The 56,519-nt window shown below is 72.0% G+C and carries 50 protein-coding genes and 1 rRNA gene (1 of these 51 running past the window's edge); 36 read left to right on the forward strand and 15 right to left on the reverse strand.

The features are described from left to right. The first annotated feature begins 6 nt into the window (after nucleotides 1-6). The 11 genes from rrf to ACLJPY_RS40755 all read left to right on the forward strand — a co-directional run bounded on the left by rrf (nucleotide 7) and on the right by ACLJPY_RS40755 (nucleotide 11,731). Nucleotides 7-123, forward strand: a 5S ribosomal RNA gene (gene rrf / locus ACLJPY_RS40705). Between the two features lie 95 nt (nucleotides 124-218). Beyond that, the gene (locus tag ACLJPY_RS40710) at nucleotides 219-2,399 is read left to right on the forward strand and encodes a hypothetical protein (protein ID WP_410596307.1); all 2,181 of its coding nucleotides are present in this window, start codon (nucleotides 219-221) and stop codon (nucleotides 2,397-2,399) included. Beyond that, nucleotides 2,392-3,357: an HAD-IIA family hydrolase gene (locus ACLJPY_RS40715; protein WP_410596308.1), complete on the forward strand. Its 966-nt coding sequence runs from the start codon at nucleotides 2,392-2,394 to the stop codon at nucleotides 3,355-3,357. The genes ACLJPY_RS40710 and ACLJPY_RS40715 overlap by 8 nt, the downstream gene beginning before the upstream one ends. Nucleotides 3,358-3,443: 86 nt before the next feature. Beyond that, on the forward strand, nucleotides 3,444-3,641 hold the full coding sequence (locus ACLJPY_RS40720) for a hypothetical protein (RefSeq protein ID WP_400886876.1): 198 nt from the start codon (nucleotides 3,444-3,446) through the stop codon (nucleotides 3,639-3,641). A 5-nt stretch (nucleotides 3,642-3,646) separates the two neighbouring features. Beyond that, nucleotides 3,647-4,474, forward strand: coding sequence for a TlyA family RNA methyltransferase (locus tag ACLJPY_RS40725; protein ID WP_410596309.1), 828 nt, complete (start codon nucleotides 3,647-3,649; stop codon nucleotides 4,472-4,474). Next, the gene (locus tag ACLJPY_RS40730; RefSeq protein ID WP_410596310.1) at nucleotides 4,471-5,397 is read left to right on the forward strand and encodes an NAD kinase; all 927 of its coding nucleotides are present in this window, start codon (nucleotides 4,471-4,473) and stop codon (nucleotides 5,395-5,397) included. Before ACLJPY_RS40725 ends, ACLJPY_RS40730 begins: the two co-directional genes overlap by 4 nt. An 87-nt stretch (nucleotides 5,398-5,484) precedes the next feature. Beyond that, on the forward strand, nucleotides 5,485-7,266 hold the full coding sequence (gene recN, locus ACLJPY_RS40735; RefSeq protein WP_410596311.1) for a DNA repair protein RecN: 1,782 nt from the start codon (nucleotides 5,485-5,487) through the stop codon (nucleotides 7,264-7,266). Nucleotides 7,267-7,336: 70 nt separating this feature from the next. Next, nucleotides 7,337-8,329, forward strand: coding sequence for a zinc-binding alcohol dehydrogenase family protein (locus tag ACLJPY_RS40740; protein ID WP_410596312.1), 993 nt, complete (start codon nucleotides 7,337-7,339; stop codon nucleotides 8,327-8,329). Continuing rightward, nucleotides 8,326-9,501 carry a DUF1266 domain-containing protein gene (locus ACLJPY_RS40745; protein WP_410596313.1) on the forward strand — a complete coding sequence of 392 codons (1,176 nt, stop codon included), beginning with the start codon at nucleotides 8,326-8,328 and terminating at the stop codon, nucleotides 9,499-9,501. The genes ACLJPY_RS40740 and ACLJPY_RS40745 overlap by 4 nt, the downstream gene beginning before the upstream one ends. A 98-nt stretch (nucleotides 9,502-9,599) precedes the next feature. Continuing rightward, nucleotides 9,600-10,784 carry a putative cytokinetic ring protein SteA gene (gene steA / locus ACLJPY_RS40750; RefSeq protein WP_410596314.1) on the forward strand — a complete coding sequence of 395 codons (1,185 nt, stop codon included), beginning with the start codon at nucleotides 9,600-9,602 and terminating at the stop codon, nucleotides 10,782-10,784. After that, nucleotides 10,781-11,731, forward strand: coding sequence for a copper transporter (locus ACLJPY_RS40755; RefSeq protein WP_410596315.1), 951 nt, complete (start codon nucleotides 10,781-10,783; stop codon nucleotides 11,729-11,731). Before steA ends, ACLJPY_RS40755 begins: the two co-directional genes overlap by 4 nt. 4 nt (nucleotides 11,732-11,735) lie before the next feature. Here ACLJPY_RS40755 and ACLJPY_RS40760 read toward each other — a convergent pair whose 3' ends face one another. The 4 genes from ACLJPY_RS40760 to ACLJPY_RS40775 all read right to left on the reverse strand — a co-directional run bounded on the left by ACLJPY_RS40760 (nucleotide 11,736) and on the right by ACLJPY_RS40775 (nucleotide 17,131). Then, a complete protein-coding gene (locus ACLJPY_RS40760) occupies nucleotides 11,736-13,445 on the reverse strand; it encodes a glycosyl hydrolase family 18 protein (RefSeq protein WP_410596316.1) in 1,710 nt (569 codons plus the stop codon). A 200-nt stretch (nucleotides 13,446-13,645) separates the two neighbouring features. After that, complete coding sequence (locus ACLJPY_RS40765; RefSeq protein ID WP_410596317.1) at nucleotides 13,646-14,911, reverse strand: alginate lyase family protein; 1,266 nt, start codon at nucleotides 14,909-14,911, stop codon at nucleotides 13,646-13,648. Between the two features lie 91 nt (nucleotides 14,912-15,002). Continuing rightward, nucleotides 15,003-15,713, reverse strand: coding sequence for an aspartate/glutamate racemase family protein (locus tag ACLJPY_RS40770; protein WP_410596318.1), 711 nt, complete (start codon nucleotides 15,711-15,713; stop codon nucleotides 15,003-15,005). Next, a complete protein-coding gene (locus ACLJPY_RS40775) occupies nucleotides 15,710-17,131 on the reverse strand; it encodes an NCS1 family nucleobase:cation symporter-1 (protein WP_410596319.1) in 1,422 nt (473 codons plus the stop codon). The genes ACLJPY_RS40770 and ACLJPY_RS40775 overlap by 4 nt, the downstream gene beginning before the upstream one ends. Before the next feature lie 151 nt (nucleotides 17,132-17,282). On the opposite strand from ACLJPY_RS40775, the gene ACLJPY_RS40780 reads away from it, so the two are divergent. From ACLJPY_RS40780 to ACLJPY_RS40800, 5 genes are all read left to right on the forward strand, one after another. Next, entirely contained in the window at nucleotides 17,283-17,951 is a 669-nt protein-coding gene (locus tag ACLJPY_RS40780) for a GntR family transcriptional regulator (RefSeq protein ID WP_410596320.1), read from the forward strand. 161 nt (nucleotides 17,952-18,112) lie between these two features. Continuing rightward, complete coding sequence (locus ACLJPY_RS40785) at nucleotides 18,113-19,303, forward strand: S8 family serine peptidase (protein ID WP_410596321.1); 1,191 nt, start codon at nucleotides 18,113-18,115, stop codon at nucleotides 19,301-19,303. Nucleotides 19,304-19,537: 234 nt separating this feature from the next. After that, entirely contained in the window at nucleotides 19,538-20,698 is a 1,161-nt protein-coding gene (locus ACLJPY_RS40790; RefSeq protein ID WP_410596322.1) for an acyltransferase, read from the forward strand. A gap of 90 nt (nucleotides 20,699-20,788) precedes the next feature. Beyond that, entirely contained in the window at nucleotides 20,789-22,489 is a 1,701-nt protein-coding gene (locus ACLJPY_RS40795; protein WP_410596323.1) for a CTP synthase, read from the forward strand. Then, the gene (locus tag ACLJPY_RS40800) at nucleotides 22,486-23,115 is read left to right on the forward strand and encodes an NUDIX domain-containing protein (protein WP_410596324.1); all 630 of its coding nucleotides are present in this window, start codon (nucleotides 22,486-22,488) and stop codon (nucleotides 23,113-23,115) included. The genes ACLJPY_RS40795 and ACLJPY_RS40800 overlap by 4 nt, the downstream gene beginning before the upstream one ends. A 109-nt stretch (nucleotides 23,116-23,224) precedes the next feature. On the opposite strand, the gene ACLJPY_RS40805 is transcribed toward ACLJPY_RS40800, so the two are convergent. After that, entirely contained in the window at nucleotides 23,225-23,737 is a 513-nt protein-coding gene (locus tag ACLJPY_RS40805) for a DUF1707 domain-containing protein (protein WP_410596325.1), read from the reverse strand. A gap of 104 nt (nucleotides 23,738-23,841) precedes the next feature. On the opposite strand from ACLJPY_RS40805, the gene xerD reads away from it, so the two are divergent. From xerD to ACLJPY_RS40835, 6 genes are all read left to right on the forward strand, one after another. Then, complete coding sequence (xerD, locus tag ACLJPY_RS40810) at nucleotides 23,842-24,744, forward strand: site-specific tyrosine recombinase XerD (protein WP_410596534.1); 903 nt, start codon at nucleotides 23,842-23,844, stop codon at nucleotides 24,742-24,744. A 146-nt stretch (nucleotides 24,745-24,890) separates the two neighbouring features. Beyond that, the gene (locus ACLJPY_RS40815; RefSeq protein ID WP_410596326.1) at nucleotides 24,891-25,862 is read left to right on the forward strand and encodes a ParA family protein; all 972 of its coding nucleotides are present in this window, start codon (nucleotides 24,891-24,893) and stop codon (nucleotides 25,860-25,862) included. Then, entirely contained in the window at nucleotides 25,859-26,290 is a 432-nt protein-coding gene (locus tag ACLJPY_RS40820) for a cobyrinic acid a,c-diamide synthase (RefSeq protein WP_410596327.1), read from the forward strand. The genes ACLJPY_RS40815 and ACLJPY_RS40820 overlap by 4 nt, the downstream gene beginning before the upstream one ends. Beyond that, complete coding sequence (locus ACLJPY_RS40825; RefSeq protein ID WP_410596328.1) at nucleotides 26,290-27,192, forward strand: segregation and condensation protein A; 903 nt, start codon at nucleotides 26,290-26,292, stop codon at nucleotides 27,190-27,192. The genes ACLJPY_RS40820 and ACLJPY_RS40825 overlap by 1 nt, the downstream gene beginning before the upstream one ends. Next, nucleotides 27,189-28,052: an SMC-Scp complex subunit ScpB gene (gene scpB / locus ACLJPY_RS40830; protein ID WP_410596329.1), complete on the forward strand. Its 864-nt coding sequence runs from the start codon at nucleotides 27,189-27,191 to the stop codon at nucleotides 28,050-28,052. The genes ACLJPY_RS40825 and scpB overlap by 4 nt, the downstream gene beginning before the upstream one ends. Continuing rightward, a complete protein-coding gene (locus ACLJPY_RS40835) occupies nucleotides 28,039-28,791 on the forward strand; it encodes a pseudouridine synthase (RefSeq protein ID WP_410596330.1) in 753 nt (250 codons plus the stop codon). Before scpB ends, ACLJPY_RS40835 begins: the two co-directional genes overlap by 14 nt. 58 nt (nucleotides 28,792-28,849) lie before the next feature. Here ACLJPY_RS40835 and ACLJPY_RS40840 read toward each other — a convergent pair whose 3' ends face one another. Beyond that, entirely contained in the window at nucleotides 28,850-29,656 is an 807-nt protein-coding gene (locus ACLJPY_RS40840; RefSeq protein WP_410596331.1) for an SAM-dependent methyltransferase, read from the reverse strand. A gap of 66 nt (nucleotides 29,657-29,722) precedes the next feature. Between ACLJPY_RS40840 and ACLJPY_RS40845 the strand changes: the two genes are divergently transcribed. Continuing rightward, a complete protein-coding gene (locus ACLJPY_RS40845) occupies nucleotides 29,723-31,564 on the forward strand; it encodes a Xaa-Pro dipeptidyl-peptidase (RefSeq protein WP_410596332.1) in 1,842 nt (613 codons plus the stop codon). A 7-nt stretch (nucleotides 31,565-31,571) separates the two neighbouring features. Here ACLJPY_RS40845 and ACLJPY_RS40850 read toward each other — a convergent pair whose 3' ends face one another. From ACLJPY_RS40850 to ACLJPY_RS40860, 3 genes are read right to left on the reverse strand one after another with little or no spacing between them, the layout of a single operon-like run. Then, a complete protein-coding gene (locus tag ACLJPY_RS40850; RefSeq protein WP_410596333.1) occupies nucleotides 31,572-32,765 on the reverse strand; it encodes a cation:proton antiporter in 1,194 nt (397 codons plus the stop codon). 7 nt (nucleotides 32,766-32,772) lie between these two features. Next, nucleotides 32,773-33,255: a cation:proton antiporter regulatory subunit gene (locus ACLJPY_RS40855; protein ID WP_410596334.1), complete on the reverse strand. Its 483-nt coding sequence runs from the start codon at nucleotides 33,253-33,255 to the stop codon at nucleotides 32,773-32,775. A gap of 38 nt (nucleotides 33,256-33,293) precedes the next feature. Beyond that, complete coding sequence (locus tag ACLJPY_RS40860) at nucleotides 33,294-33,662, reverse strand: DUF4267 domain-containing protein (protein WP_410596335.1); 369 nt, start codon at nucleotides 33,660-33,662, stop codon at nucleotides 33,294-33,296. A 115-nt stretch (nucleotides 33,663-33,777) separates the two neighbouring features. On the opposite strand from ACLJPY_RS40860, the gene ACLJPY_RS40865 reads away from it, so the two are divergent. The 10 genes from ACLJPY_RS40865 (at nucleotide 33,778) to ACLJPY_RS40910 (ending at nucleotide 49,483) form a co-directional block, all read left to right on the forward strand. Then, nucleotides 33,778-34,323: a TetR/AcrR family transcriptional regulator gene (locus ACLJPY_RS40865; protein WP_410596535.1), complete on the forward strand. Its 546-nt coding sequence runs from the start codon at nucleotides 33,778-33,780 to the stop codon at nucleotides 34,321-34,323. Nucleotides 34,324-34,414: 91 nt separating this feature from the next. Next, nucleotides 34,415-35,119 carry a (d)CMP kinase gene (cmk, locus tag ACLJPY_RS40870; RefSeq protein ID WP_410596536.1) on the forward strand — a complete coding sequence of 235 codons (705 nt, stop codon included), beginning with the start codon at nucleotides 34,415-34,417 and terminating at the stop codon, nucleotides 35,117-35,119. Next, complete coding sequence (locus ACLJPY_RS40875; RefSeq protein ID WP_410596336.1) at nucleotides 35,116-35,775, forward strand: lysophospholipid acyltransferase family protein; 660 nt, start codon at nucleotides 35,116-35,118, stop codon at nucleotides 35,773-35,775. Before cmk ends, ACLJPY_RS40875 begins: the two co-directional genes overlap by 4 nt. Before the next feature lie 15 nt (nucleotides 35,776-35,790). Next, nucleotides 35,791-37,251, forward strand: coding sequence for a ribosome biogenesis GTPase Der (gene der, locus ACLJPY_RS40880; protein WP_410596337.1), 1,461 nt, complete (start codon nucleotides 35,791-35,793; stop codon nucleotides 37,249-37,251). Between the two features lie 348 nt (nucleotides 37,252-37,599). After that, nucleotides 37,600-41,475 (forward strand): Pls/PosA family non-ribosomal peptide synthetase, encoded by a 3,876-nt coding sequence (locus ACLJPY_RS40885; protein ID WP_410596338.1) that lies wholly within the window; start codon nucleotides 37,600-37,602, stop codon nucleotides 41,473-41,475. Nucleotides 41,476-41,556: 81 nt separating this feature from the next. Beyond that, the gene (locus tag ACLJPY_RS40890) at nucleotides 41,557-42,960 is read left to right on the forward strand and encodes a M1 family metallopeptidase (protein WP_410596339.1); all 1,404 of its coding nucleotides are present in this window, start codon (nucleotides 41,557-41,559) and stop codon (nucleotides 42,958-42,960) included. A 125-nt stretch (nucleotides 42,961-43,085) separates the two neighbouring features. Then, nucleotides 43,086-45,380: a glycosyl hydrolase family 95 catalytic domain-containing protein gene (locus ACLJPY_RS40895; protein WP_410596340.1), complete on the forward strand. Its 2,295-nt coding sequence runs from the start codon at nucleotides 43,086-43,088 to the stop codon at nucleotides 45,378-45,380. 26 nt (nucleotides 45,381-45,406) lie between these two features. Beyond that, the gene (locus ACLJPY_RS40900; protein ID WP_410596341.1) at nucleotides 45,407-47,680 is read left to right on the forward strand and encodes a glycosyl hydrolase family 95 catalytic domain-containing protein; all 2,274 of its coding nucleotides are present in this window, start codon (nucleotides 45,407-45,409) and stop codon (nucleotides 47,678-47,680) included. 42 nt (nucleotides 47,681-47,722) lie between these two features. After that, on the forward strand, nucleotides 47,723-48,607 hold the full coding sequence (locus ACLJPY_RS40905) for a peptidylprolyl isomerase (RefSeq protein WP_410596342.1): 885 nt from the start codon (nucleotides 47,723-47,725) through the stop codon (nucleotides 48,605-48,607). Between the two features lie 135 nt (nucleotides 48,608-48,742). Next, complete coding sequence (locus ACLJPY_RS40910) at nucleotides 48,743-49,483, forward strand: DUF4184 family protein (RefSeq protein WP_410596343.1); 741 nt, start codon at nucleotides 48,743-48,745, stop codon at nucleotides 49,481-49,483. Here ACLJPY_RS40910 and ACLJPY_RS40915 read toward each other — a convergent pair. After that, nucleotides 49,457-50,323 (reverse strand): PDR/VanB family oxidoreductase, encoded by an 867-nt coding sequence (locus tag ACLJPY_RS40915; RefSeq protein ID WP_410596344.1) that lies wholly within the window; start codon nucleotides 50,321-50,323, stop codon nucleotides 49,457-49,459. The two genes, ACLJPY_RS40910 and ACLJPY_RS40915, sit on opposite strands and share 27 nt — an antisense overlap. A gap of 1 nt (nucleotide 50,324) precedes the next feature. Next, nucleotides 50,325-50,945 carry an MSMEG_1061 family FMN-dependent PPOX-type flavoprotein gene (locus ACLJPY_RS40920; RefSeq protein WP_410596345.1) on the reverse strand — a complete coding sequence of 207 codons (621 nt, stop codon included), beginning with the start codon at nucleotides 50,943-50,945 and terminating at the stop codon, nucleotides 50,325-50,327. Nucleotides 50,946-51,001: 56 nt separating this feature from the next. Here ACLJPY_RS40920 and ACLJPY_RS40925 point away from each other — a divergent pair, with 56 nt between their 5' ends. Next, the gene (locus ACLJPY_RS40925) at nucleotides 51,002-51,619 is read left to right on the forward strand and encodes a TetR/AcrR family transcriptional regulator (RefSeq protein ID WP_410596346.1); all 618 of its coding nucleotides are present in this window, start codon (nucleotides 51,002-51,004) and stop codon (nucleotides 51,617-51,619) included. Nucleotides 51,620-51,792: 173 nt separating this feature from the next. Here ACLJPY_RS40925 and ACLJPY_RS40930 read toward each other — a convergent pair whose 3' ends face one another. Further along, nucleotides 51,793-52,365 (reverse strand): LuxR C-terminal-related transcriptional regulator, encoded by a 573-nt coding sequence (locus tag ACLJPY_RS40930; protein ID WP_410596347.1) that lies wholly within the window; start codon nucleotides 52,363-52,365, stop codon nucleotides 51,793-51,795. Nucleotides 52,366-52,387: 22 nt separating this feature from the next. On the opposite strand from ACLJPY_RS40930, the gene ACLJPY_RS40935 reads away from it, so the two are divergent. Further along, nucleotides 52,388-53,356, forward strand: coding sequence for a histidine kinase (locus ACLJPY_RS40935; protein WP_410596348.1), 969 nt, complete (start codon nucleotides 52,388-52,390; stop codon nucleotides 53,354-53,356). On the opposite strand, the gene ACLJPY_RS40940 is transcribed toward ACLJPY_RS40935, so the two are convergent. Then, complete coding sequence (locus tag ACLJPY_RS40940) at nucleotides 53,319-54,002, reverse strand: TetR/AcrR family transcriptional regulator (RefSeq protein ID WP_410596349.1); 684 nt, start codon at nucleotides 54,000-54,002, stop codon at nucleotides 53,319-53,321. The two genes, ACLJPY_RS40935 and ACLJPY_RS40940, sit on opposite strands and share 38 nt — an antisense overlap. 95 nt (nucleotides 54,003-54,097) lie before the next feature. Between ACLJPY_RS40940 and ACLJPY_RS40945 the strand changes: the two genes are divergently transcribed. After that, a complete protein-coding gene (locus tag ACLJPY_RS40945) occupies nucleotides 54,098-55,201 on the forward strand; it encodes a serine hydrolase domain-containing protein (RefSeq protein ID WP_410596350.1) in 1,104 nt (367 codons plus the stop codon). Here the strand turns inward: ACLJPY_RS40945 and ACLJPY_RS40950 are convergent. Together ACLJPY_RS40950 and ACLJPY_RS40955 are read right to left on the reverse strand one after the other, a co-directional pair. Continuing rightward, nucleotides 55,159-55,887, reverse strand: a complete 729-nt coding sequence (locus ACLJPY_RS40950) for a polysaccharide deacetylase family protein (protein WP_410596351.1) — start codon at nucleotides 55,885-55,887, stop codon at nucleotides 55,159-55,161. The two genes, ACLJPY_RS40945 and ACLJPY_RS40950, sit on opposite strands and share 43 nt — an antisense overlap. A gap of 293 nt (nucleotides 55,888-56,180) precedes the next feature. Continuing rightward, nucleotides 56,181-56,519: the end of an NAD-dependent epimerase/dehydratase family protein gene (locus ACLJPY_RS40955; RefSeq protein WP_410596352.1), read on the reverse strand. The gene runs 468 nt beyond the window's last position; the window shows 339 of its 807 coding nt (coding positions 469-807); the start codon falls outside the window, past its right edge; it ends in the stop codon at nucleotides 56,181-56,183.

Genomic DNA, 56,519 nt, shown 5'->3' on the forward strand with positions numbered 1-56,519 from the left:
GAGTGTTTCGGTGGTTATAGCGTCAGGGAAACGCCCGGTCCCATTCCGAACCCGGAAGCTAAGCCTGACAGCGCCGATGGTACTGCAACCGAAGGGTTGTGGGAGAGTAGGACACCGCCGAACTTACCTTCCGTACGGCCCGTTAGGATAGCCAGTTGGCTGCCCTAGCGGGCCGTACGCGTATGTCCAGAACAAGATTTTTCATGGCAGGAGGCCAGGTGTCCGAGTTCGGTCGACGAGACTCAAGCGATGATGGGTCCGGCCGGTCGGCACGCCGGGACGAAGGCTCCCGGGGCCGGTCGGACGGACCCCGGAAGAGCCAGGGCGGCGCGCGGCAGGACCGCGGCGGCCGCGACAGTCACCAGGGACGCCCGCGCCGTGACGACCGCGGTGTCCGCGGCGGCGGCAAGCCCTTCCGCGGCGGCGACGGTCCCCGCGACCGCGATCAGCGCGGAGGATACGCAGGTCAGAGCCGCACCGGCGGCCGCAGCTCCGGCGAGCGCGACGACCGGCGCGGCGGCGGGTACGGCAGCCGCGACTCCGGCAACCGGCCGGGCGGTGGCCGCTTCTCCGACGGCCCCAGCCGCTCCGGCGGCGGCCGTTACGAAGACCGGGGTGCCGGCCGGTACGAGGACCGCGGCAACAGCCGGTCCGGAACCCGCGGCGACAGCCCGGGCTGCAGCTTCGACGACCGCGGCGGCCGGCCTCAGGGCAAGTCGTCGTACGGCGACCGCAAGCCGCGCTGGGACAACGACCGTCGCGACAACCCGCGCGGTGGCTACCAGCGCCGCGATGACGACCGCGGTTCGCGGCCCGGTGGGTTCCGGTCGGACGACCGGGGCCGCGACGATTCGCGCGGTACCCGGACGGGTGGTTTCCGTTCGAGTGACCGGGACCGTCGCGACGATTCCCGCGGTGGTTACCAGCGGCGTGACGACGACCGCGGCTCGCGCCCGGGCGGCTCCCGCTCCGACGACCGCGGTCGCCGGGACGACTCGCGCGGTGGTTACCAGCGTCGCGACGATGACCGCGGCCCTCGTACGGGCGGCTTCCGCTCGGACGACCGGGGCCGTGGTGGCAGCGACTCCCGCGGCAGCTACCAGCGCCGCGACGACGACCGCGGTTCGCGGCCGGGCGGGTTCCGCTCCGATGACCGCGGCCGCCGGGACGACTCGCGGGGCAGTTACCAGCGTCGCGACGACGACCGCGGCTCCCGTACGGGCGGGTTCCGGTCGGACGACCGTGGCAGCGACCGCCGCGACGACGACCGCGGCAACCGCACCGGCGGATTCCGGTCGGACGACCGTGGGAGCGATCGCCGCGACGATTCGCGTGGTGAGCGCGGCAGCTACCAGCGCCGTGATGACGACCGCGGCCCTCGGACCAGTGGCGAGCGCGGCAGCTACCAGCGTCGCGACGACGACCGCGGTACCCGGACGGGTGGTGACCGCGGTACCTACCAGCGCCGCGACGACGACCGTGGCTCGCGGCCCGGCGGCTTCCGGTCCGACGACCGCCGCGATGACTCGCGCGGTGACCGTGGCGACCGCGTCGGCGGTGGCAAGCGCTTCGACAACGCCCGCGGCCAGGGCGAGCGCCCGGACCGTCGTGACGACCGGCCCCGCCGGGAGCCGCGGCCCAAGGTCGGTGCGCCGCTCGACGACGAGGCGCTCGCCAGGGAACTCCTCGAAGCTCCCGAGCTGCCCGAGGACGTCGAGTTCTCCGACCTCGACGAGGACGCCCGCCGCGAGCTGAGGACGCTGCCCAAGGGGCTCGCCGAGACCGTCGGGAAGCACCTCGTCGCCGCCGGGGGGCTGATCGACAGCGATCCCGAGGCCGCCCTCGAGCACGCCAAGTACGCCAAGGCCAAGGCCTCGCGCGTGCCGATCGTGCGCGAAGCCCTCGGGCTGGTCGCCTACCACGCCGGCAACTGGTCGGAGGCCCTCTCCGAACTGCGGGCCGTCCGGCGGATGACGCGCGGCGACGAGCACATCGCCATCATTGCCGACGCCGAACGCGCGCTCGGGCGGCCCGAGCGGGCCCTCGACCTGGCGAAGGAGGTCGACACGACGAAGCTCGCGAAGGCCACCCAGGTCGAGCTCGCCATCGTCGCGGCCGGCGCGCGGCGGGACCTCGGGCAGCTCGACGCCGCCGTCGTCTCGCTGCAAGGCGACGACCTCAAGGCCGAGAAGCGCGACCCGTGGAGCGCTCGTCTCTTCTACGCCTACGCCGACAACCTCGCGGCCGCCGGGCGCAAGGACGAGGCCGTCCGCTGGTTCCTCAACGCCGCCGAGGCCGACGCGGAGGACGAGACGGACGCCGCCGAGCGTGCGGCCGACCTGGCGAACGAAAACACCGAGAACACCGAAGCGAAGGACACCGAAGACTCGGATGAGTGACGCTCTCCTCGCGGCCTACGACGCGGTCCTCTTCGACCTCGACGGCACCGTCTACCACGGCACCCGGGTCATCCCGGGTGCCCCGGAGACGGTGCGGGCCGCGCGGGAGCACGGCACCCCGGTCCGGTTCGTCACGAACAACGCCTCCAAGGCCCCCGACGAGGTCGTCGCGCACCTCACCGGCCTCGGCATGCCCGCCGGGACCGATGAGGTGCACACCAGCGCCCAGGCCGGGGTCCAGCTGCTGGGGGAGCGGCTCGAGCCCGGCGCCGAGGTCCTCGTCGTCGGCACCGATTCGCTCGCCGCGGAGGTGGCCGGGGCCGGGCTGAAGCCGGTGCGGGAGAACGGCGACGGCGTCCGGGCCGTCGTGCAGGGGCACTCGCCGGACAACACCTGGGCCGCGCTGGCCGAGGCCTGCCTGGCCATCCGCGCCGGCGCGCTCTGGGTGGCCTGCAACGTCGACGCGACGCTGCCCAGCGAGCGCGGCCTGCTGCCCGGCAACGGCTCGATGGTCGCCGCGCTGCGCACCGCCACCGACGTCGAGCCCCTGGTCGCCGGCAAGCCGCAGCCGCTGCTGTTCGAGACCGCCGCCTGGTCGGCGGGCGCGCAAAAGCCTTTGGTCGTCGGCGACCGGCTCGACACGGACATCGCCGGTGCGGTCGCCGCGGGAATCGACTCGCTGGTCGTCCTGTCGGGGGTCGCGACGCCGAAGCAGCTGATCGAGGCGGTCCCGGCCGAGCGGGCGACGTACCTCGCCAAGGACCTGACCGCGCTCACCGAAGCGGCCGAAGACCTCAAGATCGGGCCGCGGCCCGGTTGGACCGTGACCGTCGAGAACCAGACCCTGACGGCGACGGGTGACGGCGACGACCTGGATCTGCTCCGGGCGCTGTGCCACACGGCCTGGGATACCGGCGTCACCGAACTCGGCGAGCGCGCCCGGGCCGCACTGTCCTGACTGAGCCTTCTGGGACCGAGCCCCAGACCCCGGCCGGGGGACAAGCCCCCCTGGACCCCCCGAAAGCCCCTGATACCGTTCGGACTGTGCAGGACCACCCCTATCCCGTCCCGGGCCCGCCGCCCGGTTCGTTCTCGCAAGCGACCGACCCGCGCGCCGGCATCGACGAAGCCGTCGCCGGGCTGGACGACCTGGACGCGCTGCCGCTGGCGGAGCACGTCGAGCGCTTCGACGCCGTGCACACCGAGCTGACGGTCGCCCTGTCCAGCATCGACAAGGTCTGATCGGCGTGCCCAAGCGGGCCCGCCTCGACGCGGAACTGGTTCGGCGCGGCCTCGCCCGGTCGCGTGAACAGGCGTCGGCCCTCATCACCGGCGGCAAGGTCACCGTGCGGGGCATGGTCGCGACCAAACCCGCCACCGGCGTCGAATCCGACGCGCCCATCGTCGTCAGGGACGAAGACGATCCCGGCTGGGCCTCGCGCGGCGCGCACAAGCTGCTGGGCGCCCTGGCCGCGTTCACGGACCTGTCCGTCGAAGGCAAGCGCTGCCTGGACGCCGGCGCGTCCACCGGCGGCTTCACCGACGTCCTGCTCCGCAACGGCGCCGCGACCGTGATCGCCGCCGACGTGGGCCGTGGCCTGCTCGACTGGCGGATCCGCACGGACGAACGCGTGGTGGTCATGGATCGCACGAACGTCCGCAACCTGACCCCCGAGGACCTCGGCGGCCAGGTCGACCTGGTCGTCGGGGACCTGAGCTTCATCTCGCTCAAGCTCGTGCTGCCCGCGCTCGCCGCCTGCGCGCGCGAAGGCGCCGACCTGGTGCCGATGGTGAAACCGCAGTTCGAGGTAGGCAAGGACCGCCTCGGTAGCGGCGGGGTCGTCCGCGACCCGCAGCTGCGCGCCGAGTCCGTGCTCACCGTCATCGACGAGGCCGCGAAACTCGGCCTCGCGCTGCGCGGGGTGACCGCCAGCCCGCTGCCCGGGCCGTCCGGGAACGTCGAGTACTTCGTGTGGCTCGGGAAAGAACACGTGGCGGAGTCCACTATGGACGCGGTAGACAGGTCTGAGGCCGAGCGGCTCGTCCGGACCGCCGTCGAGGAAGGGCCCGCATGACCACCGAACGTGAAGTGCTCCTCATGGTGCACCCCGACCGCGACGCGACGGCCGAAGCCGCGCGGGAGGTTTCGGCGCGCTTCGCCAAGGCCGGCATCCGGCTCCGGGTGACCGAGCACGACGTCTGCGCGCTGATCAACCCCGAGCAGCACGGCGTCGGCGCGACCTGCACGGTCGTCGGCCCGGACGACGACCCCACCGACGGCGTCGAGCTGGTCTTCGTCCTCGGCGGCGACGGCACGCTGCTGCGCGCGGCCGAGCTGGCCCGCCCGGCCGGGGTGCCGGTGCTCGGCGTGAACCTCGGGCGCGTCGGCTTCCTCGCCGAGGCGGACTCCGACGCGCTGGCCGACACCGTCCAGCGCGTGGTCGACGGCGACTACCAGGTCGAAGAGCGGATGACCATCGACGTCACGGTCACCCACGACGGCGAAGAGCTCGCCCGCACCTGGGCGCTCAACGAAGCCAGCGTCGAGAAGAGCACCCGGGAGCGGGTGCTCGACGCGCTGATCGAGGTCGACGGCCGTCCGGTGTCCGCCTTCGGCTGCGACGGTGTGCTCTGCGCCACACCGACCGGTTCGACCGCGTACGCGTTCTCGGCGGGCGGGCCGATCATCTGGCCGGACGTCCAGGCCCTGCTCGTGGTCCCGAGCAACGCGCACGCGATGTTCGCCCGCCCGCTCGTGGTGTCCCGCGACTCGGAGATCACCGTCGGGATCGACCCGGACGGGTCCTCGGCCGTCCTGACCTGCGACGGCACCCGGCCGATCGACCTGCCCCCGGGTGCCCGGGTGCGGGTGACCTGCGGCAAGACGCCGGTGCGGCTGGTCCGCCTCTGGGACGGCCCGTTCACCGACCGTCTGGTGCAGAAGTTCTCGTTGCCGGTGAAGAGCTGGCGGGAGCGCCACGCGCGCCCTTGCGAGTAACCACTCAACGCTCGATTCGAACATATCGGCGACGCGCCGGGTGCCCGCGCGCGCAGAGTGTCGGTGGGGGCCGCTACCGTAGGCGGCGTGCTGGCCGAGATGCGCATCCAGGGCCTCGGAGTCATCGAGGACGCCCTGCTGGAACTGCACGCGGGCTTCACCGTCGTGACCGGTGAGACGGGTGCGGGCAAGACCATGGTCGTCACCGGGCTGCACCTGCTGTCCGGGGGCCGCGCCGAGGTGTCCAAGGTCCGGACGGGAATGCTGAAGGCGTTCGTCGAAGGGCGGTTCACCTACTCCGGGGTCGAAGGCGCCGAGCGGATCGTCGCCGATTCCGGTGCGGACGTGGACGAGGACGGCAGCGTGATCGCGTTGCGCGCGGTCGCCGTCGACGGGCGCTCGCGCGCCCACCTCGGCGGCCGGTCCGTGCCGGTCGGGGTGCTCGCGGAGCTGTCCGAACAGCTGATCGCGGTGCACGGGCAGAACGACCAGCTGCGGCTGCTGCGCCCGGCCGAGCAGCGTGCGGTGATCGACCGGTTCGCCGGCGACGCGGTGGCCAAGCCGCTGCAGGCCTACCGGGAGGTCCGGGCCGAGTGGCTGGCGGTGATCGCCGAGCTGACCGAGCGGTCGACGCGCTCGCGGGAGATGGCCCAGCAGGCCGACCTGCTCAAGCACGGCCTGACCGAGATCGACGCCGTCGCGCCCGAGCCGGGCGAGGACGTCGAGCTCACCGACCAGATCAAGCGGCTCGCGGCGGTCGACGAGCTGCGCGCGGCCGCGACCGAGGCGCACATCGCGGTGTCCGGCTCGCCGGACGGTGACCCGGACGCCCCGGGCGCGGCCGGCCTGGTCTCCGAAGCGCTGCGGCGGCTCGTCACGGCGGAGGACGCCGTGCTGCGCGAGCTGGCGCCGCGGCTGGAGGAGGCGTCGGTGCTGCTCGCCGACGTCGGGGCCGAGCTGGGCACCTACGTCGAGACGCTGGACGCCGACCCGGCGCTGCTGGAGAAGGTGCTGGCCCGCCAGTCCGACCTCAAGCGGCTGACCCGCAAGTACGCGGCGGACGTCGACGGCGTGCTGGCCTGGGCCGAGGACGCCCGGCGCCGGCTGGAGTCGATGGACACGTCGGAGGAGGCGCTCGCCGAGCTGGCCCTGCGGCGCGACCAGCTCGCGATCCAGCTGGCCGCGCACGCGGCCGAGGTGTCGGCGGCGCGCGAGACGGCGGCGGCCGAGCTCGCCGCAGAGATTACCCGCGAGCTGTCCGGGCTGGCGATGGGCCAGGCCGCCATCGAGGTGACCGTCGAGCAGCGCCCGGCCGAACACGGCGACACGCACGCGCTGCCGATCGACGGCCGCGCGGTGCACGCGGGCCCGGACGGCGTCGACGACGTCGAGCTGCTCCTGCGGGCCCACGACGGCGCGCCGCCGCTGCCGGTGCACAAGGCCGCGTCGGGTGGCGAGCTTTCGCGCGTGATGCTGGCGATCGAGGTGGTCCTGGCGCACGCGGACACCGTGCAGACGCTGGTGTTCGACGAGGTCGACGCGGGTGTCGGCGGCCGGGCGGCGGTCGAGATCGGCCGGCGGCTGGCCCGGCTGGCCCGGACCCACCAGGTCCTGGTGGTCACCCACCTGCCGCAGGTGGCGGCGTTCGCCGATCAACACCTGGTGGTGGACAAGGGCCACAGCGGCGGCGTCACGCGAAGCGGCGTGAAGAACCTAAGCCAGACCGAGCGGGTCAGCGAGCTGGCCCGGATGCTCGCCGGCATGGACAACGAGACGGGCCGTGCGCACGCGGAGGAGCTGCTGGCGACCGCGGAGAAGGACAAGACGGAGTTCGAGCCGAAGAAGAAGCGCGCGGCGAAGAAGAAGTAGCCGCGGCGGGGAAATACTTCGCGCCGCCCGGCAGTTGTCGTGACGACTGCAGGTGGCGAAAGGATCCCCGATGCGCGCGGTGGTACTGCGAGAACCCGGTCCGGTCGAGAACCTCGAGCTCACCGAGCTCCCGCTGCCGGAGGTGAAACCCGGCTGGGTCCGGATCGCGGTCAAGGCGTTCGGGCTCAACCGGTCCGAGCTGCACACCCGGCTCGGCCTGGCCGAAGGCGTCACCTTCCCGCGCGTGCCCGGGATCGAGGCCGTCGGGGTCGTCGACGCCGATCCGAGCGGACGTCTCGCCGCCGGGCAGCAGGTCGCCACCATGATGGGCGGCATGGGCCGCACGTTCGACGGCGGCTACGCCGAATACACGCTCGTGCCGCAGAACCAGGTCATCCCGTTCCGCTCCGACCTGCCGTGGGAGGTCATCGGCCAGGTCCCGGAGACGCTCCAGACGGCGTACGGGTCGCTCACCACCGGCCTCGACCTCCAGGCGGGCCAGACGCTGCTCATCCGCGGCGGCACGTCCGCGCTCGGGTTCGCCACCGCGACCCTGGCCAACGACCTCGGTGCCACCGTTTTCGCGACGACCCGGCAGCCCGGACGGATCGAAACCCTGCGGGAACACGGCGTCGACCACCCGCTGCTGGACGACGGGAACGTCGCCGAGCAGGTCCGGAAGATCGCCCCCGAAGGGGTCGATGCCGCCCTCGAACTGGTCGGCACGCCGACCCTGCCGGACACCCTGAACGCCACCCGGGTGCACGGGACCGTCTGCTTCGCCGGCATGCTTTCGAACCAGTGGACGGTCAAGAATTTTTATCCGATCGGCTACCTTCCCGCCGGGGTGCGGTTGACCGCTTATGGTGGTGAGGCGGACGACCTGCCCGCCTCCGTCCTCCAGCGCCACCTCGACCGGATCGCCGGCGGCGAAGCGAGCCTCGGCCCGGTCAAGGTCTACTCGATGGCGGAGATCCGGCAGGCGCACGACGACCTGGAGCACAACCGGACGGCGGGCAAGCTCGTCGTGCTGACCGGCCGAGCGGAGGGAGCCGCCCCGTGATCCTGCCGCCGTCCGCCGACGTCGAAGCCGAGCTCGCCGCCGCGCGGCGGGACGGCGACCTCGACCGCTACCTCGGCCTGCTCGCGGGCGAGGAGCTGTTCGTGCCGATCCGGCGGGTGAACGCCCGGAGCATCCTCGACGAACGGGCGGAGACCTTCCCGAACGTCTACTTCGAGACCGGCGGCGACGAGTTCCTGCAGGTCTTCAGCCGCGGCGCGCTGCCGGACCTCGGCCCGGACGTCGTGGCCATGAGCGGCTCGCTCGACTGGGCGGTCGACGGCGTCGGGCGGCACGAGCGCGTCGTGTTCAACCGCGGCACCCGCAGCGAGTGGCGGCTGCCGGGCGCGACCCTGCAGCCGTGGCTCGACGCGCACGCCGGCGAGGTCACGCCGCTGGAGGAGCAGGTCGAGCGGCTGATCACCGCGCCGTACGGGCACCTCGAAGGGCCGATCGCGCACGCGCTGGCCTGCGGTGCGCACCTGGCCGTGCTCAACGCGGCGCCGTGGAACCTGCTCGACGGCCGCTACCACGACTACGTCGCCGAGGTGCGCGGTCTGCGGGACTGGTGGGGCGTGCCCGACCCGCCCGCCTGGCGCGCGACGATGACCGGCCTGATCGGCGACGGCTACGCGTTGACGCCCGGCAACCTCGTCCTCATGCTGCGCCTGCGGTTCGCCGCCGAGTACGGGCTGCCGGGCGCCGAGTTCGAACCGCTGACCTGGGCCCGGCTGGTGGACCGGTGGTGCGTGGAGAACGACGCCGAAGACCAGGCCGACGAGCTGCGCGAAACCGTCCGCCGGGTGTCCCGGTACGAGCGGCGGCTGCGCGCCGACGGCGTGGTCGACGCGGACGGGTGCGTCACGACGGCGTTGTCCTGGGACGTCGGCCGCGCGATCACCATCGCCCGCGGGGGACTGGCGGCCGGCTACTGCGACGCGCTGAGCGCCGAGCTGATGGTGCTCGAAGCCGGTTCCCTGGCCCGCCGCTACCACCAGTCATGGGCCGACCTGTCGGCGGGCTACCTCATGGGGCGGGTGCTGCACGGCGGCGAAGACGAGTTCGGCGAGTGGTACCCGGCGGCCGTGCGCGTCCACCACCAGCTCCTTCAGGACCCCGCCAGCCCCTGGCTGAACCTGGACTTCGGCTCGCTTTCGGAGGAGTCCGACGCCTGACCCGCGCGGGGGAGGGCGACGCGGCTCACCACAACGAGTCACGGCGGCTACGGCGTGGCGTACCTCGTCCCACGAGCAAATTTGTCACCATCGGCCACATGAAGCTCACCGGCCTGCTCACGCGGAATCAGGAACCCCTGCCGGGGATCACCGGGGTCGCCCGCGTGGACCGCCGCACCCGGGAGCTGCTGCGCCGGATCAGTCCCGGCGACATCGTCGTGCTCGACCAGCTGGACCTCGACCGCGCGACGGCCGACGCCCTGGTCGAGGCCGAGGTCGCGGGCGTGGTGAACGCGTCGCCGTCGATCTCCGGCCGGTTCCCCAACATGGGACCCGAGATCCTCGTCGCGGCCGGCATCCCGCTGGTCGACTCGGTCGGCGGCGAGCTCCTGCGCTCGATCAAGGACGGCACGAAGCTGCGGCTGCACGACGGCGTCGTCTACATCGGCGAGCGGCAGGTCGCCTCCGGCATCCTGCAGACCGCCGAGAGCGTCGCCGACCAGATGATCGAGGCCAAGGCCGGGATGTCGACGCAGCTGGAGGCGTTCTCGGCGAACACCATCGAGTTCCTGCGCCGGGAGCGCACGCTGATCCTCGACGGCGTCGGCGTGCCCGAGCTGAAGGTGCCGCTGCGCGACCGGCACGTGCTCGTCGTCGCGGGCGGCAACGGGCACGCCGAAGACCTCAAGAAGCTGAAGAAGTACATCGCCGAGCACCGCCCGGTGCTCATCGGCGTCGACGCCGGCGCCGACACGCTGCGCGTGCAGGGCTACCAGCCCGACGTCATCGTCGGCGACCCCACCGGCATCGGCACCGCGACCCTGCGCGGCGGTGGCGAGGTCGTGGTGCCCGCGCAGCCGGACGGCCACGCCCCCGGTGTCGAGCGCATCCAGGACCTCGGCATCGGCGCGGTGACCTTCCCGGCGTCGGGCAACGCCGAAGACCTCGCGCTGCTGCTGGCCGACGCGCACGGCGCGACCCTGGTCGTCACCGTCGGTTTCCAGGCCACGCTGCGCGAATTCCTCGACCACGGCCGGTCCGGTTCGAACCCCTCGACGTTCCTGACCCGGCTCAAGCTCGGCACGAAGCTCGTCGACGGCAAGGCGGTGGCGACGCTGCACCGCAACCGGGTGTCGATCGGCGCGGTCGTCCTGCTCGTGCTCGCCGCGGTGGTGGTGGTCGCCGCGGCGCTGCTGGTGTCCGACGTGGGCACGGTCTACCTGGACTGGCTCAAGCACACCTGGAACTCGTTCGCCGCCTGGGTCAAGGGATTGTTCACGTGATTTCGCTGCGGTACCACGTCGTTTCCATCGCTGCCTGCTTCCTGGCGCTCGCCGTCGGCGTCGTGCTCGGCTCGACCGCGCTGAACGGCACGCTGCTGTCCGGGCTGGTCGGGGACAAGAAGGACCTCGGCAGCCAGGTCGCCGACCTCGAGGCGCAGCGCAACGCGCTCAACGCCCGGCTGGCCGACGCGGACGCCTTCGCCGGCTCGATGGGCCCGAAGGTCGTCGCCGGTGCGCTCGACAAGCGGTCGGTGGTCCTGGTGACCACCGAAGACGCGCGCCCGGCCGACCGGGACGCGCTCAAGCAGCTGATCGGCCAGGCCGGCGCCGCGGTGACCGGCGAAGTGCAGCTGACGTCGGCGTTCGCCGACCCGGCGAAGGCCGACCAGCTCCGCGACGTCGTCACGCGGCTGCAGCCGGCCGGCTCGAAGTTCCCCACCGCGGGCGACACGGGCACGCTCGCCGGCGCGCTGCTCGGTTCGGTGCTGCTGCTGGACAAGACCACGGCGAAACCGCAGTCCGCGCCCGAGGAGCTGGCGGCGGCGCTGAGCGGCCTCACCGACGGCGGCTTCCTCAAGGCGGGCCCGGACGTCAAGCCGGCCCAGCTGGCGATGGTGCTCACGGGCGCCCAGGCGACCGGCGACGGCGCCGGTGACCGCGCGGCGACGATCGCCCGCTTCGCGACGCAGCTCGACCGCAGCGGCGCGGGCGCGGTCCTGGCGGGCGATCCGGGTTCCGCCGACGGCACGGGCGCGCTGGGCGTGGTCCGCGCGGACACGTCGGCGACGTCGATCTTGTCCACTGTGGACAACACGGACACGTCGGCCGGCCGGGTGAGCGTGATCCTGGCCCTGAAGGAACAGCTGGACGGGGGCGCCGGGCGTTACGGCATCGCCGGCAACGCCCAGGCCCCCGCCCCCGGGGTCGGCAACCCCACGGGAAACTGACGGCTCAGCCCGCGAGCCAGAGGGCCGGGACGTTCGGCGGTTCCCAGCCCACCAGTGAAGTGTGGGCCTGGCGGCACGTGTACGTGACGCCGTTGTAGGTCACCTTCGCGCCCGTCGCGTACGCCGTGTTCGGCGCCCACGCGGGGATCGACGGCGGTGTCGTGGTCGTGGGCGGTGTGGTGGTCGTCGGTGGTGTGGTGGTCGTCGGCGGAGTGGTCCGGGTCGTGGGCGTGGTCGGGGTCGTGGGTGTCGTCGGGGTGGTGGTCGGCGGCGCCGAGCAGTTCGGCGTCGAGGCCGCGAGGCCGTTGACCACCGCGTGGAACAGCGTCGAGCCCGGGTCGAGGTCGTAGAGCGAGAACATCATCGCGCCGCCGAGACCCGTGCAGTGGATGTAGTCCGTGCGGGCCTTGACCGACTGCGCCGACGAGCCGCCGTAGAAGTTCGTCCCGTCGTAGAACCAGGCCGACTGCGTGACCGGGTCCCAGAACGTGTCCGCCGGGTTGTCGACCACCCCGGACAGTTCCTTGTACATCGCGACGCCGGGGACGTTGCCGCTCAAGGCGTGACCCGGCGACGGGCCCGAAGCCGACTGGTACAGGCCGTGGTTCGAGCCGGACGGCACCCCGGTCCAGCCGCGGTAGTAGAACGGGACGCCGAGCGTCAGCTTGCCCGCCGGGAACCCGCCCGCGATGCCGTACGCGCTGTTGCCGTGCAGGTAGTCCTTGATCACCGAGTCGGTCGTGTACTTCTCCGTGCCCGGCGGGATCGTCCCCGACGGGTCGTTCGGCGAGGAGTACAGCGGGTCCTGGAAGTTCGTCGGCCCGGTCGCGTCCCACGCGCCGTGCATGTCGTAGGTCATCGCGTTGCCGAAGTCCAGGTACTGCCCGATCTTGTCGGTCTGGATCTTCGCGATCTTGTCCTGCCCGCCCGGCAGCGCGGCCGAGAGCGCGTAGTGCTTGCCGCCCAAGGCGTCCAGTTCGGTGCGGAACTCGGCCAGCAGGGCGGTGTAGTTCGCGGTGTCGGCGGCGCTGTAGTGGTTGCCGACGTGCCCGGTCGGCGAACCCGGGTACTCCCAGTCGATGTCGATGCCGTCGAAGATGCCCGCCGCGGTGCCCGGGCCGCCGTAGCCGCCGGCCGCCGGGATGTTGCCCTTGATGAACATGTCGAGGCAGGAGCTGACGAACTTCTTGCGGGACGCGTCGGTCGCGGCGGCGTCGGAGAAGTACTTCGAGTACGTCCAGCCGCCGATCGACAGCAGCACCTTCAGGTTCGGGTGCTTCGCCTTGAGTTCCTGCAGCTGGTGGAAGTTCCCGACGATCGGCTGGTTCCACGTGTCGGCGGTGCCGTCGACGCTGATGTCCGAGCCGAACGTCTTCTGGTAGTCGGCGAACTGGTCCTCGCCGCCGTCACCGGCGTTCGGGTCGCTTTCCCCGCCCGGATCCGGTGTCGTCGCCTTCGTGTTCTCGAAGCAGGTCAGGTTGGTGGGGTCGATGTTCTCGAAGTCGTAGAGCAGGTAGTCGAGGTCGCCGGCGATCGCGTCGACGTTCTTCAGGTAGTAGGCGTTCTGGTAGATGCTCCACTGGTCGTAGTAGGCGATCCGGACCCCGCCGGAAGTCGCGGCGGCCGCACCGGGGGCCGCCGGACCGGCGACCGTCAGTGCGCCGGTCACGACGGCGGCGGCCGCGGCCGCGACCAGGGCCAATCTTCGCTGCATGGCGTCTCCTCGCGCAGGCGGACGGCCCTCTCCCGGCCGCGACGGCGCGGGAGAGGGCGTACGCGATGGTCGTTCACGAGCGGGTCCGGCCCCGTTCACGAATGTGCGCGCGTGGACACGCGGTGTCAATACTTTGGACTAGACCAATTCTGGCGGGCGTGCGCTATGGGCTGCGGTGTCCGGATTTTCGGGCGGAGTCCCTACTTCAGTGGGGGGTCGAGCGGGAAGCACGAAACGCGCACCGCCCAGGTGTCGCCGCCCGCGGGCAACGGCATCCCCCGCAACGCGGCGGCCGCGTCGGTGTCGTGCGCTTCCTCGGCCGCCGCGTGGAAGATGTCGGCGGCGATCGACTGGTCGAACACGCCGATCTGCTGGTGGGGCCAGGCGGCGGCGCCCTGCCGGGCGGCCGGGATCAGCTGGTCCACGACCTTCCGCAGCGTCACCCCGTTCGCCGCTCGGTACTTCCACACGTCGACACCGAGGTTCTTCCCGATCTCGGCCAGCCGGCCCCACGCCGTGAGGTTGAAGTTGGCGTAGTGCCACGACATCGTGCGCGCCAGCTCGAGCGGCTGGCTGCCGTCGGCGGCGAACTGCACCGGGAAGCGCTTCTGCTCCGCCTCCAGCACGATCTTCTTCGCGTCCGAGCGCTTCCCCAGGTACGCCGAGATCGCCGCGTTCTGCATGTCGAGGAACGTGCCGTGGTTGTTGGTGGCGGCCAGTTCCAGCTTCGCCTGCGGGCTGGTCTGCATCCAGCTCAGGTACTGCGTCAGCCACGCCTTGATGCCCGAGCGGTCCTTGCCGGTCCAGCCCGGCGCGCCGCCGTCGAGGAGCGCGAACGCGTCCATGAGCTGGCTGAACGACTGCGTGGAGTCGATGATCCCGGTGCCGCTGACGGTGTTCTTGCACGGGATGACCTGTGAGTACGTCATGTTCGGGTTCATCCGCGTCGCCGGGTCGAGGAACCACGTCCGGATGTCCAGCGCCGCCCGCTTCGCGTACCGGGCGTCGCCGGTGTAGTACCAGGCCAGCGAGAGGTAGTACATCGCGTCCCACGCCCACATCCGGTAGGTGTGGTCGGTGATCGCGTCGGCTTCGGGGTTGCGCTGGCCGTCCTTGCTGACGTACGGGCAGCCCTGCTGGTTCTCCGGCGTCTTCGGCTGACTGGCCCACCAGTACGGCGCCTGGCTCAGGTAGTCGTGCTTGTCGCCGCTCGGGGGCGCGGACGGCTTCTGCGTGACCGACCACGGCCCGGCCGTCAGCGCGGTGTTCGCCTTGTCCAGCACGACTTTCAGCGCGGCACGCTGGGCCGTCGTGGCGTGGCCGCTGCGGACCGCCTGCCGGATGCCCGCGAGCTCGGCGCCGTCGGTGACGACCGTGTGCGGCGGGGAGGCGGCCACGGCCGTCCCGCTCACCGGGACCAGGAGCACGCTCGCGGAAACCGCCAGCGCGCCGAGAACTCTTCGCACGTCGACCGCCTTTCGGGGACGTCGAAATCCCCACGTCGTCACCGGGCGGCGGTACGGCTGCAGGGATTCTGACGTCCTCGTGCGGCAGGTGTCAATCCGCGGGCCAGGTGCGGCGCTTGGCGATCGGACGCGCGTACGAACCGGCGCGGCTGGTGGTGAGGCCCAACGCCACCAGGGATTCCGCGAGCCGGACCGCGGCGGCGACGCCGTCGATGACCGGGATGCCCAGCATCGTCGCGATCTTCCGGTCCAGGCCGGTCATCCCGGCGCAGCCGAGCACGAGCACCTCCGCGCTGGCGTCCCGCGCGCGGCGGCCGGCGGTCAGCAACGCCGACTCCGTCCGGCGTTCGTCGGTCAGTTCCAGCACGCCGAGCCCGGCTCCGGTGACCACGACGCAGTTCTGCGCGACCCCCGCGGCGTGCAGGCTGTCCTCGATCAGCCCGCACGTCCGGTCCAAAGTGGTCACCACGCCGTAGCGGCGGCCGAGCAGGCAGGCCAGGTGCGCGGCGGCCTCGGTGATGTCGACGACCGGGACGTCGAGCAGCTCGCGCGCGCCCTCGCGGCCGTGCTCACCGAACCCGGCGAGCACGACGGCGTCGAACGGTTCGTCCAGGCCGCGCAGCAGGTCCAGCACGGCCGCCGCGGACAGGAAGCTGTCCAGCCAGCCTTCGGCCGACTCCGGGCCCCACTTCGGTGTCCGCGCCAGGATCTCGGTGCCGGGACTCGCGGCCGCGCGGGCCCCGGCTTCGATCTCCTTCGTCATCGCCTCGGTGGTGTTGCAGTTGGTGACGACGATCCTCATCGATGGTTCCTCGAAACCGCGAAGTAGAGCAGGGCCGACGACGCCGTGCCGATGAACCACGAGTACGGCGCGGCCGGCGCGAAGAACGGCACCAACGCGATCACCGCGGACAGCGCGGCGGTCGGGAAGAACGTCACCAGCGCACGGGGATTCACCCGCGGGTAGCTCCCGCCGTCGACGAACAGCTGGGCGACGTCGACCTTGCCGCGCCGGATCAGGTAGTAGTCGACGATCATGATCCCGAACAGCGGGCCGAGGAACGCGCCGAGCCCGCCGAGGAAGTAGTTGACCACCGCCGGGGACGAGTACAGCTTCCACGGCAGCACGCACAGGGCGGCGACCGCGCTGATCATGCCGCCGACGGTGAAGGTGATCCGCTTCGGCCAGATGTTGGCCAGGTCGTAAGCGGGGGAGACGAAGTTGGCGACGATGTTGACGCCCATGGTCGCCACCGCGAAGGTCAGTGCGCCGACGATCAGCACCGGCGTGTTGTGCACCTTGGCCAGCAGTTCGGCCGGGTCGGTGATGGCCTCGCCGAACACCTGCATGCTGCCCGCGGTGACGATCACCGACAGCAGCGCGAACGCCGTCGAGTTGATCGGCAGGCCCCAGAAGTTGCCGCGCTTGACCGTCTTCTGGTCCGGGGCGAAGCGGGAGAAGTCGCAGAAGTTGAGCATGAGCGTGCCGTAGGTGGCCAGGATGAGCCCGGCCGCGCCGAACCACTGCCGGATCTGTTCCCCGGTGGACAGCTGCTTCGGGCTGCTGGTGAAGGAGATGTTCCAGTGCCCGGCGGCGAGGATCCAGACGGCGAGGGCGATCATCACCACCCAGATCGCCGGGCCGCACCAGTCCTGGAACTTGCGCACCGACTCCATGCCGCGGGTCAGGATGAGCGCCTGGACCGCCCACAGCGCGACGAAGCAGATCCAGCCGAGGGCGTGCAGGCCGAGGAACCCGTGTTCGGTCAGCGGTTTCAGGTTCGGGTCGATGGTCAGCACCAGCAGCGTGATGGCGACGCTGGCGAGGTAGGTCTGGATGCCGTACCAGAAGATCGCGATGACCGCGCGGATCAGCGCGGGCAGGTTGGCGCCGAACGTGCCGAAGCTGATCCGCGCCACGACCGGGAACGGGACGCCGGTGCGCTGCCCGATCCGGCCCATCAGGTTCATCCCGGCGTAGATGATGACGAACCCGAACAGCAGCGCGGTGAACACCTGCCAGGCCGACAGGCCGAGCACGAACAGTCCGGCCGCGAAGGTGTAGTTGCCGAGGTTGTGCACGTCGGACATCCACAGCGCGAAGATGTCGTAGACCTTCCAGCGGCGTTCCTCCGCCGGGGCGAGGTCTTCGTTCCACAGCCGGGGATCGGGCGGGGTGGCGGACTCTTGCGACGGTTCGGTGAGCGGGGCGGCGGTCATGCGGAGCCCTCCGATCGACGTGCAGCGACGACGATTTGGGATACCAAACTTTGGAATCCCAAATATCACCCCGGTGACCACGCGAGTCAACCCTCCGGCCGATAAACTCGGGTAACGACGTGTTACGGCGGTGTTGAGCGAGAGGGGTCCGGTGAACGAGCGGCAACCCCTCGCGGCCACCCGGCAGCGGGTCCGCGAGGAGCTGCGCGAGCGGATCCTGACCGGCCGGCTCCGCCCGGGTGACCGGCTGGTCGAGCGGGAGCTGGCCGAAGACCTCGGCGTCTCCCGGGTGCCGGTCCGCGAGGCCATCCGCGCGCTCGAGGCCGAGGGCTTCCTCGTCGTGCAGTCGCCGCGCCGGGTCGTCGTCCGGCAGCTGGCGCGGGTCGACGTCGAGGAGCTGTTCGACGTCCGCGAGGCCCTCGAGGGGCTGGCCGCCGGGCTGGCGGCGGCCCGCGCGGGTGCGGCGGAGCTGAAGCGGCTCGAGCGCGTGCTCGCCGACGCCGCCCGGGCGACGGCCCGCGGGGACGCGGCCCGGATCACCGTGTTCAACTCGCGGTTCCACGACGAGATCGTCGCCATCGCGGGCAACGCGCTGCTGACCACGATGCTGCAGCCCCTGGAAGGCCGGCTCCGCTGGCTCACGAGCCAGAACGAGCACTGGGCCGAGCTGCTCGACGAGCACCGCCGGCTGTACGAGGCGATCGCGTCGAGGGACGCGGAGCGCGCGAAGGCGTCCGCGGTGGAGCACGTGCGCGTGAACCGCGAGGTCACGCTGCGTTCACTGTTCGGCGAAGAACCCGAAGAGCGGCCTGCCGGCTGAAGCTCCGCCGCTTTGGTACCGATTGTGCCCGGCGCCCGCTTTTTCAGCCGTTCGCACCAGCGGTGACGCGACTTTGGTCTGTGTCACACCGCCGAACGGCGGCTTACGGTCGTCGGTCACCGGTCTCGCCGACCGTGTCCCCGCTTTCCCGGAGGTTCACTGTGCGTAGTGCGACAGTCTTCGCCGCCGCCTTCACCCTCGCCCTCACCGTCACCGGCGTCGCCGAGGCGGCCCCCGCCGGCCACGGCCACGCCCAGCGCGTCTGCTCGGTCGCCCCGGCCGGGTTCGCGGCCTGCAGCGCCTGGATCAACACCGACACCACGGCCGCACTGGCGGCGACGCCGTCCGGCCTGGGCCCGGCCGACCTGCTCTCCGCGTACAACCTCGGCTCGCTCGCGGGCAGCGCCGGTGCCGGCCGCACGATCGCCATCGTGGACGCCTACGACGCTCCGACCGCCTTCGCCGACGTTAACGTCTACCGCGCCCAGTACGGCATCCCCGCGCTCGCGTCCTGCACGCCCTCGACGGTCGACGCGAGCACCACGCCCTGCTTCGCCAAGGCCGACCAGAGCGGCGGCACCGGCTACCCCCGCAAGGACGGCGGCTGGGCCCAGGAGATCTCCCTCGACCTCGACATGGCGTCGGCGATCTGCCCGAAGTGCAACATCCTGCTGGTCGAAGGCACCTCGTCGAGCTTCGCCAACCTCGGCACCGCGGTCAACACCGCTGTGCGGCTGGGTGCCGAAGTGGTCAGCAACAGCTACGGCGGCAGCGAGTTCTCCGGCGAGGCGAGTTCCGAGGGCCAGTACTTCAACCACCCGGGCGTCGCGATCACGGTCAGCTCCGGCGACTCCGGGTACGGCGTCGAGTTCCCGGCCGCGTCGCGGTACGTCACCGCGGTCGGCGGCACCAGCCTGAAGAAGGCGTCGAACGCGCGCGGCTGGAGCGAGACGGCGTGGAGCGGCGCGGGCAGCGGCTGCTCGGCCTACATCGCCAAGCCGTCTTGGCAGACCGACAGCGGGTGCGGCAAGCGGACCGTGGCCGACGTCAGCGCGGTCGCCGACCCGGCCACCGGGGTCGCGGTCTACGACAGCACCGCCTACCAAGGCCGCTCGGGCTGGCTGGTCTTCGGCGGCACCAGCGTCGCCGCTCCGCTCGTCGGCGGTGTCTACGCGCTGGGCGGTGTCAGCGGCGTCACGGGGGCGAACACCGTCTACTCCCACACGTCGTCGCTCAACGACGTGAGCGGCGGCAGCAACGGTTCGTGCGGCGGCAGCTACCTCTGCACGGCGGTCACCGGCTATGACGGCCCTACGGGCCTCGGTACTCCGAACGGGGCCGCTGCCTTCTGATTTCCGTTACCAGGGGCCACCAAGCGCGCGTCACCACGCCCGCTTGGTGGCCCTTCACGCTGAGCATTAACATGATCACCGCGGCGACGCACCCCGAGCGGAAGTGGCATATCCGACACGCCCCATGAGCTCTGCCAACAGGCGCTTCCCAGCGGCTTCATGGGAAATTCACAGAATGGGTGGCAAGTCTGAGAACGTGAACCACGCCGACGACGGTGCCGGATCGGCGGCACGATGACCACTGCCCAGGCCACGCTCGAGGCTCCCGCCCGCTCCGCGAGACCGGGCGGCAAAGCGCCCTACCTCCACCAGATCGACCTCTTCCGGTTGATCACCTTCGCCTGCGTCATCCTCATCCACGTGGTCGGCGCGACGAACTTCGCGCAGGACGTCGGGGCCAACGCGGTCGAGACGCCGTTGCACTTCACCCGCGAGGCGTTCTTCGCGCTCACCGGGTTCGTGCTCGTGTTCCAGAACCGCCGGCGCGAGTTCACCGCCGGCGACTTCTGGCAACGGCGGCTCCCGCTGGTCGCGACGCCCTACCTCGCGTGGTCGATGTTCTTCTGGGCGTACTCCCTGGTGACCGGGGCGCAGCAGCCGGGCTCGCTCGAGGCGTCGATGCGCCTGCTGCTCGAGGACCTCGTCACCGGCGGGGCCTGGTACCACCTGTACTTCCTGCTCGTGACGATGCAGGTCTACCTGCTCTTCCCGCTGCTGATGAAGGTGCTGCGGGTGACCGAGGGCAAGCACAAGTGGCTGCTGCTCGGCAGCGGCCTGGTGCAGGTCGGCGTCACGCTGTTCATGACGTACCAGCCGCTCGGCGTGAGCTACGAAACGATCACCCACCTGTACGGCACGGTCCTGCCGTACCAGTTCTACACGCTGTTCGGCGCCGTGGTGGCCATGCACTTCGAGACCGTGCACGCCTGGGCCGGGCGGCACCGGCTGCTGCTGGGCGGCGCGCTCGTCGCGGTGCTGGCCGGCACCGAGTGGTGCTACTTCCGTACCGTCCACAGTGGAACGTTCCCGCAGGTGGCCAGCGATCCGTTCCAGCCGTACCTGATCCCGTGGTTCCTCACCGTGATCGCGGCGATCTACGCGTTCGCCACGAGGTGGGCGGCGCGCCGCCGGGAGGGCAGCCGCGGGGCCCGGCTGGTCTCGTGGGCGGCGAACCGGTCGTTCAGCATCTTCCTCGTGCACCCGCTCGCCCTGGCGCTGCTCGGGCCGGTGATCCCGCACGTCGCGGCGCGGTTCGGCGCGCCGTGGCTGAGCGTGCTCATCTACCTGGCGACGATCGTCCTCACCGTCCTGATCGTGGAGGTCCTGCGGCGGCTGCCCGGGAGCCGGGCGCTCACCGGGCGCCCGCGGCTGCGTCCGGCGCGGGTCGCGGCCTGACCTCACCCGTGCGGGTGGCTCGGGCCGCGAGACGCGCGTCGGGCGAGTCACAGCGCGCGGATCCGCGGGCGTGGGATATGCTGGCGGCCCGTGGGACTTCAGTCACGGGCAACCAAGTACGTCTTTGTCACCGGAGGCGTCGCCTCCTCTCTGGGTAAGGGACTCACGGCTTCCAGCCTCGGTCAGCTCCTTACCGCACGCGGGCTTCGCGTCACGATGCAGAAGCTCGACCCCTATCTCAACGTCGACCCCGGGACGATGAACCCGTTCCAGCACGGTGAGGTGTTCGTCACCGACGACGGCGCCGAGACCGACCTCGACATCGGGCACTACGAGCGGTTCCTCGACCGCGACCTCGACGGCAAGGCCAACGTCACCACCGGCCAGGTCTACTCGGAGGTGATCGCCAAGGAGCGCCGCGGCGAGTACCTCGGCGACACCGTGCAGGTCATCCCGCACATCACCGACGAGATCAAGGCCCGGATCACCGCGGCCGCCGGCCCCGACGAGACCGGTCAGTCGCCGGACGTCGTCATCACCGAGGTCGGCGGCACGGTCGGCGACATCGAGTCCCTGCCGTTCCTGGAGGCCTGCCGCCAGGTCCGCCACGACGTCGGCCGCGACCACTGCTTCTTCCTGCACGTCTCGCTGGTGCCGTACCTGGCGCCGTCGGGCGAGCTCAAGACGAAGCCGACCCAGCACTCGGTCGCCGCGCTGCGCAACATCGGCATCCAGCCGGACGCGCTGGTCTGCCGGGCCGACCGGGAGATCCCCGAGGACCTCAAGCGCAAGATCGGCTTGATGTGCGACGTCGACACCGAGGCCGTCATCGCCTGCCCGGACGCGCGGTCGATCTACGACATCCCGAAGGTGCTGCACCGCGAGGCGCTCGACGCCTACGTCGTCCGCCGCCTCGGCCTGCCGTTCCGCGACGTCGACTGGACGGTGTGGGGCGACCTGCTCGACCGGGTGCACAACCCGAACGAGGTCGTGCGGATCGCCGTCGTCGGCAAGTACATCGACCTGCCGGACGCCTACCTCTCGGTCACCGAGGCCCTGCGTGCGGGCGGGTTCGCGCACCGCGCGAAGGTCGAGATCGTCTGGGTCGCCTCCGACGACGCGCAGACCGCGTCCGGCGCGGCCTCCGTGCTGTCCGATGTGGACGGGGTGCTGATCCCGGGCGGGTTCGGCATCCGCGGCATCGAGGGCAAGGTCGGCGCGATCGAGTACGCCCGCACCCGCGGGGTCCCGCTGCTCGGCCTGTGCCTCGGCCTGCAGTGCATGGTCATCGAGGCGGCCCGGCACCTGGCCGGGATCACCGACGCCGGGTCGTCGGAGTTCGACGAGAACACCGAACACCCGGTGATCTCGACCATGGCCGACCAGCGTGACGTCGTCGCGGGGGAGCGGGACATGGGCGGCACCATGCGCCTGGGCGCCTACCCGGCGAAGCTGAAGCCGGGTTCGCAGGTCGCGAAGGCCTACGGCACGACCGAGGTCTCCGAGCGGCACCGGCACCGCTACGAGGTCAACAACGCCTACCGCAAGCAGCTCTCGGACGCGGGCCTGGTGTTCTCGGGCACCTCGCCGGACGACCGCCTGGTCGAGTTCGTCGAGCTGCCCGCCGACAAGCACCCGTTCTTCGTCGGCACGCAGGCCCACCCGGAGCTCAAGAGCCGCCCGACCCGGCCGCACCCGCTGTTCAGCGCGTTCGTCAAGGCCGTGGTGGACCGCAAGGTCGCCGAGCGGCTGCCGGTCGAGCTGCCCGAGGCCCCGGTGGCCGCCCGATGAGCGCGCCGGGCGAGCACGAGTTCAGCGTCGCGTCCAGCCGGGACGTCCACATCGGACGCGTCGTCGGCCTGCGCATCGACGACGTGGTGATGCCGGACGGGGAGACCGCGGTCCGCGAGGTGATCGAGCACCTCGGCGCAGTCGCGATCGTCGCGCTGGACGACGAGCAGCAGGTCACGCTCATCCACCAGTACCGGCACCCGATCGGGCGCCGGCTGTGGGAGCTGCCCGCGGGCCTGATCGACCACCTCGGCGAGGACCCGGTCGGGACGGCCAAGCGCGAGCTGGTCGAAGAGGCCGGCCTGGCCGCGGACGACTGGGTGACCCTGGTCGACGTCGCGGCGTCGCCCGGCTTCACCGACGAGGTCGTGCGGGTCTTCCTGGCCCGCGGACTGTCCGATGTGGACCGCGAGGTGCTCGGCGAGGAGGAGGCGGACCTGGTGATCCGCAAGTTCCCGCTCGCCGAGGCGGTCCGGATGGCCCTGGCCGGCGAGCTGCTGAACGGCGCCACCGTGTCGGGCGTGCTGGCCACGTACGCGGTGCTCACCGGCGCGGGTTCGGCCCGCCCGGCGGACGCCCCGTGGGCCGACCGCCCGACGGCGTTCGCCAAGCGCAAGCAGTCCTGACCCAAGCCCCCGGCCCAAGCGCCCCAATGTGGCCTTCGGTGCGTGTGACGCACCGAAGGCCGCCTTGGGTGCGTGTGACGCAACCAAGGCCGCCTTGGGGCGCTTGGGGCTACGGGCGCAGCGGGCGGCCCTGGGCGTCCAGGCCGCCGTCACGCAGCAGCACGATGCCGTCGATGATCGGCCAGATGATGCCGATCCCGGTGCACAGCACGACGAACAGCTGGAGCAGGGCCAGCCCGGTCTGGCCGGTGTAGAACCGGCCGACGCCGAAGGGCAGCACGATCTGCAGCACCCCGGCCACGGTCTTCGACCGGTAGGAGTACGGGACGGGCAGCTGCGGCGCGTACGGGGCCGGCGGCGCGTACATCGGCAGCTGCGTCGTGGGCTGGGGGTACATCGGCGGCGGCATCGGTGTCGGTGGTGGCCCGAAGAAGCCCGGGTGCGGCTGGGGCAGGTCGCGGAACAGCGGCCGCAGGTCGCCCAGGGTGGCGGCCGCGTAGGCGTCGGTCACCCGGGTCTCGTACTCGTCCGGGGTGATGCGGCCCATGCCGAAGTGGTCGGCGAGCAGCCTCGCCGCTTCCTCGCGCTCGGCGGTGCCGATGCGGAGCTGGTCGGACTCCATGGATCCACGGTAACCGCGTGAAGCTGAGAACGGGGTTTCTGCCGGGTCACGAGCGTCCGGCGGCCTATGGTGACGGCGTGGTAGCCGCGGGCAGCACCGACGGCGTGATCGCCGCGTACCTCGACCACCTGGTCGTCGAACGCGGGACCGCGCGCAACACCCTGGACAGCTACGCCCGCGACCTGCGCCGGTACGCCGCGCACCTGGACGCCCTGGGCGTCGCGAAGGTCGCCGACGTCACCCCGGCGCACGTCACCGCCTTCGGGGCCGCCCTGCGCGAAGGCGACGACGAGCACCGGCCCCTGGCCGCGTCGTCGGCCGCCCGGGCCCTGGTCGCCGTGCGGGGCCTGCACAAGTTCGTGCACGCCGAGGGCCTCACCGAGCACAACCCGGCCCGCGAGGTCCGGCCGCCGACACCCGCGAAGCGGCTGCCCAAGGCCCTGCCGGTCGACGACGTGCTGCGGCTGCTCGAGACCCCGCCCCCGGACGGCGAGCGCGCGCTGCGCGACCGGGCGCTGCTGGAGGTGCTCTACTCCACCGGCGCCCGGATCTCCGAGGCCGTCGGGCTGGACGTCGACGACGTCGACGCCGCCGAACGAACCGTGCTGCTCGACGGCAAGGGCGGCAAGCAGCGGCTGGTGCCGATCGGCCGTCCCGCGCTCGCCGCGCTGCACGCCTACACCGTCCGCGCCCGCCCGGCGCTCGCCGCGCACGGCCGGGGCACCGCGGCGCTGTTCCTCAACGCCCGCGGCAGCCGGCTGTCGCGGCAGAGCGCGTGGCAGGTCCTCAAGGACACCGCCGGACGCGCGGGGATCGAAGCCGCCGTGTCACCGCACACGCTCCGCCACTCCTTCGCCACGCACCTGCTCGAAGGCGGCGCCGACGTCCGCGTCGTCCAGGAACTGCTCGGCCACGCCTCGGTGACGACGACCCAGGTGTACACGCTGGTCACGGTCAACACCCTGCGCGAGGTGTACGCAACAGCGCACCCGCGAGCGTTGGGCTAGACGGCCCTAGAAAGGGCCGAGGGCCTTCCCAGCCTGCACCGACGGTCGAGTGACATTGCCCCGTCGAGTCCGGCGCGTTGCTTTGCCGGGGCTCGGACTCCGGACATAGGCTGCGGCGGACGCGACGAACAAGGAGCCTTCTCGCCATGTCGACACCGAACCAGCCGGCCCACCCGGCCGAGTCCGCCGGGTCGGCGGCGGCGAACCTCAACGACGTCAAGATCGCGACGCCGGAACTCCACGACGGCGACGAGCCGCAGGAGCGCAACGGCAAGAAGGTGAAGCTGGAGGGCATCGGCCCGACCGGCCGCCCGATCCGCGAGCACCCCGACCCGGCGCCGCTGGAGAAGCACGGCCCGGCCAAGATCATGGCGATGTGCAACCAGAAGGGCGGCGTCGGCAAGACGACGTCGACCATCAACCTGGGGGCCGCGCTCGCTGAGTACGGGCGCAAGGTGCTGCTCGTCGACTTCGACCCGCAGGGCGCGCTCGCGGTCGGCCTCGGCATCCAGCCGCACGAGCTGGACCAGACGGTCTACAACGCCATCATGGAGCGGTCGGTCAGCGCCACCGACGTGCTGATGAAAACCCGTGTCGACGGCGTTGACCTGCTGCCGAGCAACATCGACCTGTCCGCCGCCGAGGTCCAGCTCGTCGCCGAGGTGGGGCGCGAGCACACGTTGTTACGGGTCCTTCGTCCGGTCATGAACGACTACGACTATGTTCTTGTCGACTGCCAGCCCTCGCTCGGCCTGCTCACGGTGAACGCGCTGACCGCCGCGGACGGCGTGATCATCCCGCTGGAGTGCGAGTTCTTCAGTCTGCGAGGCGTAGCTCTCCTGATCGACACCATCGAGAAGGTCCAGGAACGCCTCAACCCCAAACTGGACATCGTGGGGATTCTCGCCACCATGTACGACCCGAGAACCCTGCATTCGAAGGAGGTCATGGCTCGCGTGGTGGAGGCATTCGGCGAGACCGTGTTCGACACGGTCATCAACCGCACCGTGCGGTTCCCCGAGACGACGGTCGCGGGTGAGCCGATCACGACCTGGGCGCCCAAGTCGGCCGGCGCGGCGGCGTACCGCCAGCTGGCCCGCGAGGTGATCGCTCGGTGAGCAGGCGCGCCTCCCTGCCCGGAGCGTCGGAACTCTTCAGGATCACGACCAGCACCGCCAGCCCCGCCCTCGATCTCCCTCCCCAGCCCCCGGCCGAGCCCGCCGAGCCCACCGAGCCCGCCGCGAAGCCCAAGCCCGCGGGCAACGGCCGCGCGGAACAGCTCGCCCGCAGCGCGGCCCCGCACGGCTCGGGCCGCACCAAGCACGACGCGAAGATCACCGTGTACGTCTCCGGCGACGAGCTCGTCGCGATGGAGCAGGCCCGGCTGACGCTGCGCGCGAAGCACGACCTGGTCGTCGACCGCGGCCGCCTGGTCCGCGAGGCCGTCGCGGTCCTGCTGGCCGACTTCGACCAGAACGGCGAGGAATCCGTGCTGGTGCAGCGGCTGCGGGTGGTCGGCTCAGACGGCGGCGAAACCGAGGGCTGATGGACGAGCCGGAACCGGCTCCGGAGGAACAGGTTCCCGAAGTGCACCAGACGGTGCACGGCGGGATGATCCCCGAAGGCGTCAACACCGAAGAACTGAGCACGTCGAAGTTCAAGGTGCGGCTGGCCAACTTCGAAGGGCCGTTCGACCTGCTGCTGCAGCTGATCTCGCAGCACCAGCTGGACGTCACCGAGGTGGCGTTGCACCGGGTCACCGACGACTTCATCGCCTACACGCGCGCGCTGGGCACGGACTGGAACCTCGACGAGACGACGGAGTTCCTCGTCATCGCGGCGACGCTGCTGGACCTGAAGGCGGCCCGGCTGCTGCCCTCGGCCGAGGTGGAGAGCGAAGACGACCTCGCGCTGCTCGAAGCCCGCGACCTGCTGTTCGCGCGGATCCTGCAGTACCGCGCGTACAAGCAGGTGGCGGCGCTGTTCGGCGAGCTGGAGCAGAACGCGCTCCGGCGCTACCCGCGGTCGGTGGCGCTGGGGGAGCGGTTCGTCGGGCTGCTGCCCGAGGTGATGCTGGGCGTGACGCCGCAGAAGTTCGCCGACATCGCGGTGGCGGTGTTCCGCCCGAAGCCGCCGCCGACGGTGTCGATCGCCCACATCCACATGGGCCGCATTTCGGTGCGCGAGCACGCGGCGATCCTGCGGGTGATGCTCGCCGAGCGCGGCCAGGCGACGTTCGGTGAGCTGGTCGACGACTGCGAGCACACGGTGGAGATCGTGGCGCGCTTCCTGGCGCTGCTGGAGCTCTACCGCGAGGCGACGGTCCAGTTCGAGCAGACCGAGGCACTGGCCGAGCTGCACGTCCGCTGGACGGGCGGCTCGAAGGAAGAAGCCTCCGCGGCGGCCGAGGTGGACCGCGCGTTCGGAGACGAAGAGGAGTACGGGTGAGCCCGGAGAACAACGAAGTCGCCGAGGCGCCGGTGCCGCCGGTCGGCGAGCCGGAAGAGGCCGCGGCGGAGCTGGCGCTGGACGAGGCCCTGTCCGGCGAGCCGGTGACCGAGGACGGCGAGCCGGTGGAGCCTCTCGCAGGGGAAGACACCGTCGCGGATGCTCCCGAGCTCGAGTCCGAGCCCGAGCCCGAGCCCGAGCCCGAGCCCGAGCCCGCTCCGGCCGAAGCCGAAGCCGAACTCGAGCCGGAAGCCGGCCCCGGGGATCCCGAGTCGGACCTGGTCGCCGCCGGGGACGCCGACGCCATGCCGGATGTCACCTCCGACGAGACCCTCGAGGCCGCGCTCGAAGCGCTGCTGCTCATCGTCGACTCGCCGGCGAGCGAGGAACTCCTCGCCGACACGCTCGGCCAGCCCAAGTCGCGCATCATCGTCGCCCTGCGGACCATGGCGCAGAAGTTCACCGACCGGGCCTCCGGGATCGACCTGCGGCGCGTCGGCGAAGGGTGGCGGTTCTACACTAGGGACGTCTATGCCCCGTTCGTGGAGAAGCTCCTGCTGGACGGCCAGCGGTCGAAGCTGACCAGGGCCGCGCTGGAGAGCCTCGCCGTGATCGCGTACCGGCAGCCGGTGACCCGCGCGCGGGTCGCCGCGGTGCGCGGCGTGAACGTGGACGGCGTGATCCGGACGCTCCTCGCGCGCGGCCTCATCGAAGAGATGGGGACCGATCCCGAGACGACCGGCACGCTGTACGTGACGACCGAGCTGTTCCTGGAGCGACTGGGGCTGTCGTCACTGAACGACCTGCCCCCCATCGCTCCGTTGCTACCCGAAGTGGACACCATCGATGACATCCAGTGAACACCCCGACGGCGTCCGGCTGCAGAAGGTGCTCTCGCAGGCCGGCGTCGCCTCGCGGCGCGCGGCGGAGGACCTGATCGTCGCCGGCCGGGTCGAGGTGGACGGCGAGGTCGTCACCGAGCTGGGCCGCCGCGTCGACCCGGACAACGCGATCATCCACGTCGACGGCACCCGGGTGAACCTGCGCGACGACCTCATCTACCTCGCCCTGAACAAGCCCAAGGGCGTGCACTCGACGATGTCGGACGACCGCGGCCGCCCCTGCGTCGGCGACTACCTGCGCGGCCGGTACGAGGAGACGCCCGGTGTCGTGCACGTCGGACGGCTCGACGAGAACACCGAGGGCCTGCTGCTGCTGACGAACGACGGCGACCTCGGCCACCGGTTGATGCACCCCTCCTACCGGGTGCTCAAGACCTACCTCGCCGAGGTCGACGGCCTGGTGCCGCGCGGGCTCGGCAAGGAGCTGCGCAAGGGCTGGGAGCTGCCGGACGGCGTCGTCAAGGTGGACCAGTTCCGCGTCAAGGACATGCACTCCGGCAAGTCGCTGGTGGAGCTGGTGATCCACGAGGGCAAGAAGCACATCGTGCGCCGCCTGCTCAAGGACACCGGCCACCCGGTGCTCAAGCTGGTCCGCACCGCGATCGGCGACGTCCAGCTCGGCAACCAGCGCGTCGGCTCGATCCGGCGGCTGACGAAGACCGAGGTGGGCGCGCTCTACCGCAACGTCGAGCTCTGACCCGCTGTTCGGGGGTCCGGGTGGCGAAGCCCCCGGCTCGGGGCGAAAGCCCCGGTTGTCACTGACGCACGGCGGCCACGAATCCGCCGGCGGTCGCGTCGTCGTCCGACGGCCGGCCGTAGGCGGTGGCCAGCTCGGCGCGGGTGACCGTCGACGGCTCCCAGCCGTGGGCGGCCAGCCACTCCGGTGCGCGGCCGCCGAGCTCGCCGCGCCACAGGGACGTGACGTGCTTGCCGCCCGCAGCCGCCTTCGCACGGGCGATCATGCTCCCCGGTGAGCTGTCCGCGCGGTGCTCGAACGCGATCCGGCTGCCCGGCGCCGACAGGTCGCCGACGGTGGTCAGCAGCCCCTCGGCCTCCTCGGGCGTGAGGTAGATGAGCAGGCCTTCGGCCAGCCACGCGGTCGGTGCGGCCGGGTCGAACCCGCGCTCACGCAGCGCTGTGGCCCAGTCCTCGCGCAGGTCCACCGGCACGACGACCCGGTCGCCGGACGGCGCCGCGCCCTGCTCGGCCAGCACGTGGTCCTTGAACGCGAGCACCTCCGGCAGGTCCAGCTCGAACACGCGCGTGCCGGCCGGCCAGGCGAGCCGGAACGCCCGCGTGTCCAGCCCGGCGGCGAGCAGCACGATCTGCGCGCAGCCGCTGCCGAGCAGGTGGTCGTCGTAGAACCGGGTGCGGATCACCACCTGCGGGTAGAACAGCGTGCCGAGCCCCTCTCCGGCGGCGGGCAGCGCCGAGCGGCCGGCTTCGGCGAACGCGGCCGCGTACGGATCGTCGAAGAGGCGGTCCGGGCGGCTGCTTTCGTACGCGCGCAGCGCGGCGACACCGACGGCGGTGCGGCTCACCGCGGGCAGGGACTCCGTCATGATCTCCAACGTACGCCCGACTTTCCGCCGTAGCCGGGCGATCACCGGCTCGCTAGCGTGACGGGCATGCGACTCGGGGTGGTGTGCGGGGTCCTGGCGGTGCTCCTGGCCGGTGCGGTGGCCCCGGCGGCCGCGGCTCCCGCGGCGAGCGATCCGGTCTACGACTACGCGAAGGCGATCCGCGAGACCGTCTGGGTCGACATCGGCCGCGACGGCGACGGGGACGGCCGGGCCGACCGCGTCGCCGCCGACATCGTCCGGCCGAGCGAGCTGAGCTCGGGCGTGCCGGTGATCATGGACGCCAGCCCGTACTACTCGTGCTGCGGGCGCGGGAACGAGAGCGAGCTGAAGTCGTACGACAGCACCGGCAAGCCGGTGAAGTTCCCGCTGTTCTACGACAACTACTTCGTGCCGCGGGGTTACGCCGTGGTGCTGGTCGACCTGGCCGGGACGAACCGCTCGGCGGGCTGCGCGGACGTCGGCGGCCCGTCGGACGTCGACTCGGCGCGCAAGGTGATCGACTGGCTGAACGGCCGGGCCACCGGCTACAGCGCGAAGACCGGCGGCAGTGCGGTGACCGCGGGCTGGACCACGGGCAATGTCGGCATGATCGGCAAGTCCTACGACGGGACGATCGCCAACGGCGTGGCCGCGACCGGCGTCGCCGGGCTCAAGACCATCGTCCCGATCTCGGCGATCAGCTCCTGGTACGACTACTACCGCTCCGACGGCGCGACCTTCGGGTTCAACCCGGACGGGCTCGCACGCACGGTCGAAGCGCGCAACAGCGGGCAGAACTGCTCGGCGCAGAACCAGGCGCTGGCGTCGGGCGCCACCGCGAACGGCGACTACGGGCCGCTGTGGGCGGCCCGGGACTACGCCGCGAACGCGCGGAACGTGCGGGCCAGCGTGCTGCTGTCCCACGGCGTCAACGACCTCAACGTCAAGACCATCCACTTCGGACAGTGGTGGGCCGGCCTGGCCGTCGAGAAGAAGATCTGGCTGGCCCAGACCGGGCACGTCGACCCGTTCGACTACCGGCGGGCCGGCTGGGTCGACCTGCTGCACCGGTGGTTCGACCACTACCTGCTCGGCATCGACAACGGCGTGCAGAACGGGCCGCAGGCCAGCGTCGAGCGGCAGCCGGACCAGTGGGCCGACCAGAGCACCTACCCGGCGGCCGGCGCGGCGGCGGCGACGTTGCGCCCGGGACCGTCCGGCACGCTCGGCACCTCGCCGTCGTCCGGGACGGCGTCGTTCACGGACAACCCGAGCGCGGGTGAGGACAGCTGGGTGACGAACCCGGGCAGCGCGGCGCTGACCTACTCGACCGGGGCGCTGGCGTCGGACCTGCAGGTCTCGGGGACTTCGTCGATCACCGTGACGGCGACGCCGAGCACGTCCTCGGCCCGGCTCTCGGCCCTGCTGGTGGACCTGGGCGCGGCGACGATCCGCAACTTCGCCGGCAGCGGCGAGGGCATCAAGACGGGGACGTCGGAGAACTGCTGGGGCTCGTCGACGTCCGGCGACGACGCTTGCTACCGGATCACGTCCGCGGACGTGAAGAAGGTCAGCTACACGATCATCAGCCGCGGCTGGGCGGACCTGGCGAACTACGCGTCCCTCTCGCAGGAGCGCCCGCTGACGCCGGGCACGGCGTACACGATGACGTTCCGCCTGGCGTCGACGGACCACATCGTGCCCCGCGGCCACGCGCTGGCCCTGATCATCGGCGGCACGGACGGCAGCTTCATCAGCGGCCCCGCCCAGCCGGGCCGGGTGACGCTGGACCTGGCCCGCACGTCGGCGTCGGTCCCGCTGGCGGGCGTGGTCCCGGCGGCGACGACCCACCCGGCCCCCGTCGGGGGCGCGTTCGTGCCGTCGGCGGGCCGGGCGGACCTGCGCTGAGTCCCGCCTAGTTCGCCTCGGCCGCGGCCGCCTTCGTGGCCGACTTGCGTTGCAGGGCGCGGACGATCGGCTCCACCACCCGGGCCGCCGTCGGGCCGAGGATGGCCATCAGCAGCACGTACGCCGTGGCCAGGGCCGCCAGCTCGCCCGTCACCGCGCCCGCCGTCACCGCCAACCCGGCGATGACGATCGAGAACTCGCCGCGCGCCACCAAAGCAGCGCCCGCGCGGGCGCGGCCCATCTTGCCGATGCCCTGGCGGCGCGCCGCCCACCAGCCGGTGGCGACCTTCGTCAGCGTCGTGACCACCGCCAGGACCACGGCCCAGCCGAGCACCGGCGGGATCGACGCCGGGTTCGTGTTGAGCCCGAAGACCACGAAGAACACCGCGGCGAACAGGTCACGCAGCGGTTCGAGCATGTGCGTCGCGTTCTCCGCCGTCGAGCCCGAGATCGCGATGCCGAGCAGGAACGCGCCGACCGCGGCCGACACCTGCATCGCCGACGCCAGCCCGGCCACCAGCAGGGCGGCCCCGAGGACCTTGAGCAGGAACACCTCGCGGTCCGGGCTGTCGACGGCGGCCGAGACGTACCGGCCGAACTTGAGCGCGACCACCAGCACCACGGTGATCACCAGCAGCGAGATGCCGACGGCCTCCAGGCCGCCGAGCAGGGACACCCCGCCCAGTACCGCGGTGAGGATCGGCAGGTAGAGCGCCATGGCGAGGTCCTCGAACACGAGGATCGACAGCACCACCGGCGTCTCGCGGTTGCCGAGCCTGCCGAGGTCGCCGAGGACCTTGGCGACGATCCCGGACGACGAGATGTAGGTGACGCCGGCCATCACCATCGCGCCGACCGGGCCCCAGCCCAGCAGCAGCGCGACGGCCGCGCCCGGAGCGGCGTTGAGGACGATGTCGAGCAGGCCCGCCGTCCAGGAACGGCGGAGCCCGGTGAACAGCTCGGCCGCGGAGTACTCGAGACCGAGCAACAACAGCAGCAGCACAACGCCGATTTCGCCGGCCAGGTGGGTGAAGCCGCCGATGTCGGTCAGCGGGATCAGGCCGCCGGAGCCGAAGCAGAGGCCGCCGAGCAGGTAGAGCGGGATGGGGGAGAGCCCGATCTTGCCGGCCAGGCGCCCGAGGGCGCCCAGCCCGAAGAAGACCGCCCCCAGTTCGATCAGGGACAGCGCGGTGTGGTCCATCGGCCGCTCAGCCGTACTTGAGGATCTTGACGGCGGCTTCGAGGCCCTCGCTCGTGCCGACCGCGACCAGCAGGTCGCCCCCGGTGAGCGCGAAGTCGGGCGTGGGCGACGGGTGCACCTGGCCGGCCCGCGCCACCGCGACCACCGAGACGCCGGTGCGCGTGCGCATCGCCGTGTCGCCGAGCGTCCGGCCGTCGAACGGGCTGGACGGCTTGATCGGCAGCTGCTTGGTGCTGATGCCCGGCAGGTCCTGGTGCTCCTCGGTGAGCTGCGCGACCAGCTGCGGCGCGCCGAGCAGGTTGGCCAGCGCGCCGGCCTCGTCCGCGGTCAGCGGGATCGAGGCGGCGCAGGCGTCGGGATCGTCCGATTTGGACACGATCAGCTCGATGTGGCCATCCCGCTGGGTGACGACGCCGATGCGGCGGCCGGTACGGGTGGCGAAGTCCTTGCGGACCCCGATGCCGGGCAGGGGAGTTACTTCGACGTTCACCCAACCACCGTAACCCAGGTGTCCGATTCGCGGGGGTTTCAGCCGAGCAGCAGGAGCAGGGCGGCGACGACCATCACCGCGGCGGTCACGCCGTGGACGCCGAACGCGATGGCCTTCTTGCCCCGGTGGCGCAGGATCAGCAGCATGTCGAAGACCGGCCAGAGGGCCGCGGTGAGCATGACCCAGCCGAGTGCGTGCGCGTCGCCGTAGATCATCAAGGCCAGGGGGATCAGGCCGGCTCCGATGTCGCGGCCGCCCTTGACGTTCAGGAAGTTCTCCGCGTTCTCGGGGACCTTTCCGAAGCCGAAGCCCGCGGCGGTCTTCACCGGCGCGAAGACGTAGTTGAAGCCGATGTAGATGATGCCGAGCGAGACGAGCACGGTGAGGACGTAACCGGTGATGACCATGGTGTTCCCTCCAGGTGGTTTCTAGCATCGCTAGGATTGCTAGCAACGCTAACCTAGCAGCGCTAGTTTGTCTAGCAGTGCTAGCATGTGACGTATGACCCAAGGACAACGGCGGGTGCGCGACCGGACCGAGCGAGCGCAGCGGATCGTCGCGGCGGCGCGTGAACTCGCCGAGGCGGAGGGCTGGGACGCGGTCACCACCCGGAAGCTCGCCGCCCTGATCGAGTACAGCCAGCCGGTGCTCTACAGCCACTTCCCCGGTGGCAAGGACGCGATCATGGCGGCGGCCGCGCTGGAGGGCTTCGCCGAGCTGGCGGCGGTGCTGGCGGAAGCGCGCCGAGGCGGTCTGGCCGGCGTCGTTCGGGCCTACGTCGGGTTCGCGGACGCCAAGCCCGCGCTGTACGACGCGATGTTCACGCTGGCTTCGGAACTGCCGTTCGCCCGGGACGAGACCCCGGAGGTGATGAAAGCGAACTTCGCGGAGCTGCTCGCGGTCATCGAGCCGGTGGCCGGGCGGCAGGACGCCGGCCCGCTGACCGAGGTGTTCTGGAGCACCTTGCACGGCCTGGTGACCCTCGATCGCGGCCGCCGGCTGTCCCCGGCGCACCGTGACGAGCGCCTCGCGCTGGTGGTGGCGCGCTTCGGCGCGCGGGCCGACTGATCTCCTCCGCGGCCCGACCGGCAGAATGGAGGGCGAAGCCGAACGGGACGAGAACGCGAGGAGAGTGCCGGTGACGGGAGCCCTACGAGGTGTGGTCGCGCTGGACGGCCCGTCGGGGACCGGGAAGACCACCGTCGCCCGCAAGCTCGCCCAGCGCCTCGGGGCCGGCTACCTCGACACCGGCGCCATGTACCGGATGGTCACCCTCGCCGTGCTGCGCGCCGGGGTCGACCCGGCCGACGCGAACGCCGTCGCCGCCGTCGCCGACCGGGCCGAGTTCGCCATCGGCACCAGCCCCGACCGGCCCGAGATCCGGCTGGCCGGTGCGGACGTCGCCGCCGACATCCGCGGGCCCGAGGTCACCAAGGCCGTCTCGCCGGTCTCGGCCGTGCCGCACGTGCGCGAGCTGCTGGTCGCCCGGCAGCGGCAGATCATCGAAGACGTCGTGGCGCACCGCGGCGGGATCGTCGTCGAGGGCCGGGACATCGGGACCGTCGTCGCGCCGGACTCGCCGCTCAAGGTCTACCTGACCGCGTCCGCCGACGTCCGCGCCTCGCGCCGCAGCACCCAGGACACCGCCGCCGGGCGGCAGTCTTCGGTCGCCGACGCGCTGGCCAGCGTCGAGCGCCGCGACCACCTCGACTCGACGCGGGCGGCCTCGCCGCTGCGCGCGGCCGACGACGCCGTCCACGTCGACACCTCGGAGTTGTCGATCGACCAGGTGATCGTCGCGCTGAGCGAGCTCGCCAGCCACCGCGGCATCCTCGAAGGCTGCAACGCCGAGGTAGCTCGATGAGCGCTGACGGACTCCCCGAGGGATCCGTCGGCAGGCTCCACGACGCCGGGCGGGTCTTCGCCCGGTACTATCTGCGCTCGGCCTTCCGCATCCGGGTGCACGGCCGCGAGCGCGTCCCCGCCACCGGGCCGCTGCTCGTGATCGCCAACCACAGCTCCATGATCGAGCCGCAGCTGATCTTCGGAATGCTTCCGCGGCGTTCGGCGTTCCTGGTCAAGGCCGAGATGTTCGGCGGGGTCGTCGGCAAGTTCATGCTGGCGATCGGGCAGATCCCGCTCAAGCGCGGCGAGATCGACCGCAAACCGCTGCTGACCGCGGTCGGCGTGCTCAAGGACGGCGGTGTCGTCGGGATCTTCCCCGAAGGCACCCGCGGTGCCGGGGACGTCGGCGCGGCTGAACGCGGCGCGGCCTGGCTGGTCCGGGCCTCCGGCGCGACCGTGCTCCCGGTCGCGACGCGGGGCACGCTCAAGCCGGCCGACGGCAGGCGGCGCTGGCGCCCACGCGTGGACATCCTCGTGGGGGAGCCGTTTTCGCCGAAGGTGGGGCCCGGGAAGACCGGGCTCGACCAGGGCACCGAAGAGCTGCGCGGTGAGCTCGCGGCGCTCGTGAAGACTTTGGACGACTGGCGTGCCGAACACGGATTCGGCGCGGTATAAGGGAAATAGGTAGTCATGGAAGAGCTCGACAGCGTCGGCGAAGTCGACGGCACCTGGTCCGACGAGACCGAATTCGCCGCGCTCGACGCGCAGATCGAGGCGGCGGAAGCGGCCGAGGAGGCCGCGCTCGCGCAGCCGGTGCTGGCCGTCGTCGGCCGCCCGAACGTGGGCAAGTCGACGCTGGTCAACCGCATCCTCGGCCGTCGTGAAGCCGTCGTGCAGGACGTGCCGGGCGTGACCCGCGACCGCGTCGCCTACGACGCCTACTGGGGCGGGCGCCGGTTCACCCTGGTCGACACCGGTGGCTGGGAGCCGGACGCGACCGGGCTGCAGGCCTCCGTCGCCGCCCAGGCCGAGCTGGCCATGCAGACCGCGGACGCCGTCCTGCTGGTGATCGACGCCTCGGTCGGCGCCACGGCCACCGACGAAGCCGTCTCCAAGGTGCTGCGGCGCTCGAAGAAACCGGTGCTGCTGGCCGCGAACAAGGTCGACGACGACCGGCTGCTCGCCGACACCGCGTCGCTGTGGTCGCTCGGCCTCGGCGAGCCGCACCCGGTCAGCGCGCTGCACGGCCGCAGCTCCGGCGACCTGCTCGACGCCATCCTCAAGGCCCTGCCCGAGTCGCCCCGCGAGGGCGGCCCGGCGACGTCGGGCCCGCGGCGCGTCGCGCTGGTGGGCAAGCCGAACGTCGGCAAGTCGAGCCTGCTGAACAAGCTGTCCGGCGAGGAGCGTTCGGTCGTCGACTCGGTCGCGGGCACCACCGTCGACCCGGTCGACTCGCTGGTCGAGCTGGACGGCGAGACCTGGCGGTTCGTCGACACGGCGGGCCTGCGCAAGCGCGTCAACTTCGCCGCGGGCGCCGAGTACTACGCCTCGCTGCGCACCAAGACCGCGATCGACGCGGCCGAGGTCGCGATCGTGCTGCTGGACGCGGCCGAGCCGCTGTCCGAACAGGACCTGCGGGTGCTGACCATGGTCGTCGAGGCCGGGCGGGCCTGCGTGCTGGCGTTCAACAAGTGGGACTTGGTCGACGAGGACCGCCGGCACGCGATGGTCCGCGAGCTGGACCGCGGCCTGGTCCGCGTGCCGTGGGCGGAGAAGGTCAACATCTCGGCGCTCACCGGCCGTTCGGTGCGCAAGCTCGCGCCGGCGCTGCGGACCGCGCTGAAGTCGTGGGACCAGCGGGTCCCGACCGGCCAGCTCAACGCGTGGCTGTCCGACCTGATCGCGGCCACCCCGCCGCCGGTCCGCTCCGGCAAGCAGCCAAAGGTCCTGTTCGCGACGCAGGCCGGCATCCGCCCGCCGACGCTGGTGCTGTTCACCACCGGCTTCCTCGAGGCGGGCTACCGCCGGTTCATCGAGCGCAAGTTCCGTGAGCAGTTCGGCTTCACCGGCAGCCCCGTCCGGGTGAACGTCCGGGTCCGCGAAAAGAAGGCGAAGCCCAAGGTCGGCGGAAAAGCCGCTCGCACCAGGTGAGCTGTTTGCCGTAACTCGCGTGACCAGGGCCGTAACTCGCGTGATTGAAGCCGGAACTCGCGAGTTACGGCCCCAATCACGCGAGTTACGGCTTCAATCACGCCGGTTCCGGCTTCAATCACGCGAGATGCGACTTGGATCACGCTGGTCAGGGGCTTGATCGTGAGGTCCGACACGTGAGCGTGATCCTGGGGATACCTTTTGGTGATCCGCGGGTATGGTGAAAGGTCGTTGCGGGCGCCTCAATCGGAGAGCAAGCCCGGTTGAGGCTCCCGAAAGGTGAGTGGTGGGCTTGCGCGCCCATGGTTCGTCCCTGCACGTCTTCAGCGCGGTCGAGGTGAACGCCCGATGACCGTCACCATCGAACCCACCGGTTCCACCCCCGAGGTCACGCTCGGCGACCGGGCGCTCTTCCCGTCCGTCGCCGGCGCCGGCGAGCGCACCCTCCTCGACGTCCTCGCCGCCACCGCCGAGCGCCACCCGAACGCGGCCGCGATCGACGACGGCACCACCACCCTGACCTACCGGCGGCTCCTCGAGGAGATCGACGCCTACGGGCGCCGCCTCACGAGCTACGGCGTCGGCCTCGGCGACCGCGTCGGCATCCGGATCTCCTCCGGCACCGCCGAGCTGTACATCGCCATCCTCGCCACCCTGTCCGTCGGCGCCGCCTACGTGCCCGTCGACGCCGACGACCCGGACGAGCGCGCCGAGCTGGTCTTCGAGGAAGCCCAGGTCGCCGCCGTCGCGACCGACGGCACGATCGACGTCCACTCCACGCCCGGTGGCCGCGAAGGCCGTCCCGGCCCGGCCGACGACGCCTGGATCATCTTCACCTCCGGTTCCACCGGCAAGCCCAAGGGCGTCGCCGTCACCCACGCGAGTGCCGCCGCCTTCGTCGACGCCGAAGCCGAGCTCTTCCTCACCGACGAGCCGATCGGCCCCGGCGACCGCGTCCTGGCCGGGCTGAGCGTCGCCTTCGACGCTTCCTGCGAAGAGATGTGGCTGGCCTGGCGCCACGGCGCCTGCCTGGTCCCGGCGCCGCGGGCGCTGGTCCGCACCGGCGTCGACCTCGGCCCGTGGCTGGTCGCGCAGCGCATCACCGTCGTCTCGACCGTGCCGACGCTGGCCGCCCTGTGGCCCGCCGACGCGCTCGAAGACGTCCGCCTGCTCATCTTCGGTGGCGAAGCGTGCCCGCCGGAGCTGGCCGAGCGCGTCGCCGTCGAAGGCCGCGAAGTCTGGAACACCTACGGCCCGACCGAGGCCACCGTCGTCGCCTGCGCCGCGCAGCTGACCGGCGAGGGCCCGGTCCGCATCGGCCTCCCGCTCGCCGGCTGGCAGCTCGCCGTGGTCAACGACGAGGGCGAGCCGGTCGCCATGGGCGAGACCGGCGAGCTGGTCATCGGCGGTGTCGGCCTCGCCCGCTACCTCGACGCGGCGAAGGACGCGGAGAAGTTCGCGCCGCTGCCGTCGCTGGGCTGGGAACGCGCCTACCGCTCCGGCGACATGGTCCGCGCCGAAACCGAAGGCCTGCTGTTCCTCGGCCGCCTCGACGAGCAGGTCAAGCTCGGCGGCCGCCGCATCGAGCTGGGCGAGGTCGACGCCGCGCTGCAGGCCCTGCCGGGTGTGCAGGGCGCGGCCGCCGCGATCCGCCGCACCAAGGCCGGCAACCAGGTCCTCGTCGGGTACGTCGTTCCCGGCGGCGAGGACTTCGACCACGACCAGGCCGCGAACCGCCTGCGCGAGCAGCTCCCGGCCGCGCTGGTGCCGCTGCTCGCCGTCGTCGACGACCTGCCGACCCGCACCTCCGGCAAGGTCGACCGCAACGCGCTCCCGTGGCCGCTGTCCACAGTGGAGGCTTCCGGGCTGACGCCGACCGAGACGTGGCTCGCCGAAGGCTGGGCCGAAATCCTCGGCGTGTCGGTCGACAGCCCGAAGGCGGACTTCTTCACCCACGGCGGCGGCAGCCTGACCGCCGCGCAGGTCGTGGCCCGCATCCGCACCCGGCACCCGCAGGTGTCGGTGGCCGACATCTACGCCCACCCCAAGCTGGGCGCGCTGGCCGCGATGCTGGACGCGCTGAGCGGCCAGGCCACCGAACGCCGGGACATCGCGCCCACCAAGCGCCGCGCCGGGGTCGTCCAGACGCTGCTGATGGTTCCGCTGATGGGCCTGGTCGGGCTGCGCTGGGCGACGCTCGCCGCCGCGCTGTCGAACGTGCTCGCGCTGCTCGGGTTCGCCTGGGCGCCGACGCTGAGCTGGGCGTGGATCGGCCTGGCCTGGGTGGTGCTGTTCAGCCCGGCCGGCCGGATCGCCATCGCCGCGGGCGGCGCCCGCGTGCTGCTCTCCGGTGTCCGCCCCGGCACGTACCCGCGCGGCGGGAGTGTCCACTTGCGACTGTGGACGGCCGAGAAGCTGGCCGAGTTCTCCGGCGCGGACAGCGTCGCCGGCGCGTCCTGGATGACGACGTACGCGAAGGCGCTCGGCGCGCGGATCGGCAAGGACGTCGACCTGCACTCGCCGCCGCCGGTCACCGGCTTCCTCAAGCTGGGCCGCGGCGCGGCGATCGAGCCCGAGGTCGACCTGACCGGCCACTGGGTCGACGGCGACGTCGTGCACATCGGCAAGGTCCGCGTGGGCGCCGAAGCCCGCGTCGGTGCGCGCAGCACGCTGTTCCCGGGTGCCCGCATCGGCAAGGGCGCGGAGATCGCGGCGGGTTCGACCGTCCGCGGGGCCGTCCCGGCCGGGCAGCGCTGGGCCGGTTCGCCCGCCGCGCGTGTCGCGAAGGACGAGCGCGACGCGCTGAAGTGGCCGTCGAGCCGGCCGCCGCGGTCGCACTTCTGGGCCGCCGTCTACGGCGTGACCTCCCTGGCGCTGGGCTTCCTGCCCGGCGTGGCCGCGCTGGCCGGGGTCGCCGTGCTCGGCTACGCGATCGCCGGTGCGCCGACGCTGCTCGACGCGTTCACCCGCGCGCTGGTCTTCGTCCCGGTCGCGACCGCCGCGTACTTCCTCGCGTACATGCTGCTCGTGCTGATCGGCGTCCGGTGCTTGAGCATCGGCATGGTCGAGGGCTACCACCCGGTGCACGGCCGCGTCGCCTGGCAGGTCTGGGCCACCGAACGGCTGATGAGCATGGCCCGCGAGGGGCTGTTCCCGCTGTACGCCAGCCTGTTCACGCCGGTGTGGCTGCGGCTGCTCGGCGCGAAGGTGGGCCGCAACGTCGAGGCGTCGACCGTGCTGGCGCTGCCGAAGATGACCAAGGTCGACAGCGGCGCGTTCCTCGCCGACGACACCATGGTCGCCACCTACGAGCTCGGCCACGGCTGGCTGCACGTCGCCCCGGCGCGGATCGGCAAGCAGGCGTTCCTCGGCAACTCGGGCATGACCGCGCCCGGCCGCTCGGTGCCGAAGCGCGGCCTGGTCGGCGTGCTGTCCTCGACGCCGCTGAAGGCGAAGAAGGGCTCGTCCTACCTCGGGATGCCGCCGCTGCCGGTTCGCCGCGCGGTCGGCGAGGCCGACACAAGCCGCACGTACACCCCGGCGCTGCACCTGAAGGCGGCGCGGGCGCTGGTCGAGCTGTGCCGGATCGTCCCGGTCATGTGCGGGGTCGCGCTGACCGTCGTGGTCGCGTTCGCCCTGCTGTGGACGGCGACGGCGTTCGGCTTCGGCGTCGCGCTGCTGCTGGCGGGGCCCGCCCTGCTGGCCGCCGGGATCGTCGCGGCGCTCACCGCGACGGCGATGAAGTGGCTGCTGGTCGGCAAGTTCCGCGAGATCGACCACCCGCTGTGGAGCTCGTTCGTCTGGCGCAACGAGCTGGCCGACACCTTCGTCGAGGCCCTGGCCGTGCCGTGGCTGATCGGCTCGGTCGGCGGTACCCCGCTGCTGACCGCGTGGCTGCGCACGATGGGCGTCAAGATCGGCCGCGGCGTCTGGCTGGAGACGTACTGGCTGCCCGAGGCCGACCTGGTGTCGCTGGGCGACGGCGCGACGATCAACCGCGGCTGCGTCGTGCAGACGCACTTGTTCCACGACCGGATCATGAGCATGTCGGGCGTCACCCTCGGCGAGGGCGCGACGCTCGGCCCGCACGGGATCGTGCTGCCGGGCGCGGGCATCGGCGCGCGTACGACGGTCGGCCCGGGCTCGCTGGTGACCCGCGGCGACGAGGTGCCCGCCGACACGCGCTGGCTGGGCAACCCGATCTCGGCGTGGCCCGGTAAGTAACGAATGCGGGACCAGGCGCGCCGGGCTCACCCGCGGCGTGCGAGCCTGGTTCCAGCACGCACGACGAAAGGTTCGCCACGGGTGATTTCGAAGGCTCCGGCTCCCGGCGCGGACACCTCCGGCGACCCCTACCTGCCCGCGCACGGCAACGGCGGCTACCGGACCCGGCACTACGACCTGTCCCTCGACTACAAGGTCGCGCCCAACCGGCTTTCGGCGGCCGCGGTGATCACCGCGGAGGCGACGCAGGCGCTGTCCCGCGTCAGCTTCGACTTCGGCGAGTTCCGGATCAACCGCGTCCTGGTCGACGGTAAGCCCGCGAAGTACCTCAAGCGTGGCGCGAAGCTGCACGTCAAGCCGGCGAAGTCGATCCCGGCGGGCGGGATGTTCACCGTCGAGGTGCACTACGTCGGCAACCCGCGGCCGGTCGGGAGCCGCTGGGGTGACGTCGGCTGGGACGAGCTGACCGACGGGGCGCTGGTGGCGAGCCAGCCGGTCGGGGCGCCGTCGTGGTACCCGTGCAACGACCACCCGTCGGACAAGGCGGCCTACCGGGTCAGCGTGACGACGGCGTCGCCGTACCTGGTTGCGGTCACCGGCACGCTGGTCGAGCGCTCGACGTCGGCGAGCACGACGCGCTGGGTCTTCGAGCGTCCCGAGCCGACGGCGACGTACCTGATGAGCGTGCAGGTCGGCCGCTACGACGACGTCGAGCTGACCGGCCGCGGCTGGGGCTCGCCCACCGGTGTGGGCGCGCGCCTGCTGAGCCTCGGCTTCGGCCGCGGCGGCGTCGAGTCGGTCGCCCCCACCGTGCCGCAGCACGCGGCCGTGCCCCCGCGGCTGCGGCGCGCCTTCGAGCGGGACTTCGGGCGGCAGGGCCGGATGATGGACTTCCTGCAGCGGCTCTTCGGCCCGTACCCGTTCGCCGAGTACGTCATCGTGATCACCGACGACGACCTCGACGACCCGATCGAGGCCCAGGGCATGGCCATCTTCGGCGCCAACCACGTCGACGGCCGCCGCACCCACGAGCGGCTGGTGCTGCACGAGCTGGCCCACCAGTGGTTCGGCAACAGCCTGACGGTGGCGGACTGGCGCCACATCTGGCTCAACGAAGGGTTCGCGACGTACGCCGAGTGGCTGTGGTCGGAGGAGTCGGGCGGCCAGTCCGCTTCGGCGCTGGCCCGCATTTGGTACGCGCGGATCAAGGTCAAGCCGGCGGACGTCCGGATCGCCGACCCCGGAGTGGCCCGGATGTTCGACGAGCGCGTCTACAAGCGCGGCGGGCTGACGCTGCACGCGCTGCGGGCGGAGATCGGCGACCCGGCCTTCTTCGCGCTGCTGAAGTCGTGGGCCGAGGAGCACCGGCACGGGCTGGTCACGACAGAGCAGTTCGTGGCCGCCGCCGAGGCACAGGCCGGGCGTTCGCTGAGCGCGTTCTTCACCCGCTGGCTGTACACCCCGGCGTTGCCGCCGCTGCCCTGATTCATCGGATGTATCTGCCGCTGTCCGGGTGAACCGCCCTGGCATTTTGGGCACAGCTCTGCAAGTATGGCCGCACGCCGCCGCATGATCTCGCCGAAACGTCGTATGAGTTCGGAGGATGCTTCATGGACGCAGTGTCCCGGCGGACGGTGCTCCGCTCGGCCTCGGTCCTCGCGGGGGCCGCGGCCTTCGGCGGTCTTTGGGCCCGCGCCGCCCCTCCCGCGCTCGCGGGCTGGACCGATCCGCACCGGCAGGTCGCCGAAGACGCGCGGATGGTCTGGCGGCGGTTGCCGAAGAACTGGCAGGAAGGCCCGTTCCTCGCGAACGGCTACCTCGGTGCCCAGGTCTACGCCGGGGCGACGCCGCAGGTCCTCAAGGTCATGCTGAGCCACACCCAGGTGCAGGACCAGCGCAGCCAGTGGGAAGCCGGGATCGGGCTGTCCCGGCTGCCCATCGGGTACCTCACGCTCACCCTGGCCGGCGCGATCACCGGCGTCGACTGGACGCTCGACCTCTACAACGCCGAACTCGGCGGCACCATCACCACCACGCAGGGCACGGTCGCCTTCTCCGCCGTCGTGCACAACGACCTGGGCGTGCTGCTCGTTTCGCTGACCCCGAGCGCCGGGGAAACCGGGGCGGTCTGGGCGTTCCGGCCGCTGGAGTCGGCCACCACCCGGACCGTCCGCAAGCCGCCCGAGTACGTCGCCAACCCGGCGCCCGAGCTCGGCGACGGCTACTGCGCCCAGCCGATGCTCGCCGGCGGCGGGTACACGACGGCGTGGCAGGAACGCGCCGTCGGCACGCGACGGCTGCTCGCCGCCGCCGTCGCCTACAGCTTCCCGGGCACCACGCACACCGCGGACGCGCGCACCGCCGTCCGGAAAGCGCTTGCCGACCGGCCGGACGCACTGCTCGCCCGGCACCGCCGCTGGTGGAACGACTACCACCGCCGCAGCTTCGTTTCGGTGCCCGACAAGCAGGTCCAGCGGTTCTACTGGATCCAGCTGTACAAGATCGCGGCCGCCACCCGCGCGAACGGGCCGGTCGTGTCCGAATGGGGACCGTGGTTCCCCGAAGTGGGCAACAGCTGGACCGCGGTCTGGTGGAACCTCAACGTCCAGGTCACTTACCCGATCGTCAACAGCAGCAACCACCCCGAGCTCGACGCCGTCACCGAAACCTTCCGGCGCGACCACGCGAACCTCGAGGTGTCCGTCCCGCCCGCGTACCGCGACGGCGACACCTACGCCCTCTCGCACCCCGGCGACTGGCGGCTGCGCCCCGGCGGCACGCGCTCGGTGGGCGTCCCCGGGACGACGTCCAAGACCGACCAGACCGGGAACCTGTTGTGGGGCCTGCACAACGTCTGGCTGGCCTACCGGCACCACCTGGACCAGCGGGTGCTCCGGGACGTCCTGTACCCGACCCTGGCGAAGGCGCTGAACTTCTACCGCCACTTCCTGTTCACCGGCCCGGACGGGTGGCTGCACCTGCCGCTGACCCGGTCGCCGGAGTACGCCGACGCGGCCGACTGCACCTACGACCTGTCGCTGATCCGCTGGGCCGCGCGCACGCTCGTCGACTCCGCCCGGATCCTCCGCCTCGACGAACCGCGGGTGCCGATCTGGCGCGAGATCAGCGCGAAACTCGTGCCGTACCACGAGGATCCCGCCAACGGCGTGCTGATCGGCGACGGCGTCTCGCTGGCCGCGTCGCACCGGCACTTCTCGCACCTGCTGTGGCTGTACCCGCTGCGGGAGAAGGTCTGGGACCGCCCGGGCGACCGCGACCTCATGACGCGCACCTTCACCCACTGGGCCGCCGACCAGTCCGCCTGGCACGGCTACAGCTACGCGGCCGCGTCGTCGATGAGCTCGGTGATGGACGCGCCGGAAGAAGCCTTGCGGTACCTGAAGTTCTTCCTCGACCGGAACGTCGTGGCGGACACCGAGCTGACCGCGAACACGATGTACCGTGAGGGCTCGAACTTCGCCATCGAGAGCCCGATCACCGCCGCGCAGTCCGTTGTGGACATGCTCGTGCAGGGCTCCGGCGGGGTGCTCAAGGTGTTCCCGTCGGTGTCGGCGACCTGGCGGGACACGTCGATCGCGGGGCTGCGCGCCGAGGGAGCGTTCCTGGTGGACGCCTCCCGCCGGGACGGCCGGACCGAATTCGTGCGTGTGCACAGCGAAGCCGGTGAGCCGCTGGTTCTCCAGCACGGCGTCACCGGGGACGTCGACGTCCGCGACGAATGCGGACGGCGGCTGCCGTGGCGGGCGGCCGGGCCCGGGCGCGTCGCGATCGGGCTGCGGCGCGGCGGCACCGCCGTCGTCACCCCGCGGGGCGCGCGGCCGGACTTCGCACCCCGGGACGTCCCCGCGCTCGGCCCCGCCCCGGCGTGGGGCCTGCCGAGCTGAACCGCGCTCTTCGACGAGGAGGTCGAATGGACATCACCCGCAGAACCGTGCTCGGCGGGGCGCTCGCCGGGCTGGCGGCCGGCGCGGCCGGCACCACACCGGCGCTGGCGGAACCGGGCAGCGACGACTTCGGCTGGGCCGGGTTCCTGGGCACCGCGGACCTGTACTGGCGGCGGCTGCCGAAGACCTGGTACGAAGGCCCGTTCCTGGGCAACGGGTTCCTCGGCTCCGGCAGCTACGCCGAGCCCGGGCGGAACGCGATCCGGTTCAACGTCCAGCACAGCCAGGTCCAGGACCACCGCCCGGAGTTCGGTTCGCTGTTCGGCCTCGCCCGGCTGCCGATCGGGTACTTCACACTCGAATCGGTCGGCGCGATCACCGCGATCGACTGGCGGCTGGACCTGTGGAACGCCGAGCTGACCGGCACGATCACGACGGCGGCGGGCAGCCTGAGCCTGCGTGCGATCGTCCACACGGGACAATCGCTGCTCGCCGTCGAGGTCCGCCCGTCCGAAGGGGAGCGGGCGTTCCGGTGGGTGTTCCACCCGGCGGTCGCGGTCAGCCCGCGCGCCGATCCGGTGTGGAACAAGCCGCCGCCGGCCGGGTACACCGCGAACCCGCCGGTGCAGCTGTCGGCGAGCGCGGACACGCAGCTGGCCGTCCAGCCGCTGCTGGCCGGTGGCGAGCACGTGACGGCGTGGCGTGAGGTCACGCGCGGCGGCGCCCGCACGCTGTACACGTCCGTGGCTTGGTCGCACCCGTCGAAGACGTCGGTGGCGCGAGCCTTGAGCACAGTTCGGCGGGCGGTGCCGTTCGCCGCGCTGACCCAGGACCACCGGCGCTGGTGGCACGACTACTACCGGCGCAGTTTCCTGTCCATTCCGGACACCCGGCTGCAGAGCTTCTACTGGATCCAGCTGTACAAGGTCGCTTCGGCGGCCCGGCGCGAGGCACCGGTGATGGCGACATCGGGGCCGTGGCTGGAAAACACGCCGTGGCCGGCGACGTGGTGGAACCTCAACGTCCAGCTCGAGTACTGGCTCATCCACGGCTCCAACCACCTGGAGCTCGACGCGGTCAGCTACGCGCTCGACAAGTACCGGGCCAACCTGACTTCGCAGGTCGCTTCGCCGTACCAAGCCGACTCGGCGGGCATTCCGCGGACGACCGACATGACGCTGCTCAACGGCCTCTCGAACGCCACCAGCGGGTTCCCGGTCGGGATCCCGGGCCAGGACCCGCCGACGCCGGAGGTCGGCAACCTGACCTGGGCGCTGCACAACGTCTGGTTGTCCTACCGGCACACCATGGATCCCTCGTTGCTGCGGAACACGCTGATCCCGTTGCTGCGCCGGGCGATCAACTACTACCTGCACTTCCTCGCGCCGGGCCCGGACGGGCGGCTGCACCTGCCGCCGACGTTCTCGCCGGAGTACGGTGTCAACGCCCCGGACTGCAACTACGACCTGTCGCTGATCCGCTGGGGCTGCAAGACGCTGCTGCAGCACGCGCCCGGCGATCCGCTCGCGCCTCGCTGGCGGGACGTGCTCGCCACGCTGGCCGACTACCCGGCCGACGTCAATGGGTACATGATCGGCGCCGGCGTGCCGTTCGCGAAGTCGCACCGGCACTACTCGCACCTGCTCCAGATCTACCCGCTCCACGACGTCACCTGGGAGCAGCCGGAGCACCGGGCGATCATCGAGACGTCGCTGAACCACTGGGTCGGCTTCGAAGGCGCGCTGCAGGGCTACACGTTCACCGGGGCCGCGTCGATCTCGGCCCAGATGCTGCGTGGCGACCAGGCCGCGTTCTACCTCGGCGAGCTGCAGCGGCGGTACATCCAGCCGAACACGATGTACAAGGAATCCGGGCCGGTCATCGAGACGCCGTTGTCGGCGGCGAAGTCGTTGCAGGACATGCTGGTGCAGAGCTGGGGCGGCGTGCTGCGGCTGTTCCCGGCGGTGCCGGCGGCCTGGGGCGACGTCGCATTGCGGGACTTCCGCACCGAAGGCGCGTTCCTGCTCAGCGCGTCCCGCGCCGGCGGGCGGACGCGGTGGCTGAAGGTGCACAGCGAGGCCGGGGCACCGTGCGTGCTGCGGCCGGGCATCGACGGCGAACTCGCGGTGACCGACGCCCGCGGCCGGCCGCGTCACTGGCGGCGGCTGGCCAACGGGGACGTCCAGGTCGAACTCGGGTGCGGTGAGGACGCGTTCGTGTACCGAAAGGGCGACCGCCCGGACTTCGGCGTCCGCCCGGCGCCACCGAGCGGCCCCGCCACGCCGTGGGGGCTGCCGTGACCCGTGGTTTCGCTATGGTGCTCTCGGACGAGGGGAGCGTGGATGAGCGAGCCGGGCGGCAGACCGGGGCCCTACCCGCCGTTGCCGCCGCCGAAGCGGTCGTCGGCCACGGCGGTGGTGCTGGTCACCGGGTCGGTCGTGGTCGTCGTGGTGATGGTGCTGGCCTTCCTGGCGTTCGGCTCGCCCGGGTTCCTGCGCAAGCCGGACGGGCAGGCCGACGGTGAGTTCTGGTCGTCGATGGCATCGCCGCTGCCTTCGTCCGGTCCGCCGTCGGTCACGCCCGGCACGCCGGCAGCGATCCCCGGCGAGCGGGCCCCGATGCCGAAGCGCACGAGGCCGTTGGCCGACCCCGTGACGTGCGCGTTCACCCCGGATCCCGGGGCACCGGCGCCGAAGAAGGTCGCGTTGCCGCCGGACGGCCCGGCGCCGTCGACCGGGACCGTCGCCGTGCGGCTGGCGACGACTGCGGGCGACATCGGGCTGAGCCTGGACCGCGCGCTGGCGCCGTGCACGGTGGTGAACTTCCTGAGCCTGGCCCGGCAGGGCTTCTACGACGGCACGTCTTGCCACCGCCTGTCGGTGACGACCGGGCTGCAGATGCTCCAGTGCGGCGACCCGGTCGGCGACGGCACGGGCGGCCCGGGCTACACGATCCGCGACGAGGTGTTCCCCGGGCTGACGTACGGCCGCGGCGTCCTCGCGATGGCCAAGACCACGGCCCCGGACACCGGCGGTTCCCAGTTCTTCCTGGTCTTCGGCGAGACCGACATCCCACCGGACTACACGGTCTTCGGCAGCATCGACGACCCGGGCCTGCAGACCCTCGACGCGATCGCCCAACGCGGAATCGACCCGGCCAAACCAGGCATCGGCGACGGCAGCGGCCCACCCAAGACCCCCGTCACCCTCACCCACGTCTCTTCTTGACCATGCAGCAAGAGGCGTCACGCATGATGCCTCCCCAGACACGCATGATGCCCCTCCGAGCACGCATGATGCCCCTTCAAGCACGGGCCAGGAGGGTGCGGAGGGTCGTGAAGAGGGTGGGGAGAGGGGAGTCCGTTGCCGTTCACGTTCGCGCACCCGGCCGCCGTGGTGCCGCTGGGCCGGTGGCTCCGGCTGCCCGGGCTGGTCGCGGGTTCGCTCGCCCCCGACATCGCTTACTACGTGCCGATCCCGGGCGGGGACCTGACTCACGAGCCCGTCGGGCTGGTGAGCGTCGACCTGCTGCTCGGGATGGCGCTCGTGGCGGTGGGGTACGCCGTCCTCGCGCCGGTACTGGCGCTCGGCCCGGCCGGCTGGCGGGAGCGGGTACCGCGGCCGGTGTACCGCTTCCCGTGGCCGGGTTCGGTCGTGGTGGGCGCGGCGACGCACCTGGTCTGGGACGCCTTCACCCACACGGACGGTTTCGCCGTGCGGCACTGGGCGTGGCTGCGCGTGTCCGTCGTGGGCCCGCACCGGCTCTACAACGTGCTCGGGTACGTGTCGTCGGCCGGTGGCCTGGCCGTGCTCGCGGTGCTGGTGGTGCGGTGGTACCGCCGGGCACCGCGGGCTACGCGGGCGTGGCCGGTGCTGCCCCGCACCGGCCGGCTGGTGGTGGCGGCCGGGCTCGGTGCGGGGCTGGTGGTGGGCGCGCTGCTCGGGCTGACGGACCCGGTGAGCCGGGTCAGTGAGTACGACTGGGTGCGCTGCCTGCTGATCGGCGCGGTTCGCGGGGCAGCGGCCGCCGCGGCCGGTTACGTCCTCGCATGGCCGCTGGTCGGCCGCCGGCTGCGGTCAGAGGTCCAGCACCAGGCGGGGTGAGCGCGCGCGGGACACGCACGGGTACATCCGGCCCGCGGCGGCGCCGATGTCGTCGCGGTGCTCCGGCTCGCCCGCCAGGACCACGACCTCGCAACTGCCGCACACGCCCTCCCGGCACGCGGACGGCACCGGGCGGCCCGCGTGGTTCAGCGCGTCCAGCAGCGTCTCGTCCGCCGGGACCTGGATCGTGCTCCCGGAGCGGGCGCACCCCACCTCGAACGGCGTGTCCGGCCCGAACGTCCGCCGGGTCGGCTCGAAGCGTTCGGTGTGCAGCCGCGGGAACACCGCCTCGGCCGCGTCCACCATCGACGCCGGGCCGCAGCAGTACACCTCCGCGGCCGGGAACTCCCGCGCCAGGGCCGCGAGGTCCGGGCGCCCGAGCCGCACGCGGTCCCCGTACCGCGCCGCGAGTTCCGCGGCGAACGCACGGCCCGCATACGCCAGCGTCACCGCGGCACCGGACGCGACGGCGGCCCGCAGCATCGGCACGATCGGCGTGATCCCGATGCCGCCCGCCACGAACAGGTACTCGGCCGCCGGGCGCAGCGGGAAGTGGTTGCGGGGCAACGAAACCGACAGCGTCCGGCCCGGTTGCAGGAACAGGTGGACGTACTCCGAGCCGCCGCGGCTCAGCGGGTCGTGGCGGACCGCGATGCGGTAGGCCGAGAGGTCGGCGGGGTCGCCGCACAGCGAGTACTGGCGCGTCAGCCAGTTCGGCAGCTCCAGATCGATGTGCGCGCCGGGCTCCCACGGCGCCAGCGGGCCTTCGTCGCCGCGCAGGACCAGCGACACGACGTCGCCGGTGAGGTGCTCGATGCGGTCCAGGGTCGTCTTCTGCATGTCAGTACAGCTTCCGGTAGCCGTCTTCGAGGAGCTGGTCGAGCAGCGCCGGTTCGAGGTTCATCTTCTCGGCCGCGATCTCGCCGGCCGACGGCAGTTCCGCCGCGAGCGCCCGGCTCGCTGGGTCCCACAGTCGCGACCGGATCAGCGCGCGCCCGCAGTGGAAGTAGACCTCGGCCACGTCGACGACGATCGCGAACGCCGGCGCCTTCGCCTCGGTGCGCATCCGGGCGAGCACGTCGGGGTCGTCCGTGACGTACGCGCTCCCGTTGACGCGCAGGGTCTCCCGCATGCCGGGGACGAAGAACAGCAGGCCGACGCCGTCGTTTTCGGCGATGTTGCGGAAGGAGTCGGCGATCTTGTTGCCGGGCCGGTCGGGCAGGGCCAGGGTGCGCTCGTCGAGCACCTTGACGAAGCCGGGGTAGTCGCCGCGCGGCGAGCAGTCGGCACGGCCCGCGGCGTCGGCGGTGGCCAGCGCCAGGAACGGCGAGTGCGCGATGAAGCGGCGGGCGTGCGGGTCGATGCGGTCGCCGATCTTGGCCTTGATCATCGCCTCGGGCTCGCCCAGCCGGGCCCGCACCTCGGCCACCGAGACGCGGCGCAGCGTGTTTGTGCTGGTCATGGCACAATTATGAGCAAATACTCAGATCTTGACTACTCGCTTTCGCCGGAGGGGCCGTGACGCCGGACCAGCGCCGCATCCAGCCACGTAAACAGCCGCGGCAGGTGCGCGCCGAGCTGACCCGGCAGCGGATCCTGACCGCGGCTGCTCACGTTTTCGCCGACCACGGCTACGCCGCCGGCACCACCAACCGCATCGCCGAGCGCGCCGGCATCTCGATCGGGTCGCTGTACCAGTACTTCCCGAACAAGGACGCGATCCTCGCCGAGCTGCTGACCCGCCACCTGGACGACGGCACGGCGGCCGCGGCGAAGGTCCTGACCGGCCCGCTGCCGGCTCCGCTCGAGGAGGTGCTGCGCGTGTTCGTCCGGCTCGCGGTCGAAGCCCACCGCGACGACCCGCACCTGCTGCGCATGCTGCTGGAGCAGGCGCCGCGGTCGAACGAGCTGCTCGAGCGGATCGGCGGGGTGAAGCGGGAGATGGTCGGCTACACCCGGGACCTCCTGGAGGGCCATCCGGAGGTCCGCGTCACGGATACCGTCACGGCGGCCCGCCTGGTGATCGCGACGGTCGAGCTGGCGGTCCACGACCTGCTGGCCGAACCCGATCCGATCGACGCCCGGCGGCTCGAGGACGAGATGGTCGCGATGCTGACCCGGTACCTCAAGGGGTGAGCTGCCGGACGGGCTCAGGCGTCCGCCCGCCGGAGGCTCGCCGCCCACGCGGCAACCTCCGGTTGCCACGCCCGGCTGTCCCAGTCGTCGACCGGCAGGTCGGCGGCCGGCAAACGCTTGCGCGAACGGCACTCCGGCCGGCGCCGCGCCAGGTGGTCCGCGCAGCAGTCCGCTCAGCGGTCCCTGGCCACCAGCGCCGCCTGGGTGCGGCTGGTCACGCCGAGCTTCGCCAGCACGTTCCCGACGTGCACCTTCACCGTCCGCTCGGCCAGCCGGAGCCGGGTCGCGATGTCGCGATTGGACAGTCCTTCGCCGAGCAGCTCCAGCACGTCCCGCTCGCGCGGTGTCAACCTGCCGCCGCCGCTCAGCGCGGCCGCCGCGGCCGGGCTCAGTGCCGTCATGCCCTCGTGGGCGGCCCGGATGGCCGCGGCCAGCTCGTCGCCCGAGGCGTCCTTCAGCACGAACCCCGCCGCGCCCGCGCCCAGGGCCTCGCGGATCTCGCGCGGACGACCGACCGTCGTCAGCATCAGCACCCGCCGCCGCTCGAGCCGGCGCAGGACTTCGAGGCCGTCCATCCCCGGCAGGTACAGGTCGAGCAGCACGACGTCCGCCTCGACCGGCGACACCAGCAGCTCCGGCCCGCTCGCGTACTGCCCGACGACGTCGAGGTCCGGCTGCGCGCCCAGGATCAGCGCGATGCCCTCGCGCACCAGGGCGTGGTCGTCGACGACCTGAACCCGGATCATGCCCGCACTCTACTGTCGGCCCATGCGTCAGTCCTTCGTCACGACGGCGGCCGTCGCCGCGGTCTTCTTCGCCAGCGGGGCGTGGACGCCGCAGCAGGGGTGGGTTGCGGCCGGGCTCAGCGCGGTCCAGCTAGTCCCGCTGCTGTGGGCGCGCCGCGCGCCGGTCCTCGTGCTGGTGGTGGTGACCCTCGCGACGGCCGGGCACCTGCTGCTCGACCAGCCGCGCAACACGATGTACGTGCCGGTGCTGCTCGCCCTCTACAGCACGCCACGGCGGTGGCTCGCGGCCGCCGCGGCCCTCGTGGTCGGCGCCGCCGTGTTCCCGGCGAAGGGCCTGTTCGACGGCACGGTCCTCGCCGTGACGATCGCCGCGGTCGCCTGGCTGCTGGGTGCCGAACGCCGCCGGGCGCTCGCCGAGCGGGCCGAACGCGCGGCCCGGCGCCTGCACGACACGCTCGCCCAGACCACGGCCGTCATGCTCGTGCAGGCCGAAACGCTGCGCGCGGTCGGCGACCTGACCGACGCCGACCGCGAACGCCTCGACACGCTCCTGGCGGCCGGCCGGGGCGCGCTCACGCTCGTCCGCCGCACGCTGGACGACCTGCGCGACGACGCCGAACGCGCTCCCGACCTCGCCGAGGTGCTGGCCCGGCTGCGCACCGCGGGCCTGGTCCTCGACCGCGACCCGGTGCTGCCCGCGCTGCCGCGCCCGGCGCGCGAGCTGGCCGAGCGGTTCATCGCCGAAACCGCGGTGAACGCGCTGCGCCACAACGGCCCCGGCGTCCGGCTGCGGCTCGGTGTCGAGGCCGGAACGCGGCTGACGATCACGGCGCGGAACCCGCTGAAGGGGACGTCGCCCGGCGGTGGCGGCTACGGGCTGGCCGGGCTCGCGCAGCAGGCCGCGGCGGCCGGGGGAGCGGTGTCGTTCGGGCCGAAGGACGGCGAGTGGGTGGTCAGCCTGGCGCTGCCGGGCGTGCGGGTCGCCTGCTGATCGCGGCCTCCACGTCGGCGAGGTGGGCGGCGATGAGCTCCTCGAACGCCGCGCGGCGGTCCGCCCCGAGCGGCCGGACTTCGCGTGCGAAGTGGGCCAGGGCGGGGAAGCGGTCGGGATCGGCGCCCAGCACGGCGACGCGGAACAGCTCCATGCCCTGCTCGTGTTCCTCCGGCGTGACGGTGCTGACACCGGCCTCGGAAGCGATCAGCGCGGCGAAGAGGATCGCGATCCGGTGGTAGCGCGCGGGGATCTCCGCGTCCGGCAGGCCGGACGCGCGCAGGGCCTGCAGCACCTCTTCCATGACCAGCCGGGATCCCGCGCCGCTGGAGGCGTAGCGCCCCCAGACCACGGCGATCTGCGGCTGCTCGCCGAACGCCTCCCGCAGGCGCAGGGCCAGCGCGGTCAGGCGCTGCTTCCAGTCACCTTCGGGCCGGAAGCCGTCCATCGCGCCCACGAGGATCCGGTCGGCGAGCGCGCGCAGCAGCTCCGTCTTGGTGCGGAAGTGCCGGTAGAGGCTCGAAGAGTCGGTCCCGAGCTCCGCGGCGAGCTTGCGCACGCTGAACGACTCGGCGTCGCTCCGCCGCAGCAGGTCCGCCGCCGTGTCCAGGATTTGTTCGGTCGTCCAACGCCTTCGGTTCGCCATCTCGTCCCTTCGCCGCCGTCAGCGTAGCTTATGCACTTGCTGTTGCACGCACTGCGTGCATAATGAGGACACTTCCCCTCCCCGAAGGAGTTCCCATGGACCATGCGCAGCTGGACGCCGCCCTCGACGCGGTGCACCGGGCCGGCGTTCCGGGCGTGTTCGCCGAGGTGCGGGCCGGTGACCAGGTCTGGCGCGGTGCCGCCGGGGTCGCCGACACCGGCACCGGCCGGCCCGTTTCCGCCGGGATGCGGCACCGCGTCGGCAGCGTCACGAAGACGTTCACCGCCGCCGCGGTGCTGCGGCAGGTCGAGCGGGGCCGGATCGGCCTGGACACCCCGATCGGCCACTACCTGCCGAAGCTGGTGCCGGGTGAGCGCGGGCGGGCGATCACCGTCCGGATGCTGCTCGACCACACCAGCGGGCTCGCCGAGTACCTCCCGTACGCCTACCCGAGCCTCAAGGCGTTCCCGGACCTGGCCGCCACCCGGCCGGACAGCCTCGACGAGCACCGGTGCACGCGGTTCGACCCGGTCGAGCTGATCGCGCTGGGCGTCGGCGCGCCGCCGGTCGGTCCGCCCGGGGTGTACTCCAACACGAACTACCTGCTGCTCGCGCAGCTCCTGGCGCACGTGACCGGCGGCAGCGCGGAGGAGTGCATCACCCGCGACGTCATCGACCGTGCCGGGCTCCGCGACACCGCCTTCCCCGCCGGGACGCACGTCGAGGGGCCGCACTCGAAGCTGTACGAATCGTGGTTCGGCATGATCGACCCGCCGCGCGACTACAGCGTCTTCGACATGTCGTGGGTGGGCCCGGCCGCTTCGCTGATCTCGACGGTCTCGGACCTCAACCGCTTCTACGCCCTGTTGCTGGCGGGCGAGATCGTGTCACCGGCTTCGCTGGCGGAAATGCGGCGGACGGTCCGGATCGTTTCCCAGGAGGGCAAGCTGATCGACTACGGCCTCGGCCTGCACCCGGTGGAGCCGGCGGAGTTCTGGGGCCACGGCGGCACGGTCTGGGGCGGCGGCACCCTGGCGGCGGCCCGCGCGGACGGCACGCGGCAGTTCGCGATCGCGGTGAACGCGCAGCGCTGGAACCGGCTCGACGGGTCGGGACGCCCCCAGCCGCACCCGATCGACGGCGCGCTCGCCGCCCTCTACCGGGCGGCGATGAGCTGTGACACCGTCACGAACCGGTAGCCGCGCTGCTCGAGCTGGTCGAGGATCGGGCCGATCGCCCGGCGCGTCTGCTCGCGCGAGGCGTACATGGCGTGCAGCACCACGATCGAGCCCGGCCGGACCTGATCGACGACGGCCTGTTCGACGGTGGCCGCGTCGGGCGTGCCGTCCGAATCGGGCGCCACGTCCGCGGTGATCGTCGTGCGGTGGTGGGCCGCGAGGTACTGCGGGAGCGCGAACAGCTTCTTGCCGTACGGCGGCCGGAACAGGATTTCGCCGGTGTAGCCGGTCGTGCGGATGAGGGCGTCGGTGGCTTCGACCTCGTCGGCGACCCAGGACGGCGTCACGCCGATCATCCGCTCGTGGCTGAAGCTGTGGTTCCCGATCTCGTGCCCGGCGGCGGCGATGGCGCGCGCGAGGTCCGGGTGCGCGGCGATCTCCCGGCCGATGAGGAAGAAGGTCGCGGGCACCGCACGGCGTTTCAGGGTGTCGAGGATCGTTGCGGTGCCGGCGGGATCGGGCCCGTCGTCGAAGGTGAGGGCGACGATCTTCTCGCTGGTCTCGACGTGGTCGACGAGGGTGCCGAAGAACTGGAAGGTTCGCGACTTCGAGACCGCGAACAGGGTGATCGCGGCGGTGAGGACGACGACCAGCGCGCTTGCCACGACGATGGCCCACTTCCGCGCGCGGCGGGATTTCAAGATCATGGCCGCCACCCTGGCGGTGGCGCCCGGACGGGGGAAGCCGCAAAGGTACTAGTACCCGTCAGCGGGTGGGTGCTGCGGGCCGCCGCGGTCACTGCTTTGGTGCGGTCGTAAGGGGTTCCGCCACCCCGAAGCCTGATTGTGACTACGGCCGGCGACCCCTCGTCAAGGCGGGAAAGCGTGCCTTGACAAGGGGTCGCCGGCCGTGTTCTGGCTTCGGATCGGGGTTGCGGGGGTCTGGGTGCCCCCTTCGGGGGCGATGCCGCCTGGCGGCGGTCCCCTTCTTGCGCTGTGCCTCAGAGGGGGTTGAACGCGCCCAGCGGTGCTGTGCAGAACGGGCCGCCGACGTACTCGGCCGCCGCGCCGGTCGGCGCCGGCTTCGAAGCCAGCTGGTCCGCGTACACCTCCGCGTCGTCCAGTGACTTGTAGCCCAGGGCTTCCGCTTCCTTCAGCGAGTAGATCCGGCGCGTGTTGTCCGAGACGCCCCAGATCAGGCGGTAGCCCGGCGAAGGCGCCGACAGGCACGCCTCGAACAGGCGGGCGCCGTCGTCGGGGGAGAGCCACGTCGTCAGGCCGCGGGGGCCCAGGGGCAACGGGGTTTCGAAGCACGAGCCGATGCGGATCACGATCACGTC

Origin of the sequence: Amycolatopsis sp. lyj-23 (genome assembly GCF_046549135.1) — a bacterium.
Taxonomy (GTDB): Bacteria; Actinomycetota; Actinomycetes; order Mycobacteriales; family Pseudonocardiaceae; genus Amycolatopsis.

What these genes read in the sequence shown, in the direction of transcription:
- ACLJPY_RS40715 (WP_410596308.1), top strand. Translation starts at nt 2,392, where the DNA reads ATGAGTGACGCTCTCCTCGCGGCCTACGACGCGGTCCTCTTCGACCTC.
- ACLJPY_RS40730 (WP_410596310.1), top strand. Translation starts at nt 4,471, where the DNA reads ATGACCACCGAACGTGAAGTGCTCCTCATGGTGCACCCCGACCGCGAC.
- ACLJPY_RS40740 (WP_410596312.1), top strand. Translation starts at nt 7,337, where the DNA reads ATGCGCGCGGTGGTACTGCGAGAACCCGGTCCGGTCGAGAACCTCGAG.
- steA (WP_410596314.1), top strand. Translation starts at nt 9,600, where the DNA reads ATGAAGCTCACCGGCCTGCTCACGCGGAATCAGGAACCCCTGCCGGGG.
- ACLJPY_RS40760 (WP_410596316.1), bottom strand. Translation starts at nt 13,445, where the DNA reads ATGCAGCGAAGATTGGCCCTGGTCGCGGCCGCGGCCGCCGCCGTCGTG.
- ACLJPY_RS40770 (WP_410596318.1), bottom strand. Translation starts at nt 15,713, where the DNA reads ATGAGGATCGTCGTCACCAACTGCAACACCACCGAGGCGATGACGAAG.
- ACLJPY_RS40775 (WP_410596319.1), bottom strand. Translation starts at nt 17,131, where the DNA reads ATGACCGCCGCCCCGCTCACCGAACCGTCGCAAGAGTCCGCCACCCCG.
- ACLJPY_RS40790 (WP_410596322.1), top strand. Translation starts at nt 19,538, where the DNA reads ATGACCACTGCCCAGGCCACGCTCGAGGCTCCCGCCCGCTCCGCGAGA.
- ACLJPY_RS40800 (WP_410596324.1), top strand. Translation starts at nt 22,486, where the DNA reads ATGAGCGCGCCGGGCGAGCACGAGTTCAGCGTCGCGTCCAGCCGGGAC.
- ACLJPY_RS40805 (WP_410596325.1), bottom strand. Translation starts at nt 23,737, where the DNA reads ATGGAGTCCGACCAGCTCCGCATCGGCACCGCCGAGCGCGAGGAAGCG.
- ACLJPY_RS40815 (WP_410596326.1), top strand. Translation starts at nt 24,891, where the DNA reads ATGTCGACACCGAACCAGCCGGCCCACCCGGCCGAGTCCGCCGGGTCG.
- ACLJPY_RS40825 (WP_410596328.1), top strand. Translation starts at nt 26,290, where the DNA reads ATGGACGAGCCGGAACCGGCTCCGGAGGAACAGGTTCCCGAAGTGCAC.
- ACLJPY_RS40835 (WP_410596330.1), top strand. Translation starts at nt 28,039, where the DNA reads ATGACATCCAGTGAACACCCCGACGGCGTCCGGCTGCAGAAGGTGCTC.
- ACLJPY_RS40840 (WP_410596331.1), bottom strand. Translation starts at nt 29,656, where the DNA reads ATGACGGAGTCCCTGCCCGCGGTGAGCCGCACCGCCGTCGGTGTCGCC.
- ACLJPY_RS40845 (WP_410596332.1), top strand. Translation starts at nt 29,723, where the DNA reads ATGCGACTCGGGGTGGTGTGCGGGGTCCTGGCGGTGCTCCTGGCCGGT.
- ACLJPY_RS40850 (WP_410596333.1), bottom strand. Translation starts at nt 32,765, where the DNA reads ATGGACCACACCGCGCTGTCCCTGATCGAACTGGGGGCGGTCTTCTTC.
- ACLJPY_RS40860 (WP_410596335.1), bottom strand. Translation starts at nt 33,662, where the DNA reads ATGGTCATCACCGGTTACGTCCTCACCGTGCTCGTCTCGCTCGGCATC.
- ACLJPY_RS40875 (WP_410596336.1), top strand. Translation starts at nt 35,116, where the DNA reads ATGAGCGCTGACGGACTCCCCGAGGGATCCGTCGGCAGGCTCCACGAC.
- der (WP_410596337.1), top strand. Translation starts at nt 35,791, where the DNA reads ATGGAAGAGCTCGACAGCGTCGGCGAAGTCGACGGCACCTGGTCCGAC.
- ACLJPY_RS40885 (WP_410596338.1), top strand. Translation starts at nt 37,600, where the DNA reads ATGACCGTCACCATCGAACCCACCGGTTCCACCCCCGAGGTCACGCTC.
- ACLJPY_RS40895 (WP_410596340.1), top strand. Translation starts at nt 43,086, where the DNA reads ATGGACGCAGTGTCCCGGCGGACGGTGCTCCGCTCGGCCTCGGTCCTC.
- ACLJPY_RS40900 (WP_410596341.1), top strand. Translation starts at nt 45,407, where the DNA reads ATGGACATCACCCGCAGAACCGTGCTCGGCGGGGCGCTCGCCGGGCTG.
- ACLJPY_RS40905 (WP_410596342.1), top strand. Translation starts at nt 47,723, where the DNA reads ATGAGCGAGCCGGGCGGCAGACCGGGGCCCTACCCGCCGTTGCCGCCG.
- ACLJPY_RS40915 (WP_410596344.1), bottom strand. Translation starts at nt 50,323, where the DNA reads ATGCAGAAGACGACCCTGGACCGCATCGAGCACCTCACCGGCGACGTC.
- ACLJPY_RS40920 (WP_410596345.1), bottom strand. Translation starts at nt 50,945, where the DNA reads ATGACCAGCACAAACACGCTGCGCCGCGTCTCGGTGGCCGAGGTGCGG.
- ACLJPY_RS40930 (WP_410596347.1), bottom strand. Translation starts at nt 52,365, where the DNA reads ATGATCCGGGTTCAGGTCGTCGACGACCACGCCCTGGTGCGCGAGGGC.
- ACLJPY_RS40935 (WP_410596348.1), top strand. Translation starts at nt 52,388, where the DNA reads ATGCGTCAGTCCTTCGTCACGACGGCGGCCGTCGCCGCGGTCTTCTTC.
- ACLJPY_RS40940 (WP_410596349.1), bottom strand. Translation starts at nt 54,002, where the DNA reads ATGGCGAACCGAAGGCGTTGGACGACCGAACAAATCCTGGACACGGCG.
- ACLJPY_RS40945 (WP_410596350.1), top strand. Translation starts at nt 54,098, where the DNA reads ATGGACCATGCGCAGCTGGACGCCGCCCTCGACGCGGTGCACCGGGCC.
- ACLJPY_RS40950 (WP_410596351.1), bottom strand. Translation starts at nt 55,887, where the DNA reads ATGATCTTGAAATCCCGCCGCGCGCGGAAGTGGGCCATCGTCGTGGCA.